57 protein-coding genes, 7 tRNA genes and 1 riboswitch (1 of these 65 only partly in view) are annotated in these 54,894 nt (G+C 62.3%); of the genes, 44 read left to right on the forward strand and 20 right to left on the reverse strand.

Features of this window, described 5'->3' with window-relative positions:
- Both ACFPB1_RS07365 and ACFPB1_RS07370 read left to right on the forward strand, forming a co-directional pair.
- The coding region (locus ACFPB1_RS07365; protein WP_379223556.1) for a hypothetical protein at positions 1-664 on the forward strand (664 nt) is incomplete at its 5' end.
- A gap of 293 nt (positions 665-957) precedes the next feature.
- Positions 958-1,314 (forward strand): hypothetical protein, encoded by a 357-nt coding sequence (locus ACFPB1_RS07370; RefSeq protein WP_379223558.1) that lies wholly within the window; start codon positions 958-960, stop codon positions 1,312-1,314.
- 88 nt (positions 1,315-1,402) lie between these two features.
- On the opposite strand, the gene ACFPB1_RS07375 is transcribed toward ACFPB1_RS07370, so the two are convergent.
- Positions 1,403-1,720: a dehydrogenase gene (locus ACFPB1_RS07375; RefSeq protein WP_379223560.1), complete on the reverse strand. Its 318-nt coding sequence runs from the start codon at positions 1,718-1,720 to the stop codon at positions 1,403-1,405.
- Positions 1,721-2,042: 322 nt separating this feature from the next.
- A complete protein-coding gene (locus ACFPB1_RS07380) occupies positions 2,043-2,489 on the reverse strand; it encodes a cupredoxin domain-containing protein (protein WP_379223562.1) in 447 nt (148 codons plus the stop codon).
- Between the two features lie 187 nt (positions 2,490-2,676).
- Between ACFPB1_RS07380 and ACFPB1_RS07385 the strand changes: the two genes are divergently transcribed.
- The 4 genes from ACFPB1_RS07385 (at position 2,677) to ACFPB1_RS07400 (ending at position 6,886) form a co-directional block, all read left to right on the forward strand.
- Positions 2,677-3,279: a DedA family protein gene (locus ACFPB1_RS07385; protein ID WP_379223564.1), complete on the forward strand. Its 603-nt coding sequence runs from the start codon at positions 2,677-2,679 to the stop codon at positions 3,277-3,279.
- A 98-nt stretch (positions 3,280-3,377) separates the two neighbouring features.
- On the forward strand, positions 3,378-3,944 hold the full coding sequence (locus tag ACFPB1_RS07390; protein ID WP_379223566.1) for a thioredoxin family protein: 567 nt from the start codon (positions 3,378-3,380) through the stop codon (positions 3,942-3,944).
- The gene (locus tag ACFPB1_RS07395) at positions 3,945-4,577 is read left to right on the forward strand and encodes an MBL fold metallo-hydrolase (RefSeq protein WP_379223569.1); all 633 of its coding nucleotides are present in this window, start codon (positions 3,945-3,947) and stop codon (positions 4,575-4,577) included.
- Between the two features lie 47 nt (positions 4,578-4,624).
- Entirely contained in the window at positions 4,625-6,886 is a 2,262-nt protein-coding gene (locus ACFPB1_RS07400; RefSeq protein WP_379223571.1) for a Tex family protein, read from the forward strand.
- A gap of 132 nt (positions 6,887-7,018) precedes the next feature.
- Here ACFPB1_RS07400 and cmpA read toward each other — a convergent pair whose 3' ends face one another.
- Both cmpA and ACFPB1_RS07410 read right to left on the reverse strand, forming a co-directional pair.
- Positions 7,019-7,153 carry a cortex morphogenetic protein CmpA gene (gene cmpA, locus ACFPB1_RS07405; protein ID WP_090640650.1) on the reverse strand — a complete coding sequence of 45 codons (135 nt, stop codon included), beginning with the start codon at positions 7,151-7,153 and terminating at the stop codon, positions 7,019-7,021.
- A 114-nt stretch (positions 7,154-7,267) separates the two neighbouring features.
- Entirely contained in the window at positions 7,268-7,621 is a 354-nt protein-coding gene (locus tag ACFPB1_RS07410; protein WP_379223574.1) for a hydrolase/acyltransferase, read from the reverse strand.
- 101 nt (positions 7,622-7,722) lie between these two features.
- On the opposite strand from ACFPB1_RS07410, the gene ACFPB1_RS07415 reads away from it, so the two are divergent.
- The 10 genes from ACFPB1_RS07415 to pyrB all read left to right on the forward strand — a co-directional run bounded on the left by ACFPB1_RS07415 (position 7,723) and on the right by pyrB (position 11,741).
- A complete protein-coding gene (locus ACFPB1_RS07415; RefSeq protein WP_379223576.1) occupies positions 7,723-8,202 on the forward strand; it encodes a SprT family protein in 480 nt (159 codons plus the stop codon).
- 28 nt (positions 8,203-8,230) lie between these two features.
- Positions 8,231-8,306, forward strand: a tRNA-Asn gene (locus tag ACFPB1_RS07420).
- An 8-nt stretch (positions 8,307-8,314) separates the two neighbouring features.
- Positions 8,315-8,402: transfer RNA gene (locus tag ACFPB1_RS07425), tRNA-Ser, on the forward strand.
- 10 nt (positions 8,403-8,412) lie between these two features.
- Positions 8,413-8,487: transfer RNA gene (locus ACFPB1_RS07430), tRNA-Glu, on the forward strand.
- Positions 8,488-8,520: 33 nt separating this feature from the next.
- Positions 8,521-8,605, forward strand: a tRNA-Leu gene (locus ACFPB1_RS07435).
- Between the two features lie 291 nt (positions 8,606-8,896).
- Positions 8,897-8,971, forward strand: a tRNA-Glu gene (locus ACFPB1_RS07440).
- Positions 8,972-8,985: 14 nt separating this feature from the next.
- A tRNA-Lys gene (locus ACFPB1_RS07445) sits at positions 8,986-9,058 on the forward strand.
- Positions 9,059-9,097: 39 nt separating this feature from the next.
- Positions 9,098-9,179 (forward strand) — tRNA-Leu (locus tag ACFPB1_RS07450).
- 191 nt (positions 9,180-9,370) lie between these two features.
- The gene (locus tag ACFPB1_RS07455) at positions 9,371-10,726 is read left to right on the forward strand and encodes a TrkH family potassium uptake protein (protein WP_379223579.1); all 1,356 of its coding nucleotides are present in this window, start codon (positions 9,371-9,373) and stop codon (positions 10,724-10,726) included.
- Between the two features lie 85 nt (positions 10,727-10,811).
- Entirely contained in the window at positions 10,812-11,741 is a 930-nt protein-coding gene (gene pyrB, locus ACFPB1_RS07460) for an aspartate carbamoyltransferase (RefSeq protein ID WP_379223581.1), read from the forward strand.
- A gap of 83 nt (positions 11,742-11,824) precedes the next feature.
- Here pyrB and map read toward each other — a convergent pair whose 3' ends face one another.
- A complete protein-coding gene (gene map, locus ACFPB1_RS07465; RefSeq protein ID WP_379223584.1) occupies positions 11,825-12,571 on the reverse strand; it encodes a type I methionyl aminopeptidase in 747 nt (248 codons plus the stop codon).
- Positions 12,572-12,679: 108 nt separating this feature from the next.
- On the opposite strand from map, the gene ACFPB1_RS07470 reads away from it, so the two are divergent.
- Entirely contained in the window at positions 12,680-13,243 is a 564-nt protein-coding gene (locus ACFPB1_RS07470) for an MOSC domain-containing protein (protein ID WP_379223586.1), read from the forward strand.
- A 43-nt stretch (positions 13,244-13,286) separates the two neighbouring features.
- Here the strand turns inward: ACFPB1_RS07470 and ACFPB1_RS07475 are convergent, their stop codons facing one another.
- Positions 13,287-14,087, reverse strand: coding sequence for an AraC family transcriptional regulator (locus ACFPB1_RS07475; protein WP_379223588.1), 801 nt, complete (start codon positions 14,085-14,087; stop codon positions 13,287-13,289).
- A 148-nt stretch (positions 14,088-14,235) separates the two neighbouring features.
- Here ACFPB1_RS07475 and ACFPB1_RS07480 point away from each other — a divergent pair, with 148 nt between their 5' ends.
- Positions 14,236-15,012, forward strand: a complete 777-nt coding sequence (locus tag ACFPB1_RS07480) for a sugar phosphate isomerase/epimerase family protein (protein ID WP_379223922.1) — start codon at positions 14,236-14,238, stop codon at positions 15,010-15,012.
- A gap of 37 nt (positions 15,013-15,049) precedes the next feature.
- Positions 15,050-16,069 (forward strand): Gfo/Idh/MocA family protein, encoded by a 1,020-nt coding sequence (locus ACFPB1_RS07485; RefSeq protein WP_379223590.1) that lies wholly within the window; start codon positions 15,050-15,052, stop codon positions 16,067-16,069.
- A gap of 74 nt (positions 16,070-16,143) precedes the next feature.
- On the opposite strand, the gene ACFPB1_RS07490 is transcribed toward ACFPB1_RS07485, so the two are convergent.
- On the reverse strand, positions 16,144-16,977 hold the full coding sequence (locus tag ACFPB1_RS07490; protein WP_379223592.1) for a phytanoyl-CoA dioxygenase family protein: 834 nt from the start codon (positions 16,975-16,977) through the stop codon (positions 16,144-16,146).
- Positions 16,978-17,156: 179 nt separating this feature from the next.
- Here ACFPB1_RS07490 and ACFPB1_RS07495 point away from each other — a divergent pair, with 179 nt between their 5' ends.
- A complete protein-coding gene (locus ACFPB1_RS07495; protein WP_379223594.1) occupies positions 17,157-18,041 on the forward strand; it encodes an AraC family transcriptional regulator in 885 nt (294 codons plus the stop codon).
- Between the two features lie 264 nt (positions 18,042-18,305).
- Here the strand turns inward: ACFPB1_RS07495 and ACFPB1_RS07500 are convergent, their stop codons facing one another.
- Both ACFPB1_RS07500 and ACFPB1_RS07505 read right to left on the reverse strand, forming a co-directional pair.
- On the reverse strand, positions 18,306-19,124 hold the full coding sequence (locus tag ACFPB1_RS07500; protein ID WP_379223596.1) for a CAP domain-containing protein: 819 nt from the start codon (positions 19,122-19,124) through the stop codon (positions 18,306-18,308).
- Positions 19,125-19,200: 76 nt separating this feature from the next.
- Positions 19,201-21,231, reverse strand: a complete 2,031-nt coding sequence (locus ACFPB1_RS07505) for a beta-galactosidase (RefSeq protein WP_379223599.1) — start codon at positions 21,229-21,231, stop codon at positions 19,201-19,203.
- Between the two features lie 100 nt (positions 21,232-21,331).
- Between ACFPB1_RS07505 and ACFPB1_RS07510 the strand changes: the two genes are divergently transcribed.
- From ACFPB1_RS07510 to ACFPB1_RS07535, 6 genes are all read left to right on the forward strand, one after another.
- Complete coding sequence (locus tag ACFPB1_RS07510; RefSeq protein WP_379223601.1) at positions 21,332-22,210, forward strand: AraC family transcriptional regulator; 879 nt, start codon at positions 21,332-21,334, stop codon at positions 22,208-22,210.
- Entirely contained in the window at positions 22,207-23,310 is a 1,104-nt protein-coding gene (locus tag ACFPB1_RS07515; protein ID WP_379223603.1) for an HNH endonuclease, read from the forward strand. The genes ACFPB1_RS07510 and ACFPB1_RS07515 overlap by 4 nt, the downstream gene beginning before the upstream one ends.
- A gap of 121 nt (positions 23,311-23,431) precedes the next feature.
- Complete coding sequence (locus ACFPB1_RS07520; protein ID WP_379223605.1) at positions 23,432-24,199, forward strand: CAP domain-containing protein; 768 nt, start codon at positions 23,432-23,434, stop codon at positions 24,197-24,199.
- A gap of 128 nt (positions 24,200-24,327) precedes the next feature.
- The gene (locus tag ACFPB1_RS07525) at positions 24,328-24,960 is read left to right on the forward strand and encodes a TetR/AcrR family transcriptional regulator (protein ID WP_379223607.1); all 633 of its coding nucleotides are present in this window, start codon (positions 24,328-24,330) and stop codon (positions 24,958-24,960) included.
- 79 nt (positions 24,961-25,039) lie between these two features.
- Positions 25,040-26,188 carry an ATP-binding protein gene (locus tag ACFPB1_RS07530; protein ID WP_379223609.1) on the forward strand — a complete coding sequence of 383 codons (1,149 nt, stop codon included), beginning with the start codon at positions 25,040-25,042 and terminating at the stop codon, positions 26,186-26,188.
- A 66-nt stretch (positions 26,189-26,254) separates the two neighbouring features.
- A riboswitch (cyclic di-AMP (ydaO/yuaA leader) is annotated at positions 26,255-26,456 on the forward strand.
- Between the two features lie 108 nt (positions 26,457-26,564).
- A complete protein-coding gene (locus ACFPB1_RS07535; RefSeq protein ID WP_379223611.1) occupies positions 26,565-27,389 on the forward strand; it encodes a 3D domain-containing protein in 825 nt (274 codons plus the stop codon).
- 165 nt (positions 27,390-27,554) lie between these two features.
- On the opposite strand, the gene ACFPB1_RS07540 is transcribed toward ACFPB1_RS07535, so the two are convergent.
- Positions 27,555-28,418: a polysaccharide deacetylase family protein gene (locus ACFPB1_RS07540; protein ID WP_379223614.1), complete on the reverse strand. Its 864-nt coding sequence runs from the start codon at positions 28,416-28,418 to the stop codon at positions 27,555-27,557.
- Between the two features lie 141 nt (positions 28,419-28,559).
- Here ACFPB1_RS07540 and ACFPB1_RS07545 point away from each other — a divergent pair, with 141 nt between their 5' ends.
- From ACFPB1_RS07545 to ACFPB1_RS07555, 3 genes are all read left to right on the forward strand, one after another.
- Complete coding sequence (locus tag ACFPB1_RS07545; protein ID WP_379223616.1) at positions 28,560-29,522, forward strand: acetylxylan esterase; 963 nt, start codon at positions 28,560-28,562, stop codon at positions 29,520-29,522.
- Between the two features lie 17 nt (positions 29,523-29,539).
- Positions 29,540-30,199 (forward strand): SGNH/GDSL hydrolase family protein, encoded by a 660-nt coding sequence (locus tag ACFPB1_RS07550; protein ID WP_379223618.1) that lies wholly within the window; start codon positions 29,540-29,542, stop codon positions 30,197-30,199.
- Positions 30,200-30,634: 435 nt separating this feature from the next.
- Positions 30,635-30,997 (forward strand): O-methyltransferase, encoded by a 363-nt coding sequence (locus ACFPB1_RS07555; RefSeq protein ID WP_379223620.1) that lies wholly within the window; start codon positions 30,635-30,637, stop codon positions 30,995-30,997.
- Between the two features lie 128 nt (positions 30,998-31,125).
- On the opposite strand, the gene ACFPB1_RS07560 is transcribed toward ACFPB1_RS07555, so the two are convergent.
- The 3 genes from ACFPB1_RS07560 to ACFPB1_RS07570 form a co-directional block, all read right to left on the reverse strand.
- Positions 31,126-31,338, reverse strand: a complete 213-nt coding sequence (locus ACFPB1_RS07560) for a small, acid-soluble spore protein, alpha/beta type (protein ID WP_379223622.1) — start codon at positions 31,336-31,338, stop codon at positions 31,126-31,128.
- Positions 31,339-31,432: 94 nt separating this feature from the next.
- On the reverse strand, positions 31,433-31,765 hold the full coding sequence (locus tag ACFPB1_RS07565; RefSeq protein ID WP_379223624.1) for a DUF1980 domain-containing protein: 333 nt from the start codon (positions 31,763-31,765) through the stop codon (positions 31,433-31,435).
- A gap of 50 nt (positions 31,766-31,815) precedes the next feature.
- Positions 31,816-32,739, reverse strand: coding sequence for a permease (locus ACFPB1_RS07570; protein WP_379223626.1), 924 nt, complete (start codon positions 32,737-32,739; stop codon positions 31,816-31,818).
- A gap of 248 nt (positions 32,740-32,987) precedes the next feature.
- Here ACFPB1_RS07570 and ACFPB1_RS07575 point away from each other — a divergent pair, with 248 nt between their 5' ends.
- Both ACFPB1_RS07575 and ACFPB1_RS07580 read left to right on the forward strand, forming a co-directional pair.
- A complete protein-coding gene (locus ACFPB1_RS07575) occupies positions 32,988-35,015 on the forward strand; it encodes a hypothetical protein (protein WP_379223629.1) in 2,028 nt (675 codons plus the stop codon).
- The gene (locus tag ACFPB1_RS07580; protein ID WP_379223631.1) at positions 34,972-36,978 is read left to right on the forward strand and encodes a beta-propeller fold lactonase family protein; all 2,007 of its coding nucleotides are present in this window, start codon (positions 34,972-34,974) and stop codon (positions 36,976-36,978) included. Before ACFPB1_RS07575 ends, ACFPB1_RS07580 begins: the two co-directional genes overlap by 44 nt.
- A gap of 155 nt (positions 36,979-37,133) precedes the next feature.
- Here ACFPB1_RS07580 and ACFPB1_RS07585 read toward each other — a convergent pair whose 3' ends face one another.
- On the reverse strand, positions 37,134-38,192 hold the full coding sequence (locus ACFPB1_RS07585) for a YihY/virulence factor BrkB family protein (RefSeq protein ID WP_379223633.1): 1,059 nt from the start codon (positions 38,190-38,192) through the stop codon (positions 37,134-37,136).
- 452 nt (positions 38,193-38,644) lie between these two features.
- Here ACFPB1_RS07585 and trpS point away from each other — a divergent pair, with 452 nt between their 5' ends.
- Positions 38,645-39,631: a tryptophan--tRNA ligase gene (gene trpS / locus ACFPB1_RS07590; RefSeq protein ID WP_379223636.1), complete on the forward strand. Its 987-nt coding sequence runs from the start codon at positions 38,645-38,647 to the stop codon at positions 39,629-39,631.
- 66 nt (positions 39,632-39,697) lie between these two features.
- Here the strand turns inward: trpS and ACFPB1_RS07595 are convergent, their stop codons facing one another.
- Complete coding sequence (locus ACFPB1_RS07595) at positions 39,698-39,874, reverse strand: DUF5325 family protein (RefSeq protein WP_379223638.1); 177 nt, start codon at positions 39,872-39,874, stop codon at positions 39,698-39,700.
- A 118-nt stretch (positions 39,875-39,992) separates the two neighbouring features.
- Between ACFPB1_RS07595 and ACFPB1_RS07600 the strand changes: the two genes are divergently transcribed.
- A complete protein-coding gene (locus ACFPB1_RS07600; protein ID WP_379223641.1) occupies positions 39,993-40,223 on the forward strand; it encodes a small, acid-soluble spore protein, alpha/beta type in 231 nt (76 codons plus the stop codon).
- 117 nt (positions 40,224-40,340) lie between these two features.
- Here the strand turns inward: ACFPB1_RS07600 and ACFPB1_RS07605 are convergent, their stop codons facing one another.
- Complete coding sequence (locus tag ACFPB1_RS07605; protein ID WP_379223644.1) at positions 40,341-41,327, reverse strand: metal-dependent hydrolase; 987 nt, start codon at positions 41,325-41,327, stop codon at positions 40,341-40,343.
- 121 nt (positions 41,328-41,448) lie between these two features.
- Between ACFPB1_RS07605 and ACFPB1_RS07610 the strand changes: the two genes are divergently transcribed.
- Positions 41,449-41,757, forward strand: coding sequence for a hypothetical protein (locus tag ACFPB1_RS07610; RefSeq protein WP_379223646.1), 309 nt, complete (start codon positions 41,449-41,451; stop codon positions 41,755-41,757).
- Here ACFPB1_RS07610 and gerQ read toward each other — a convergent pair.
- Positions 41,723-42,304: a spore coat protein GerQ gene (gerQ, locus tag ACFPB1_RS07615; protein ID WP_379223648.1), complete on the reverse strand. Its 582-nt coding sequence runs from the start codon at positions 42,302-42,304 to the stop codon at positions 41,723-41,725. The genes ACFPB1_RS07610 and gerQ overlap by 35 nt on opposite strands.
- A 345-nt stretch (positions 42,305-42,649) precedes the next feature.
- Here gerQ and cyoE point away from each other — a divergent pair, with 345 nt between their 5' ends.
- Genes cyoE through ACFPB1_RS07630 form a run of 3 tightly spaced genes read left to right on the forward strand, consistent with a single transcriptional unit; the run spans position 42,650 to position 45,104 of the window.
- Positions 42,650-43,519, forward strand: coding sequence for a heme o synthase (cyoE, locus tag ACFPB1_RS07620; protein ID WP_379223925.1), 870 nt, complete (start codon positions 42,650-42,652; stop codon positions 43,517-43,519).
- 13 nt (positions 43,520-43,532) lie between these two features.
- Positions 43,533-44,153 (forward strand): SCO family protein, encoded by a 621-nt coding sequence (locus tag ACFPB1_RS07625; protein ID WP_379223651.1) that lies wholly within the window; start codon positions 43,533-43,535, stop codon positions 44,151-44,153.
- Positions 44,154-44,159: 6 nt separating this feature from the next.
- Positions 44,160-45,104 carry an AEC family transporter gene (locus ACFPB1_RS07630; protein WP_379223653.1) on the forward strand — a complete coding sequence of 315 codons (945 nt, stop codon included), beginning with the start codon at positions 44,160-44,162 and terminating at the stop codon, positions 45,102-45,104.
- A gap of 19 nt (positions 45,105-45,123) precedes the next feature.
- Here ACFPB1_RS07630 and ACFPB1_RS07635 read toward each other — a convergent pair whose 3' ends face one another.
- The 3 genes from ACFPB1_RS07635 to ACFPB1_RS07645 form a co-directional block, all read right to left on the reverse strand.
- Entirely contained in the window at positions 45,124-45,495 is a 372-nt protein-coding gene (locus ACFPB1_RS07635; RefSeq protein WP_379223655.1) for a toprim domain-containing protein, read from the reverse strand.
- Between the two features lie 98 nt (positions 45,496-45,593).
- Positions 45,594-45,701: a YjcZ family sporulation protein gene (locus ACFPB1_RS07640; RefSeq protein ID WP_379223657.1), complete on the reverse strand. Its 108-nt coding sequence runs from the start codon at positions 45,699-45,701 to the stop codon at positions 45,594-45,596.
- Between the two features lie 117 nt (positions 45,702-45,818).
- Complete coding sequence (locus ACFPB1_RS07645; protein WP_379223659.1) at positions 45,819-47,027, reverse strand: MFS transporter; 1,209 nt, start codon at positions 47,025-47,027, stop codon at positions 45,819-45,821.
- 164 nt (positions 47,028-47,191) lie between these two features.
- Here ACFPB1_RS07645 and ACFPB1_RS07650 point away from each other — a divergent pair, with 164 nt between their 5' ends.
- From ACFPB1_RS07650 to ACFPB1_RS07680, 7 genes are all read left to right on the forward strand, one after another.
- Positions 47,192-47,635, forward strand: coding sequence for a hypothetical protein (locus tag ACFPB1_RS07650; protein WP_379223661.1), 444 nt, complete (start codon positions 47,192-47,194; stop codon positions 47,633-47,635).
- Positions 47,636-47,694: 59 nt separating this feature from the next.
- Positions 47,695-48,864: a transglutaminase domain-containing protein gene (locus ACFPB1_RS07655; RefSeq protein WP_379223663.1), complete on the forward strand. Its 1,170-nt coding sequence runs from the start codon at positions 47,695-47,697 to the stop codon at positions 48,862-48,864.
- Positions 48,865-48,917: 53 nt separating this feature from the next.
- The gene (locus ACFPB1_RS07660; RefSeq protein WP_379223666.1) at positions 48,918-50,936 is read left to right on the forward strand and encodes a peptidoglycan D,D-transpeptidase FtsI family protein; all 2,019 of its coding nucleotides are present in this window, start codon (positions 48,918-48,920) and stop codon (positions 50,934-50,936) included.
- Between the two features lie 495 nt (positions 50,937-51,431).
- Positions 51,432-52,184: a Cof-type HAD-IIB family hydrolase gene (locus ACFPB1_RS07665; RefSeq protein WP_379223668.1), complete on the forward strand. Its 753-nt coding sequence runs from the start codon at positions 51,432-51,434 to the stop codon at positions 52,182-52,184.
- A gap of 7 nt (positions 52,185-52,191) precedes the next feature.
- Positions 52,192-52,668, forward strand: a complete 477-nt coding sequence (locus ACFPB1_RS07670) for a DUF456 domain-containing protein (protein WP_379223671.1) — start codon at positions 52,192-52,194, stop codon at positions 52,666-52,668.
- A gap of 18 nt (positions 52,669-52,686) precedes the next feature.
- On the forward strand, positions 52,687-53,409 hold the full coding sequence (locus ACFPB1_RS07675; protein WP_379223673.1) for a ThuA domain-containing protein: 723 nt from the start codon (positions 52,687-52,689) through the stop codon (positions 53,407-53,409).
- Between the two features lie 43 nt (positions 53,410-53,452).
- Positions 53,453-54,894, forward strand: partial view of a putative polysaccharide biosynthesis protein gene (locus ACFPB1_RS07680; RefSeq protein WP_379223676.1) — the 5' portion only. 208 nt of this gene lie beyond the right edge of the window; 1,442 of the gene's 1,650 nt are visible here — the first part of the coding sequence; the start codon lies at positions 53,453-53,455; its stop codon lies beyond the right edge, outside the window.

The following is a 54,894-nucleotide window of genomic DNA, read 5'->3' on the forward strand; positions in this document are numbered from 1 at the left end:
CGTGCTGAAAGCGGGCGGTGTCCTCTACACGGTGACCCCTTCGGCCCGCCATCTCGGCCCCCTGGTGGGCAGCCTGTCGGGGGCGGCGCCGCCCGTCATCGGCTATTGCGCCCTCACCGGGCGCTTCGATGCCGCCGTGCGGCACCGCGAGGCGGCCGCGGCCGTCGCCGGCGCAGCGCGCGCGGCCGCGCTCCGCGCGGCGCTCGAGGCGAATCCGTATTGGACCCGGATTCGCCTCGAGCTGGCACCGCTGGCGCCGCCGCGGGAACGGGCGGCGCTGCTCGCGGCCGGACTGCGCGTGGAGCCGCAGTCCGTGCCGCTGCTGTGGGCGCTCGGCCGGCTGTCCGCCGAGCGCGGGGACGTCTCAGGCGCGTCGGCGTACATGCGCCGCGCCTTGGCGCTGGACCGCTTCGACCGCGGGAAGCAGACGGAAGCGGTCGTGACGATGGCGCGGCTCGCGCGGGCGAAGCAGGCATCGGCGCGCTTCGCGGAAGCGCGGCTGGCGGCCGGCGCCGCCGAAGCGTTCTACGCGGGCTTCGCCGCGCTCGATCGGCGCTACGCCGCGAACGGGCGCCGCTTCGCGATGACGCCGGACGCCGCGGCCGCCGCGGAGCAGGGCCGCCTGCTGACGGCGCGGTTCGCCGCGGCCGGCCCCGCCGACTGAGCGGCACGCGCGGACCGAACGGCCGCGGCCGGCGGCACGCGCGGGGCGCGACTACGAACAAGGCCAAAGGCCAACCGGTGAATCAATCCCGGTTGGCCTTTTCGCCTTTGCACCGCCCACGCCACCAACATCACCCGCGCCACCAACGCCGCCACTGCCGCCAACACCGCCAACATCACGCCGCTCAGGCTGTGTCCGCCTTCACCAACGGGCCTTTGCACCGCGAGGATTGTCCAATCCCCGGGCAGGTCTGCCGCATATAGTGAAGCAACATACCACGAGGAGTGATGATAATGGCGTCCAAACGCGTGAAACCGCAGCCGTACGTGACCGGCTCCGGCAAAATGGTGCGCCGCGCGGTACCGGATAAGCTCATCCGGCAGACGGGACCGATCTTCGATCGGCTGACGGTCGTCTGGGTGCAGTTCAACGGCGTGCCCTTCGACACGACCGGCTTCTTCGCTCAGCTCGTCCGCAACGGCCGCGTCGTGTCCACCGCCTCGTTCGACCGCTTCGGCGTCGTGCGGTTCAACAACATCCCGACGCTGACGAACGTGTCGTACACGATCCGCACGTTCGACCGCAGCGGCTTCCTGTTCCGCTCCCGCTTCATTCCGGCGCGCGTCGAAACGTTCGCGATCATCGGCTGATCTTCTGCGCAATCCTCATTTCCGACAACGGCAGCGCGGCTCTTCCGAGGGAGAGGGCCGCGCTGCCGTTCCATGTTCAGCAGCGCGGTCATCCTCCGAATGCTTCCCGGAACGCCCTGCACAGCTTGTCGCGGTCCACTTCCCACAGCTCGGCGATGTCGGCGCTCACGTTCTCGTCCCACCAGTCGGAGAGCAGCTTGCGGTTGCTGGCATTTTCATGAATGAACGAGTAATTCAAAAACACTTTTTGCACGTAGAGCTTCTCGGCCAGCTCGATTTTCTCCTTCGGAATATAAACGCCGAGCCGCTTGACGGCGCGGTACAGCTCGTTTTCGCAGGCACGTTTGATTTTGCGCGCGCTGGGGTAGGCGGTCTCGTGCTTCTGGGCAGGACCGGATGGCTTCATCGTCACCGACTCCTCTCTTTACCCCTATATATGCGCCCGTCAGGCGATGCGTCACCGGCCGTTCGGGCTGGTCGGCGTCCCTTCGGATGCGGCAAGCGGAGGGGGTCTCCGGCCATCCGCCGCCGTACGCGGCGCACCCATCGCCGGCAGCGGCAAAAAGACCGGCCGCAGCCGGTCTTCATGTTCTTACATAAGGCTTACCGCGAGAGGCAGGGAAGGGAGCACGTCCAACGCAGCGGCGCGAACGCGGCCGTTTCCCAATGCCGCCTTTAACTCTGCCTTCGACTCGCATCGCCTTCAACCCGCACCACCCAACATCGCCTCACAGCACCGTAATATACCCTACCATCGGCCCGCCGTTCGCGAGCGACGTATGCGTCAGGCATTCGATGGCGAACGTGCCGCGCTGCTCTGCCGTGAAGCGCACCACCGTCGTCTGGCCTTTGTTCACTTCGCCCTTAACGCCGAGCTCTTGAATGACGAACGGATGGGACGCGCCGTTGACGCCGGTAATTCGCAGCTCCACAGCTTCGCCCTCGCGCACGACGATGGAGGCCGGGTCCCAGCGGTACACCTCCAGCTCCTTGCCGTCCCGCGTGGTCGTCTTGAATTCGCCGGTCACGAGCTCGAATACGCGCATCTCCTGCGGGGCGGACATGGCGTCGAGCGACGCGGTCCACTTCAGGCAGACAGCCGCGATCGCGGCCGCGAGCAGCAGCAGCCAGACGAGCCGAAGCCGTTTTTTGCGAATGACGAATATTTTGGGCATGCCGCGCCTCCTTTCCGTTATCGGTCTGCTTGTCTTACTGCCAGTCTATGACCAGAAATGGCCCGCGATGACTGCGCTGGAAGGCATGTCCGCAAATATGCTAGAATACCGTAAGAGAGAGAGACGATAGCCTCCTTGCACGGCATTAACGGCGTTAGAAGAGAAAACGACGGACGGGAGATGGAGCATGCTTCATGATTTGATGAACACCCTATTGGATTGGATTGAAAGTCTCGGCTATTTCGGCATTTTGATCGGCCTCATGATCGAGGTGATTCCGAGCGAAATCGTGCTGGGCTACGCGGGCTACCTGGTGTCGCAGCATTCGATTTCCTTCTTGGGCGCGTTCCTGTTCGGACTCGTCGGCGCCGTCGCGCAGCAGTGGATTCTGTACGCGATCGGGTATTACGCCGGCCGCCCGTTCTTCGAGAAATACGGGAAGTATATCAAAATCAAACCGAAGCACCTCGATCTGGCCGAGCGGTGGTTTCAGCGGTACGGAGACGGCATCGTGTTCACGGCCCGGTTCGTGCCGGTCATGCGCCAGGTCATCTCGGTGCCGGCGGGCATCGCGCGCATGTCGTTTTGGCGGTTCACGCTGCTGACCGGCATCGCCTCCGTTCCGTGGGTCCTCCTGTTCGTCTACTTGGGCCGCTCGCTCGGGGAGAATTGGCAGCACATCGATGAGAAGGCGGCGCCTTACGTGCAGCCGGCGATCTTGATCGCCATCGCGCTGCTGATCGTCTACGTAGTCTACAAATTGCTGAAGCGCCGGGGAAAAACGCTCTGAACCGTTTGTGCGGAGCCAAGGCGGTTTGATACAATGGAAGCGATAGGCAGACCTGGATTGATATCCAGCCCTCAGGGGCGATAGGGAGGCAGGATCTTATGGGCAAAAACATAGCGAACAAGCTGGGCAAAGGCATCAGTCCGCAGCAATTCGTCGACGGCATGATGAAGAACCAGGACGCGTTCAAGGATTGGGGCAATCGGTTCGAATGGGCGAACGCGGAGGACCGCGAGTTCTTCGCGTCGCTGAGCAACCGCGACGATCTGCGCAGCGTCATCATCGCGGCGGATTGGTGCGGCGACGTCGTGCGCAACATTCCGGTCGTGTTCAAGGCGCTGGAGCTGACCGGCATGCCGGTGGACGTGCTGATCATGGAAGAGCATCTCGACGCGATCGACCAGTTCCTGACGTACGGCGGACGCTCCATCCCGGTCGTCCTGATCGTCGACACCGGCGGCGCCGTGCTCGGCCAATGGGGCCCTCGCCCGACCTACATCCAAGAACCGATGGCGGCGTTCAAGCAAGCCAATCCGGACCGCGACGCCGCGGACTACCAGGAGAAGCTGGCGGCTACCCGCCAAGAGATCGGACGCCGCTATGGTGAAGGCACGGCGTACCAGCAATTGATCGTCTCCGAGCTTCGCGGCCTGCTCGCCTCCGTCTAAATGAATATTGAGACGTTCACGCTCGGCCCGCTGCAGACGAACTGCTACCTGGTCACCGAGGAAGCGGGCAAGCGGGCGTTCGTGGTCGATCCCGGCATGGGACCGAAGCGCTTGATCGCGCGCATCCGCGAACGCGGGCTGGAGCTGGAGGCGATCGTGCTGACGCACGCGCACTTCGATCATATGGGCGGCGTCGACGAGGTGCGGCTGGCGTTCGGCTGCCCGGTCTACCTGCACGACGAGGAGGCCGACTGGCTGGAGGATGCGCGCAAGAACGGCTCCGCCCGCTGGTCGGACGTCACGCCTCCGCTGACGACGGCGCCCGCGGAATACGCGCTGGCGGAGGGACAGCGGCTGGAGCTGATCGGCCATACGTTCACGGTGCTGCATACGCCGGGGCACTCGCCGGGCAGCGTAAGCCTGCTGTGCGGCGGCCATCTGATCAGCGGCGACGTGCTGTTCAAGCAGTCGGTCGGCCGCACGGACCTGCCGGGCGGCAAGGAGCGCGACCTGTACGACTCCATTCGGACGAAGCTGTACAAGCTGGATCCGGCGGTTCGGGTATATCCCGGCCATGGGCCGCAGACGACAATCGGATTTGAAATGGCCAACAACCCTTACGTGCCGGCCTAGCGCCGGTACGAAGGGTTCTATTCGTTATGGATGGAGGAAATCGCAACGTGGCTGAGACGAAGCAGCGGTTAAAGGATGAAGAGGCGGAAGGCGTCTCCGGCAAGCTCGAGCTGACGCCGGAAGAACGGGCGGCCGAGCAGGCGGCGATCGTCAAGCGGGTGTCGGCGGAGCTCAATCTGCCGCACGGCAAGGTGAAGGCGGCGGTGTCGCTGCTGGACGAGGGCAACACGATCCCGTTCATCGCGCGGTACCGGAAAGAGATGACCGGCGAGCTGGACGAGAACGAGCTGCGGTCCATCGAGGAGAAGCTGCAGTACATGCGCAACTTGGAGACCCGCAAGCGCGAGGTCATCCGGCTGATCGACGAGCAGGGCAAGCTGACGGAGGAGCTGCGGGGCGCGATCACTGCGGCGGCGAAGCTGCAGGAGATCGAGGACTTATACCGCCCGTTCCGGCAGAAGCGCAAGACCCGCGCCAGCGTCGCGCGGGAGAGAGGACTGGAGCCGCTCGCGCAGTGGCTGCTGTCTCAGCCGCGCCAGGGCGAGCCGCTGCAGGAGGCGGCCCGTTACGCCGATGCCGGCAAGGGCGTCGATACGGCGGAGGACGCGCTGCAGGGCGCGATGGACATCATCGCGGAGCAGCTGGCGGACGACGCCAAGACGCGCGCGTGGGTGCGGCGTTATACGTTCGATCACGGCGTGCTGCGCACGGAGGCGAAGGACGCGTCGCAGGAGACGGTCTACGAGATGTACTACAGCTACCAGGAGCCGCTTAAGAAGCTGCCGCCGCACCGGACGCTCGCGATCAACCGCGGCGAGCGGGAGGACGTGCTGCGCGTCGCGCTGGACGTGCCGGCGGACAAAATCCGCGACTACATGGACCGCCAGCTCGTCCGCGTCGGCACGGCGGCGGGCGTGCGCGCTGTGCTGGTCGCCACGATCGAGGATGCTTACAAGCGGCTGATCGCGCCGTCCATCGAGCGCGAGGTGCGGGGCGAGCTGACGGAGAAGGCGGAGGAGCACGCGATCGGGATTTTCTCGGCGAATCTGCGCAATCTGCTGCTGCAGCCGCCGGTGCGCGGCAGCGTCGTGCTCGGCGTCGACCCGGCTTTCCGGACGGGCTGCAAGCTGGCGGTCGTCGACGAGACTGGCAAGCTGCTGGAGGTCGCCGTGTCTTATCCGACGCCGCCGAACAACAAGGTGGCGGAAGCGGAGAAGCTCATCAACGGCCTGATTGACCGGTACGGCGTCGGCCTGATCGTCATCGGCAACGGCACGGCGTCGCGGGAGACGGAGCAGTTCATCGCGGGCCTCATCGGCAAGCGGAAGGACGATAAGAAGGCGGGGGCGGGAGAGCTCAAGTACATCATCGTCAACGAAGCGGGCGCGAGCGTGTACTCGGCCTCGAAGCTCGCGGCCGAGGAATTTCCGAAGCTGGACGTCGCCGAACGCAGCGCCGTGTCCATCGCGCGGCGGCTGCAGGATCCGCTGGCCGAGCTCGTGAAGATCGAGCCGAAGGCGATCGGCGTCGGGCAGTACCAGCACGACGTCAGCCAGAAGCGGCTCGAGGAGACGCTCGGGGGCGTCGTGGAGTCGGCGGTCAATCACGTCGGCGTCGACGTCAACACGGCCTCGCCCTCGCTGCTTGCCTACGTGGCGGGCATCAACGCGACCACTGCGAAGAACATCGTGAAGTTCCGCGAAGAAACCGGCGTCTTCACCAACCGCAAAACGCTGCAGAAGGTGCCGCGGCTCGGGGCCAAGACGTACGAGCAGTGCATCGGCTTCCTCCGCGTGCCCGAAAGCGCCAACCCGCTCGACCGGACGCCGATCCATCCGGAATCGTACGCCGTCGTGGACAAGCTGTGCGCCGAGCTCGGGCTGAAGCTGGACGCGCTCGGCAGCGAGGCCTTCCGTGCGGCGCTCGAAGCGCTGCATACGGACGAGATCGCCGCGCGGATCGGCGTCGGGGTGCCGACGCTGCGCGACATCGTCGACAGTCTGCTCCGTCCCGGCCGCGACCCGCGCGAAGAGCTGCCCGCGCCGATCTTCCATACCGACGTGCTTAGCATCGAGGATTTGACGCCGGGCATGGAGCTGCAGGGCACCGTGCGGAACGTCATCGACTTCGGGGCGTTCGTCGACATCGGCATCAAGAACGACGGGCTCGTCCACATCTCGCAGCTGAGCGGCAAGTTCGTCAAGCATCCCCTCGACGTCGTGTCCGTCGGCGACACGGTGACGGTCTGGGTGCTGAACGTCGATCTCAAAAAAGGCCGGGTCGGCCTAACGATGCGCAAGCCGGGCTGACCGGCGCGCGCGGCGACGGCAGCCGCGCCGCGCCAAAAAAAGGGTGTTATCTCCGAGCAGTCGCGGTCATCCCGTCACTGCAGAGAGATAGCACCCTTTTCCTTGAACGCCGGCCGTTCGAACGCGCATCGTTCACAAGCTTGCGGAGTCGTCTTCGGGACGTTGAGTGGTTCGATAGAAATACCAGCAGTCGTTCAGCAGCCGGATCTGCCGGCGGTCCTTCTTCAGGAACGCGCGCATCAGTTGGTTGCACAGCCATTGCGGCATCGCTGTCGCCCTCCTTCCAGTCTTCGCTCGTTGTACTAATCAGTGTATGGAAGTAGGCGGATGTCCGTGCAGGTCCAACCGTCGCGCGCGCAACAAAAGTCGGTTTTTCGCGTTCTACTGCTCGTACTCTTCTTCGTACCACTGCTCGAGCTGCGCCTGCAGGGCGCGGATCTCCGTCAGCAGCGAGACGAGGGGGTAGGACTTCTCTTCGATCGAGGCGAAGTCGCTTTCGAGCCGGTTCATGTAGTCCAGGCCGGAGTGGATCGCGATTGACTTGTCGTGCAGCTCGACGTCCGCGCATTCCGCGATTGCGTAAGGAAGCGCCGGCACATGGCTGGCCGTCAGCTTGTCGATCTCCTTGTGCAGGCGCAGATTAAGCGCGCTCAGCTGGTACGCGTGCGAAGCGGGCATTTCGACGAACGATACCTCCTGTCCGTGTTTCATGACGATGTACCGCATGATTGCCATATTAATGAATCTCCTTTCGATAGGAATCCGAGTAAAGCCTCTTGACAGTGTAGCGTATTCGTCCTTTAAAATTCAAGTATAACCGGGTAAGGAGATTGAAGATGCAGGATCACGTGTTGCAAGAATGGGTGGAGCGGGTGTCGCTGCAATATTTCGGACGGCCTTTCCGCCACCGCGCTACCTTTAACGGCAGGCTGAAGTCCACGGGCGGCCGCTATTTCACCAAGACGCACGATATCGAGATCAGTCCGCACCAGCTGCGCAACTTCGGCGAGGAAGAGACGGAGAAGATCATCAAGCACGAGCTGTGCCACTATCATTTGCATCTGCTGAAGCGCGGCTACAACCATCGCGACGACGATTTCAAGCAGCTGCTCGCGAAAGTCGGCGGGAGCAGGTACTGCAAGGCGCTTCCGGCGGGCGAGAAACGGAAGGCGGAACCGTACCGGTTCAAGCTGAAATGCCGCAGCTGCGGAATGGAATACATGCGCAAGCGGAGGACGGATCCGAGGCGCTACGCATGCGGCAAATGCCGCGGACAATTGGCACTTTTTCAGCTTGACTTCGCTTCCAAGACATGATACATTATTGCTTGTCACTAATTGCTATTCCCTGATAGCTCAGTTGGTAGAGCACTCGACTGTTAATCGAGTTGTCACAGGTTCGAGTCCTGTTCGGGGAGCCATTTCTCTTGGAGAAGTACCCAAGTGGCTCAAGGGGACCCTCTGCTAAGGGGTTAGACTGCGTAAGTGGTGCGAGGGTTCGAATCCCTCCTTCTCCGTTCGTTTTTAGGCCCGTTGGTCAAGTGGTTAAGACACCTCCCTTTCACGGAGGTAACAGGGGTTCGAGTCCCCTACGGGTCACCAGTTGAATACCCGATATGTTGCTCATATCGCTTTGCGGTCGTGGTGGAACGGCAGACACACCATCTTGAGGGGGTGGCGCCCACAAGGCGTGAGGGTTCAAATCCCTCCGACCGCACCAACCTTTACTTGAACCAAGTCCTTTCGTCGAAGGGCTTTTTTTATTGCCGATAACCGGGGTGAGAATGCCGAAGCAAGGTACCGCCTCGGATGAAGCAGGACGTTGCTGCATAGGCCTGTGGAGAATCGCGAATCCTACGGGTTATGGCGGCCGGACAACGCACCGATCTCGCGGATAAGCGCCGCGGATGAGCCAATACGGATTGCGAAAAAAAGTCTTGCCATCTCCCTGCGGGTTCGCTATAATAACTTTTGTTGTTTGCAAAAGAATTGTCGAAATACGACAAAACGCGGCCCGTTGGTCAAGTGGTTAAGACACCTCCCTTTCACGGAGGTAACAGGGGTTCGAGTCCCCTACGGGTCACCATTTCCTCTTCATGCGAGTCATTAGCTCAGTTGGTAGAGCACCTGACTTTTAATCAGGGTGTCGTAGGTTCGAGTCCTACATGACTCACTTTTCTTATTCGATATGGACAACCTCATATCGCACTCCGCGGTCGTGGTGGAACGGCAGACACACCATCTTGAGGGGGTGGCGCCCACAAGGCGTGAGGGTTCAAATCCCTCCGACCGCATTGAAGCAAGGCCGGTTTTCAGAATGGCGATCATTCTGGGGACCGGTCTTTTCCTTGTATCGGCATACGTGCGATTGCGGTCCATCCGCCGCTCGCCGGGAGGTTTTTTGCGTCTGGGACTGTATGCAGGCCCGGGTCTTCGTTTACAATTGTAAGATGCTGGACAACCTGGCGGAAAGGATGCCGCACTCATGCTAAAAAAAATACTGACGCTGCTTTCGCCGGCGCAGCTCATCTCGGCGGCGTATCTCGCGGTCGTCATCATCGTCGGCGTGCTGCTCATGCTGCCGGTCAGCCTGAAGCCGGGCGTCTCGATCTCGCCGCTCGACGCCATGTTCACGTCGGTCAGCGCGATCAGCGTAACCGGACTGACGGCGGTCGGGACAGGGGATACGTTCAGCGGCTTCGGCATCACGGTGCTGCTGTTTGCCTTCCAGTTCGGCGCGATCGGCATCATGACGCTCGGCGCGTTCTACTGGATGCTCATGGGCCAGCATATCGGCCTGCTGCAGCGCAAACTGATCATGATCGACCAGAACCGCAACAATCTGGCGGGCCTCGTCGAGCTGATGCGGCTCGTGCTGCTCCTGTCGCTCGCGATCGAGCTGATCGGCACGGCGCTGTTCGCCGTTTATTTCTATGCAACCGGTTCTTCGCACAGCATCGGCCACGCCTTGTATTACGGCTTGTTTCATGCCGTCTCCGCCTACACGAACGCCGGCTTCGACCTGTTCGGCGACTCGCTTATCCGCTATTCCGGCAGCTTCTACATTCAGATGCTGACGATGGTTCTGATCTTCGCCGGGGCGGTCGGCTTCCCGGTGATGGCAGAGCTCTGGCATTACTTGCGGAGAGGGAAGGGGAAGCGGTTCCGGTTCTCCCTGTTCACGAAGCTCACGCTCGTCACGCATGCCGTGCTGTTGTTCGGGGGGGCGTTCGTCATTCTGCTGACGGAAACGGGCCATTCGTTCGCGGGGCTGTCCCCTGGGCGGCAGGTCATGAGCGCGTTATTCCTCTCGGTCACGTCGCGCAGCGCCGGGCTCACGACCGTCGATGTGTCGACGCTGCACCAGGCTACGCTGCTGCTCGTCTCCGGCCTGATGTTCGTCGGCGCGAGCCCGTCGAGCGTCGGCGGGGGCGTGCGGACGACGACGATCGCCGTCATCTTCGTCACTATCGTCATGTTCTTCCGGGGCGAGCACGCGCCGCGGGCGTTCGGCCGATCGTTCAACCGCGAGGACGTGACGAAGAGCTTTGTCTTCTTCATGTTATCGTTGCTGCTCGTGACGGGGGGCATATTCGCGGTGCTCATCTCCGAGAAGCACAAGTACGATTTGTCGTGGGTCATCTTCGAGGTGACTTCCGCCTTCGGGACGTGCGGCATGTCGACGGGCATTACCGCCTCGCTGCATCCGCTCGCCAAGATGACGCTCATGCTGCTCATGTATTTCGGCCGCATCGGCATGTTCCTGTTCATCTCGCTGTTCCAGGCGCGGAAGAAGCAGAACGGCATCAAATATCCGGAAGAGAAGCTCATCATCGGCTAGGTCGAGGGAGGTTTGTCTCCGGCGCGGCCCTCCATTATAATCAGATGGAGTATCGCGAACTAGGGACAGGAAGGGAATGGACAGAATGAGCAAGCTGTATCATGTGCTGGGGGCCAAGCAGTTCGACCGGGCGTTTTTGGACGAGCTGTTCGCGGCGGCCAAGGATATGGAGGGGGTGGCCGATCAAGGCGGCGAGCTGCGCTATCCGAACAAGATCATGAGCACGCTGTTTTTCGAAGCGAGCACGCGGACGCGGTTTTCCTTCGAATCGGCGATGCACCGGCTCGGCGGCCGGGTCATCGGGACGGAGAATGCCAGTCAGTTCTCCTCGACCATCAAAGGGGAGACGCTGGAGGACACGATCCGGATCATCTCGGGCTACAGCGACCTGATCGTCCTGCGGCATACCGACATCGGAGCCGCGAAGCGGGCGGCAGCGGTATCGGGCGTGCCGGTCATCAACGCCGGCGACGGCTCCGGGGAGCATCCGACCCAGGCGCTGCTCGATCTGTACACGATCCAGAAGGAGCTCGGCGGCATCGACGGCGCGCACATCGCGATGATCGGGGATTTGACCTACGGCCGGACCGTGCATTCGCTCAGCTACCTGCTGGCCAACTACCGGGGCGTGCGCCTCTCGTTCGTCTCGCCGGACAATGTGCGCATCCCGTCGTACGTGAAGCAGTATTTGGACGAGCAGGGCGTCGCGTATACGGAAACGGCCGATCTGGAGAGCCTCGCGGGGGTAGCGGACGTGTATTACCAGACGCGCATCCAGAAGGAACGGTTCCCGTCGCTCGAGGAGTACGGCAAGGCGGAGGGCAAGTTCATCATCGACCGCGCGCTCGTCGAAGCGATGAAGCGCAGCGCGCTCATCCTGCATCCGCTTCCGCGCGCGGGCGAGATCCATCCGGACGTCGATTCGGATCCGCGGGCGGCGTATTTCCGGCAAGCCCAGAACGGCTTGTACATCCGAATGGCGCTGATCGAGCGCTGCCTCGGCGGCGGACGCTAGCCGCGCGCGACGCGGTCAAGGGAGACGAAGAGCCTTCCCGCCGGCGGCGGGAAGGCTCTTCGTCATACGTTACGGCTATGCGGTTATTGCTTCGTCAGAATGATGGGACCGTCCTCGGTGATCGCGATCGTATGCTCGTACTGGGCGGAGAGGCCGCCGTCGATCGTGCGCGCCGTCCAGCCGTCGCTGTCGATCTTGCTCTGCCAGGCGCCCGTGTTCAGCATCGGCTCGATCGTCATGACCATGCCGGCCTTCAGGCGAATGCCGCGTCCCGGCGGGCCGTAATGCGGCACCTGCGGCTCCTCGTGCATGTCCTGCCCGATGCCGTGGCCGATAAAGTCGCGGACGACGGAGAAGCCGTGCGATTCGGCGTATTGCTGGATCGCGTTCGACACGTCGCCCATGCGGTTGCCGACGACCGCCTGCTCGATGCCTTTGTACATCGACGCCTCGGTCACCTCCAGCAGCTTCGCCGCTTGCTCGGAGACGTTGCCGACGGGGTAGGACCACGCGGAATCCGCCAGCCAGCCGTTCAGGTTGACGACCATGTCGATCGTCACGATGTCGCCGTCCTTAAGCGCCGTGGCGGACGGGAAGCCGTGGCAGATGACGTCATTGACGGACGCGCAGGTCGCGAACGCATAACCTTTGTAGCCCTTTTGCTCCGGTGTGGCGCCGTGCTGCTTCAGAAACTTTTCGACGAACTGGTCGATCTCCTGCGTCGTGACGCCGGGTTTGACCATCGTCCGGATCTCGCGGTGGCAGGCCGCTAATATTTCGCCCGCCTTGCGCATGTGTTCGATTTCGTCTTTTGTTTTTAGAATGATCATGCTACACCTCTTTAATCGACTATTATAGAGAAAAATACGGTCAAGGTAAAGAATCGAGCCGCCCTCATGGCGGCCGAAGAACAGACGAGAAGGAGTCGGTGCAAGGACATGAAACCGGTGGAAGCGAGAGTGGAGGCCGTTCTGATGGCGGACCTCGGCATGGAGAGCTTCGAGACGAGAAGGCTGGCGGAGGCGGAGCTGGATTTCGGCGGCATTCGGGGAGATCGGCATTTCGGCATCACGGCGAAGGCCGACGTCCGGCAGCCGGAATATCCGCGGGGGACGGAAATTTTCAATCGGCGGCAGCTGACCGTCGTCTCCGCGGAAGAGTGCGCGGCCATTGCCGAAGCGCTGGGCGTGCCGGAGGTGAAGCCGGAGTGGCTGGGCGCCAATCTGCTGCTGTCCGGCCTGCCGGATCTGACCGCGCTGCCGCTCGGGTCGCGGATGATCTTCGGGAGCGGCGCCGGCCTGAACGGGCAGGGCGAGAATTTCCCGTGCACCGGGCCCGGCAAGCTCGTGCAGGCGAACTATCCGGAGGAGCCGAAGCTCGCGGCGCGCTTCGTGAAGGCCGCGTACCGGAAGCGCGGCATCGTCTGCTTCGTCGAGCGGCGCGGCGTGATCCGGCCCGGCGATACGGTCAGCGTCTGGGTCAACGACGGGACGCTGCAGTAAGACGAAACCGCGCGGGACGCGGCCGGATCCGGGCGGCTCGGCGCTATCGCCCGCGGAAAGCGGCCGGCGAGACGCCGTACTTCTGCCGAAAGACGCGGTAGAAGTACGAATAGCTGCCGAACCCGCATGTCTCCGCGACTTGTTCGAGCGTCATGCTGCTGTACTTGATCCGCTCGATCGCCATGGATAAGCGGACGTTTTGGGTATACTGAATGATGGTCAAGCCGAAGCATTCCTTGAACAGGTGAACGGTCCGCGACACGCTGAGGCCGACATGGGCGGCGACGTCCGCGACGGTGAAGGACAGCGCGGCTTGTTCGTCGATGAAATTTTTCATCCGCGTCGCGATGAACGATTTGCCCTGCAGCTCAGACTGCGTGTCCGCGGCGCGGTCGAGGCCCAGGCAGAGCGCGCGGAGCAAGTAATCGGCGAGCTCCGGATCCTCGTCCTCGAAGCGGCGCTTCTCCAGGATCAGCGCCTGCCAGAGCGACAGCCACCGCTCGTCCGGGACGACTTTGACCCGCTGCCGGCGCTCCTTGCGGTTCCACCACTGGTCGAGCCACTCGCCCTGGCAGATGACGAAATAATCGCCGCTCGATATGCCGGCGTCCGCGCCGGCAGGTTCGCCCTCCGGCTGCGCCGACACGTTCAGGCTGTAGGAATCGCCGGGCTTGAACATCAGGAGGTCGCCGGCTTCGACGCGCTGCATCCGGCCGTCGACGAGCGCCTCGCAGGCGCCCTCGGTCTGCAGCCGGAAGAGGTAGGCGCGCAGCCCCTCGGGATTGGTCATCTGGAACGGCTGCGTATGGTAGGAATAGCCGCAGCTCATGATTTCGGCGTACACGGGACAACCTCACTTTGTAGCAATATTGGACATGTCACGGTTATATAATACATCTTGTTAACGCTCGGAATCCACTATAATGGGTGTCAGATCGGTAAACCAACGCCGCGTAATCGGCGCTCGCGCCGGCACGCGGAAGGAAAGGACGATAACGAAGATGAAAATCGGATTGCAGTTGTATACGCTTCGCGACGAAACGGCGAAGGACATGAAGGGCACGCTCCGCAAAGTGGCGGCCATGGGGTACGAAGGCGTGGAATTCGCCGGCTACGGGGACATTCCCGCGGAAGAGATGCGCGACCTGCTCAAGGAGCTGAACCTGGTGCCGTTCGGCAGCCACGTGGGCCTCGCCAACCTCGAGAACAAGCTGGACGAAGAGATCGCCTATCTGAAAACGATCGGCGCGACGTACGTCGTCTGCCCTTGGATTTCGCCGGACAACGTCGCCCAGGGCGAATCGTTCTGGCGCGCGCTGATCGACAAGTTCGCCGGCATCGGCGAGCGTCTGAAGCAGGAAGGACTGCAGTTCGCCTACCATAACCACGACTTCGAATTCGCGCTGAAAATCGACGGCGAATTCGTCTTCGACGCCATGTACACGAAGCTGCCGGCGGATCTGCTGAAGGTTGAGATGGATATCGGCTGGGTGCAATATTCGAACCAGGATCCGCTCGCGTACATCGCGAAATACGCTGGCCGTCTGCCGCTGCTGCACCTGAAGGATTTCCGCAAGGGCGAACCGGGCAAGCAAATCGACACGGTCGAGCTCGGCCGCGGCGACCTGGCCCTGAACGACATTATCGCCGCCGCCGCGAAAGCGGACGTGGAATGGATCGTTGTCGAGCAGGATACGTGTGCGAACCCGCCGTTGGAATCCGTGCAGACTAGCATGGACTGGCTCAAGGCGAACGGTCACAAGGCGTAACGATAAACGAAACATTAGGGACAAGGAGCAAGCTAACATGACAACCATTCGCGTAGCCGTCGTCGGCTGCGGCGCGATCGCGCAGCGCCGCCATATTCCGGAATATGCCATCAACCCGAACGTCACGATCGTCGCGTTCGTCGACCCCGTGCTGGAGCGGGCGAACAAGCTCGCCGACGAATTCGGCGCCAAAGCGTTCGCCTCGTACGAAGAAATGCTGAAAGAGATCAAGCCGGACGCGGTCAGCGTCTGCACGCCGAACTACCTGCACGCGCCGGTCGCGATCGCGGCCGCTAACGCGGGCGCGCACGTGCTCGTCGAGAAGCCGATGGCGTCCACGGACGAGGAAGCCGCGGCGATGATCGAAGCGGCGAGCAAGAACGGCGTATACCTGATGGTCGGCCATAACCAGCGCCTGATGCCGCCGCACGTGAAGGCGAAGGCGATTCTGGACAGCGGCGTGCTCGGCCGCGTGCTGACGTTCCGCACGTCCTTCGGCCATCCCGGTCCGGAAGGCTGGAGCGTCGACGGCAAGGGCAGCTGGTTCTTCCGCCGGGACGAAGCGATCATGGGAGCCATGGGCGATCTCGGCGTGCACAAGTCCGACCTCATCCGCTACCTGCTGAGCGACGAAGTGGCGCAAGTCACGGGCTTCATTGGCACGCTGGACAAGAAGGACACCGACGTCGACGATAACGCGACGTGCCTGCTGCGGATGAAGAGCGGCGCGATCGGCACGCTCGTCGCCAGCTGGACGTATTACAAGGGCGAAGACAACAGCACGGTGCTCTGGTGCGAGAACGGCGTCATGAAGATCGGCACGGATCCGCACGATCAGATCATCGTCGAGCTTCGCGACGGCTCCGTCGAGCGGCATAACGTCGGCGCGATCAGCACGAACGAGAAGCAGCTGACGAGCGGCGTCATCGACGCGTTCGTGGATTGCCTCGTGACGAACACGCCGCCGAGCATTTCCGGCGAAGAGGGCCGCAAGTCGCTGGCCGTCATCCTGGCGGCGTTCGAGTCGCAGGCGACGGGCAAAGTCATCAACCTGTAAGCATCACGGCAAAAAAGCCCGGTTCAGACCGAAAGGTCGGAGCCGGGCTTTTCAATGTGGCCGATTCGGGTGAATCAGGCTTTGTACACGAGCGGATTAAGCGCGGACGCGGCCAGATCGCCCGGCGCGAGTCCGGGGAACCACGTCTTCATGTCGTTCTGCCGCGCGCTGCTGTCCGGCTCGGCGATGCGGACGCCGTCCGCGACGTAGATGATCGTCATGACCTCGCGCATCGTCCCGGTCGGATTGCCCGGAGCGGAATGGAGCGTCCAGCCGGCATGGAACGTTGCGTCTCCGGCCGCCATGGCGCCGTAGTTCGTCGTCGGCAGCTGCTTGCCCGCGATGAACGAGCCGAGCGTCTTGTGCGATTCGTCGGAGATGGCTTGGCGGCTCATGTAGCCGAGTTTCTGCGACTCGTCGACGAACGTCATGGAGCCGACCTCTTCGGATACCGGAACGAGCGGCATCCAGAGCGTGATCGTGTGCGGCGTGTCGAGCGGCCAGTACATTTGGTCCTGATGCCACGGCGTATGCCCGCCGCCCGGCTCCTTGAACAGCGCCTGGTCGTGATAGATGCGGACGCCGTCCACGCCCATCAGCTCCGCGGCGATTTTGGCGAAGCGCCTGGCCAGAACGAACCGTTTGGCGCCTTCGTTCAGCTGCCACAGGTTGCCGATCTGGATGAAGGCTTTGCCGTACGTGTCCCGCTCCGAGACGGGCTTCGTATGATAATCGCGTTCGCGGACGACGCCGGAGATAATAGGCTCGTACGCCGCGATTTCGTCGGGGGCCGCGACGCCCGTCAGTTTGATGTGGCCGTTCCGCTGATACGAAGCGATCTGCTCCGGGGACAGCGGATAATCGGATTGCAGCGATGGAAGCTGCGCGTAGTCGGCGTTGATGGCCATGTCGTTCTAACGTCTCCTTTGGGAACATCCGGTCCGGATGCGGGGTGGAATGACTCCATTATAGAGCGCGGCGCGCGGGGAATCTTTGTACCAAACCGTTGATTCTTTTGTCAAAAACGACTGAACCGTCTATAATGGAGGCGGAAGAGAACGCGCCGCGCGGGAAAGGATGAAAGCGCTTGTATCTATCCGAATTGCTGGTCCGCCATCCGGTCGTGCCGTATGTCCGCGAAGGCGATTATGCCGTCCGCAGCCCATGGACCGTAGGGGCGCGCCGGCTGCTCGATTACCTGATGATCTACATTCAAGAAGGCGAGTGCCTCTTTCACGTCGACGGCGAGCCGTACGAGTTCCGGGCCGGGGAGTTTTGTCTGATTCAACCGGGCAGCTTAACGGTGCTCGAAGGGAAAACGAATTCGATCACGCCGTTCGCCCACCTTGACTGGTTTTACGACGATGACCGCGAGGCGCGGTATCCGACGCGGCCCGGGCAGGTCGATCTGGCGCCGTACCGGCATCTGCTGCAGCCGCGGCTGAACGATCTGCAGGGCATTCATATCCCGGTCAAGCTTCGGCCGAAGCAGCCGGTACAGCTGCGCGACCGGTTCCTCGAGGTGGTCGAGAACTGGCAGAACCGCAGTCCGCTCGCGCAGCTGCGCGTCCAGACGCTTGCCTCGGAGCTGCTGCTCTCGATCCTCGACGATCATACGGAAGGGCTGAAGGAACCGGAACGCGCCGCGCCGCAGCCGCTTAGCTGGGTCACGTCGTTCATGTCGTTCCGTCTGTCGGAGCCGCTGTCCGTGCGGGAGATGGCGGCGCGCGCGAATTTGTCGCCGTCCCGCTTCAGCGCGAAGTTCAAGGCGCAGTTCGGCGTCGCCCCGCACCGGTACTTGCTGCGGCTGCGCATTCAGTACGCCCGGGAACTGCTCCGCCATTCGGCGCATTCCTTGGAGGACATCGCGGCGTACTGCGGATTCGCCGACGTGCATCATTTCGCCAAGACGTTCAAGAAGGAGGAAGGCTTGGCGCCGGGCGGCTACCGGAGCGGCGGCGAACCGGCGTGAACGAGAGGACGAGCGGTCAGTGGTTGCGAACCGGCGCAGGTGAGCGCACAACGAGCGCGAAGCAAAGCGAGCCAAGCGATAAACAGCGTGGACCAAAGCGAACCAAGCGACAAACTGCGTGAGCCAAAGCGAACCAAGCAAGAGACAAACTGCGCGAACCAAAAACCAAGCAAGACAATCGGCGTGTACCGGCCGGCGCCACGAGCGCGCACGAAAAAGCACGGCGTCTTCCGCTCGGGAAGCTGCCGTGCTTGATCGGACCATCTACGGACGGATGAATTCCTGCGTCCAATAAGGGTTCATGCTGCCGCCCTTGGCATAACCGACGCCAAGCTTGGTGTAGTTGGGGCTCAGGATGTTTTGGCGGTGGCCCGGGCTGTTCATCCAAGCGGTCATGACGGCTTGGACGTCCTGCTGGCCGGCCGCGATGTTCTCGCCCGCGTACGAATAGCTGACGCCGAACGATTTCATCATATCGAACGGACTGCCGTAGGTCGGCGATTGATGGTCGAAGTAGCCTTTGTCGCGCATGTCGGCCGACTTGGCCTGTGCGACCTTGTTCAGCTCGGCGCTGAGCGACAGCGGCTGAACGCCCGCTTTGGAGCGCTCCGCGTTCACTTTCTGCAGGATTTGGCTTGCGATGCTGGAATCGACCGTACCCGCGCCGCTGCCGCTCGTGCCCGTACCCGTTCCCGTACCAGTGCCGCCGCCCGTACCGGCGTTCGGATTCTGATAGTTCCCGGTATTGCCCGTATTGCCGTTGTAGTATCTGTTACCGGTATTGCCGGTCGTGCCGTTGTACACCCCAGGAACCAATTGGCGCAGCCAATCGTTCAGCGGGTTGACGTCCACGCCTCTGGCGCGCAGCGTGCGGTCGTTGTCGTAAACGTTGACGTTGTTCGGCCTGTCGGTCCGCGCATACATCGGCAGCCGGTCGACGGAGTTCGTGCGAATACGCTGGGCTTCCTTGCTTGCCGAGTGATACGTTCCGTTAGGCGCGGTGCCTCTGACGGAGTTATAGATGAGTGCCCCTACCCCGAAAGCCAACACGATGCCCAGCAGCGTTCCGAAAAATCTTTTCATCTGAGTATCAAGCTCCTTTCTAACCACTAATATGTTCAGCGGCAAAAGGGGCTATGCGGCTCGGAGGCGAGGGAGTTCAAGCAAAATGCTCCACGATCAGGACGCCGCGTCCCGCCAGCCGGACATCGCCGGAAACGGCTTGACCCGTGATCAAATCGGTGCCGGATAGGCCGTCCAGGCGGACCGTCGCCTCGGTTTCGTTATGGTTCAGCACGAACAGGTACGACTTGCCGTCGCGTTCGCGCCGCGTCACTTCTACGCCGGGCGCTTTGCCCGGAAGCGGCCGGATGTCTTTCGCCCGGCACAATTCGCCAAGCAGGCCTTGCAGGAATGCGGCGTCGGGAGCGGAGGCGACGTACCACGCTTCGCCTTCGCCGATGCGGTTGCGCGTCAGCACCGGCATGCCCCGGTAGAAATCCTCGCCGTATTCCGCCAGCACGTCCGCGCCTTCGGCGTGGATCAGGTCGCAGAGCAGGGTGCAGGCGTACGTGCCGTCCAACGCGCCGAACGGTTCGTTCATGACGATCGCGTTCGCGCGGCCGGGGAACAGCGCGTCGATCTCTTCCGCCCAAATGCCGAGCAGCTTGCGCAGCTCGCCCGGATACCCGCCGAGCGTGACGAGGTCATTCTCGTTCACGATGCCGCTGAAGAACGTGGTCAGGAACGTGCCGCCGTCCGCGACGAACCGTTCCAGGCGATCGGCCATGCCCGGCTTGACCATATACATGACGGGCGCCAGCACGATGTCGTACCCGGACAGGTCGTCTTCGAAGGAAATCAAGTCGACCTGATGCCCGAGCTCGTACAGCGCGTCGTAGTACCGCTGGATTTCATTGACGTACTTCAGGTCGACGGACGGTCCGCTCGACAGCTCGATCGCCCAGCGGTTCTCCCAATCGTACATGATCGCGATGCGGCTCGGCAGCCGCGTACCGAGCAGCTTCGAGCCGAAGCGGTCCAACTCCCGGCCGAGCTCCGCGCACTCTCGGAAGACGCGGGTATGCTCGTGGCCGGCGTGCTCGATCAAGGCGCCGTGATACTTCTCGCAGGCGCCGACGGAGCGGCGGAGCTGGAAGAACATGACGCTGTCGGAGCCGTGCGCCACGGCCTGGTAGCTCCATAGCCGCATGACGCCGGGGCGCTTCAGCGTATTGTAGGCCTGCCAGTTCTGCTGGCTCGGCGTCTGCTCCATGAGCAGGAACGGCTGGCCGCCCTTCAGGCCGCGCATCAGGTCATGCGTCATGGCTGTGAAGCTGACCGGTGTATCCATGCCGGGATAATTGTCCCAGGAGACGATGTCCATTTCCTTCGCCCATTTGAAGTAATCGAGCGGCTTGTACGTGCCCATGAGGTTGGTCGTGACCGGGACGTTCGGCGTATGCCGGCGGACCGCGTCGCGCTCCAGCTTATAGCAGTCGAGCATGCTGTCGGAATTGAAGCGGGCGTAATCGAGCGAGATGCCCTGGAAGTTCGTGCGCGTCTCGGCCCATTGTTCGGAGAGCGCGTTCGGCGGGACGATCTCGTCCCAGTCGTAGAACGTATGGCTCCAGAAGCGGGTGTTCCACTGTTCGTTCAGCTTCTCGAGCGTGCCGTATTTCCGCTGCAGCCAGACGCGGAAGGCCGCCGCGCAGTTGTCGCAGTAGCAGTCGCCGCCGTATTCGTTGGAGATATGCCACAGCAGCAGCGCGGGGTGGTCCTTGTAGCGGTCCGCCAGCTTGTCCGCGAGGCGCTCGGCGTACAGGCGGTAGGACGGGCTGTTCGGGCAGGAATTGTGCCGGCCGCCGAATTTGCGCTTGCGGCCTTCGAAGTCCGTGCGAAACACGTCCGGATGGCGCCGGGCCATCCAGGCGGGATGCGCTCCCGTGCCCGTGGCGAGGCAGGCCAGGATGCCGTTGTCCGCCAGCATGTCCATGATGCGGTCAAGCGTCGAGAAATCGTACGTATCTTCATCCGGCTGAATCATCGCCCACGAGAATACGTTGACGGTGGCGACGTTCATGCCGGCCAGCTCCAGCATGCGCATATCCTCCGGCCAGACGGAAGGATCCCACTGCTCCGGGTTGTAGTCTCCGCCATATAACATTTTGGGCAGATGCGTCGTATCCATGTTTTAAGCTCCCCTTTGCTGTGAATAGTGATAATAAGTCCATTTTATGGTATGCTTGTCCGTAAGGATATATAAAATACGATTGGCAGGATATGATAATATGGAACAGCTGGATGAATATCGCATCTTGCAGGCGAATGCCCATCGGAATCGTTACATGTTTACGCTCGGCGAATTCGATTTGCCGTTATATATGGACAGCATCGGCTACAACCCGGATCAGGAATCGGTAGATCGGACGAAAGGCTATCCGAACTTTCATTGGCTGCAGACGCTGGAGGGCGAAGGGGAGTTCGTGCTGAACGGGCGCCGGTATGCGCTGCCCCCGGGCAACGGCTCGCTGCTCTTCCCGGGCGTGCCGCACGCCTATGCCGCCAAAGGCGGCAAGAAGTGGTCGACCCTGTACGTGACCTTCGGCGGCGAATTGGCCGGCTCCATGCTGGCGGCGCTCGGCATCCGGCATACGGAATGGCTCCACTGGAACCAGGACGCGCCGATTACGTCGCAGCTCGTGCAGATGATCGAACTGGTGCAGAAGGACGAGGACCGGACGGGGCTGAACGCCTCGGCGGCGCTGTACCGGTTTTTGACGATGGTGAAGATATACGGCCAGAAAGGCGGACGCTCGTCCGTCCATCAGCATCTGGAGAAGCTGGATCCGCTGCTGCACTGGCTCGACGAACAGTACGGCGACCCCGAGATCGGGCTGGCCGATATGGCGATGCAGCTCGACATCAGCCCCCGGTACTTGAATTCCCTGTTCCGGCAGGCGTTCGGCATCACGGCGTATGCGTATCTGATTCGGCTTCGCATCATGAAGTCTAAGGAAATGATGAGCTTCGGCGACAACAAGCTCTCCATCAAGGAAATCGCCCAGCTGTCGGGGTACCGGGATTCCAGCCATTTCATCGCGGCATTCGGCAAGGCGGAAGGCATGACGCCGGAGCAGTTTCGCAAGCTGCACGGGCTTATGATATGAACGAGACGAACGGAGCGGAAACGACGATGACGGAAATGAAAACATGCGCGGTCTGCGGTGCGGAAAAGCCGCTGTCCGCCTATACGAAGCGGTCGGGAAGCGCGGGAAGGCGCGGCACTTGCCGGGCGTGTCTCCGCCGGCGCAAGCGCGTCGCGGAGCTGCCGGGCGAAGCGGGGGCGCCGGCGATGACGTCCGCGGCCGCGGAGACGGCGGCCGCAGGCCCGGCGCCGGCGCGGCGCTCGCCGCGGACGGCGGCTAGCGCGGGCGAGCCGGCCGCGGGGGCTGTGGGCGCCGCCGCGGCGAGTGCCGCCGCGAAAGGCGCTGCGGCGGAAGACGCCGCCGCCGAGGACGACGAGGCGGCGGCGAAGCCGAAGCGGAAGCGGCGCCGCAGAAGGAAGAAGCCGGCGGAGCTGCGCCGGCAGGACGCGGCGCGCGATGCGGCCGAGCCCGCGGCGCCGGCGCGCGCCGATGCGCCGGCCGATGTCGCGGAGCCGGCGGCCGCGGACGGCGGCGTCCCGGCGCCGGAAGCGCCGGCGGCGGAGCCCGGCGGTGCGGCGGCCGAGCAGGCGCCGCCGCGCAAGCGGAAGCGCAAGCGCCGCCGCGGGAAGGCTGCGAAGCGCCAGGCCGGGCGGGACGCCGAAGCGCCGGCCGGCGCCGGCCGGCGCCCGCCGAACCGGACCATCCATCCCGTGAAGGGCAATTTTTCGTTCAAGACGTCGCTCTTGAACGACCGCGGGCGCGGGATGATAAGGCTGCGCGGCCGCCGCGAGACGGGCAAGCGCTGGTCGACGGAGATTCCGACGGAGATGGCCGTCCGGATGGTGGAGGAAGGCGCGGCGGGCATCATTCACCCCGGCCTCATCCATAAGCTGTACACGAAGGCCGATTTCCGGATTCTCGTGCTGCAGCGGGACGATTACGTCTGCCGGTATTGCGGCAATTACGGGGACACGATCGACCACGTGCTGCCGAAGTCCAAGGGCGGCTTATCCACGCCGGCGAACTGCGTCTGCGCCTGCGCGGAGTGCAATCTGAAGAAGGCGGACAGCCTCGATTACGTCGACGACGAAGCGCTGCAGCACTACTTTATTCAGACCTGATGCCCGCGATGGTTCCGGTTTCAATGGAAAATTTTATGGGGTTATCAGAAGGTTACTCCCGTGTTACCATGGGTGGCGTCGGAAGGCCGGCAACACTTTAGCACATGAGGAGGATCATTTCATGAACATGCAACCGTTTCGCATAGGCGTCGCAAGCGTTCTCGCGGCAGGACTGATCGCGCTTGGAGGCGCGGCGTTTAATAAAGCGGAGGCAGCGGCTCCGAACGCTTCCGTAACGTATAAAGTGACGAGCAACGACACGCTTTATCAAATCGCTCAAAAATACGGCATCGACCTGAACGCGCTGCTCGGCGCGAATCCGTCCCTCGGGAACCCGAACTTCATCTGGCCCGGCATTATCGTAAGCATACCGGGAACCGGCGGATGGCACCCCGGCACGGGCTCCGGAACGAACCCAGGTACGGGTACGACGAACCCAGGTACGGGCACGACGAACCCGGGCACAGGCACGACGAACCCAGGCACGGGCACGACGAACCCGGGCACGGGCACGACGGACCAAAGCCAATTCGCATCGCAAGTCGTGACGCTCGTGAACAAGGAGCGCGCGAACGCGGGGCTGCCCGCGCTGAAATCCGACGCGCTGCTGACGAAGGTCGCCATGGACAAAGCGAAAGACATGTACGCCAAGAACTACTTCGACCATAACTCCCCGACCTACGGCTCGCCATTCGATATGATGCGTGCCTACGGCGTGAACTATTCTTACGCCGGCGAGAACATCGCCAAGGGCCAGCGCACGCCGCAGGAAGTCATGACGGCCTGGATGAACAGCGCCGGCCACAAGGCGAACATCCTGGGCAGCCACTACGGCAAGATCGGCGTGGCGTACTATAACGGCGAGTGGGTACAGGAATTCACGAACTAAACGACGGTTAATCCCGCGCTTTACGCGAAAGGCGGCCCTTCTTTGGGCCGCCTTTCTTTACATTCGGGCGGGCGCCGTTTATGATATAACCAATGGTTAGCGATTGATAGAGGGGGCATGTCGCCACGATGACGACGCGAAGGAAACAAATGACCGAAGACATGAAGACGGCGATCCGCCAATCCGCGGCCGAGCTGTTCGCCGAGAAGGGCTACGAGCACGTGACGATGCGCGAAATCGCCAAGCGGGCAGGCTGCTCGCATACGGCGATCTATTTGTATTTCAAGAACAAGGAAGAGCTGCTGCAGCAGATCGCCATTCCGTCGCTGCTGGAGCTCGAGCGCGGCTTCCGCGAGGAGCTGGAGAAGGCGGATGCATCGCCTCTGGAGCGCCTGAAGGCAATGTGCGTCCGTTACGTCGTCTTCTGCCTGAGCAGCGGCAGCCTGCATACGGTGCTGTTCATGTCCGGCTCCGTGCGGGTCGATGATCCGGCGCCGGCGCTGGAGATCAACGTCATCCGCAACCGCCTGTTCGCGTATATGCGCGATTCGCTGAACCGGGTCGTGCCTGCTGCGGAAGCGGAAGGCGGCGAGAGCGGCGAGACCGCGACGAACCGGGCCCGCGTGCTGTTCTACTACATCCAGGGCTTCGTCAGCACGTACGCCGGTCATACGGGGCCGACGGACATCCTGCTTGACCGCATCCTGCCGATATTCGGCGAAGGCATCGCCATCCTGACGAAGGGCATGGCGCAACATTAATTGTTTTTAATGTCGCAGGGTTTGGCGATTCCGAAGCGAATAACGACTAAGAGACTCGTTTCGGAGGATGGATCGGACCATGAGGCGGACAGCCGTTTACTGCAATCGCGTGCTTGCTTCGAAGTTGAAACGAACGCTTATGCTCCGGACGGTCGGGCGCAAGGAACAGGATGCGCACGATCTTCATCCCGATTCCATGAGCTACCGCCGGCTGATCAAATATTTGCCGGAGCCGATCTTCGTGCATGACGGCGATACGGTCATATTCACCAACCAGGCCGGACTGCGGCTGCTCGGGGTGACGGAAGCCGAACTGCTCGCCAAGCCGTTCGTCAGCCACTACTTCCATCCCGACTACCGCGAGACGGCGCGGCATCGGCTCCAGGCGATCATGGGCACGGACGAGCCCAACGAGTTCGAAGAGTCGAAGCTGGTCAGCGCCGCGGGCGAGATGATCGACGTCGAGGTCTCGAGCACCCGCATCCGCAACTATCCCGGCAGAGGCACGGTCGTGCAGAGCGTGTTCCGCGATATTCGCGACCGGAAGCGGGAAGAGGAAGCGCTGATTCAATCCGAGAAGCTGTCGGTCGTCGGCCAAATGGCGGCCGGCATCGCGCACGAAATCCGCAACCCGCTCACGTCCCTCATCGGATTTTCCAAATTTCTCAAAACGAGGATCAACAGCTACCACGATTTTTTCGACATCATGCTCGTGGAGCTGGACCGGATCAATACCATCGTGCAGGAATTCATGGCGCTCGCCAAGCCGCAGGCGAACCAATTCCGCCGGCACGACCTGGTCAAGACGATCCAGAGCGTCCTGACGCTGCTCGAGACGCAGGCGATCATGAACAACGTCCAGCTGTCCGCCAGCTACGACGCCGAGACGGCCGAGCTCCTCTGCGAGGAGAATCAGCTGAAGCAGGTGTTCGTCAACGTGCTCAAGAACGCGATCGAGGCGATGCCCCAGGGCGGATCCGTCGCCATCCGGCTGAAGTCGGCCGGCAGCCGGGACATCGCGGTGTCGATCGAGGATCAGGGCATCGGCATTCCGGAAGAACAGCTGCCTATGCTCGGCGGTCCATTCTTCACGACGAAGGACGGCGGGACGGGGCTCGGCCTCATGATCTGCTATCGCATCATTGAAGGCCACCGCGGCAGGATCGACATCGCCAGCGCCCACGGCAAAGGCACGACGGTGACGATTTCCTTGCCCAAAAACGAGTGAAACGATGCACAGGCGCGGCCTATTGGGCGGATTTACCGGTAGGTTGCCCGGAGCGACTGTGTTATCCTATTACGCGAGCCGAAACGATTACTCGTACGGGGGATTTTTTGGGAGCAAGTCACGTTGCTCCGTTCTCGTCATCTGATGGGCATCACATGACGGGTTCACCGCGCTTTGGCGCTGGGGTGAATCGCGCGTTCCCGCGCGTAGGGTCGAACTCCTCGACCCGAATCCGACAACTAACCTCGTAGGCCGCATGCGAAGATGGCGTCTTTGTTCCGCACTCGTTCGGCGGATCTGTCCTCTTCGTAATGACGTTCTTATGCCTGCTTCTGAAGGGGCATGGGACCGTAAATCTTAAGGAGGAACCGACAACATGAATCTTCATCATTGGAAGAAGGGCATCGTGGCCGCCGCGCTCGGCCTCGTTATTTTCGCCCAAGGCGCAGCCGCGCACGCGGAAGGCACGTACAAAGCGAAAGACAACGACACGTTCTGGAAGCTGTCGCAAAAGTTCGGCGTCAGCGTCGACCTGCTGCAGCAAGCGAACCCGTTCGTGGAGGCAGGCAACATCTATGACGGCTTGATGCTGGTCATCCCGGCGGCCGATAAAGCCAAGACCGTAGGTCCGGCACGCATCCTGAAACAAGAGGCCAAAGCTCCGGCGGCGAAGAAATCCCCGGCAGCCGAAGCGAAGAAATCCGCGGAGAAGATGGCCGTGAAAACGCCGGCGAAGAAGGCGGCGAAAGCGGTAACCACCGCTTCGAAAGCCAAGAAAACGACCGTTAAGCAGACGACCGTTAAGCAAACGGCCGTTAAGAAGCCGGCCGTCACCAAGCCGCAAGGCGACAGCGTAACGGTAAACGGCAAATCGTACGCCTACTCGGACGTCTTGAAGGTCAAAGCAAGCGCCTATACGGCAGCGGCCTCCGAGAACGGCTGGGGCCCCGTCGACTACTTCGGCAATCCGCTGAAGCTCGGAACGATCGCGGTCGATCCCGACGTCATTCCGATGGGAACCAAAGTGTTCATTACCGGCTACGACCATGGCGGATTGCCGTCCGGCGGCATGCTTGCGGTCGCGTCCGACCAAGGCAGCGCCATCTCCGGCAACCGAATCGATATTTTCGTTCCGCAATCGCAGAGTCAAGCAAGCAAGTTCGGATTCCAGAATGTCAAGGTCTTCATCCTCAATAAATAGGCACACGACGACAAACGGCAGCCCCGCGCGGGCTGCCGTTTTTTGCGCTGATGGTTCGCATGTAACCGGATCGAGCGGATCGGTCGGTGCGCTGCCGCTCCTTCCAGCAATCGGCCCCGCGCACGGCCGGATGCCTCGTCTGGCATTCGCCAGCCGCCGGCCGGCTCAGGGCAGCCGGCGGGCCGCCGGGCGCCCGAGCAGTTCCGGCAGCGTGACGATCGCGTAGCCTTTGCTCCGCAGCAGCTTGATCAGGCGCGGCAGCGCCGCGATCGTGCCGGACAGATCCTGCCCCGTGCCGCCGCCGGCATGCTGCAGAACGATGGAGCCCGGCTGCAGCGTCCGCTTGATGTTGATCAGAATGGCGCTGCTGTCGATGCTTCGCCAGTCCTCGGAGTCGACGTCCCAGTTGACGACCGTGAAGCCTCTTCCGCGCAGCCATTCCACCTGCGCCGGCGTGATTTCGCCGTATGGCGGCCGGACGAACCTCGGACTGTAGCCGACGAGCGGCCGCAATATCCAGTCGGTCCGCAGAACCTGCTGCTGCATGGCGTACAGCGAGATTCGCGAGAAGACGGGATGGTTCAAGGAATGATTGCCGATGATGTGGCCTTCCCGCTGCATCCGCCGCACGATCGCGGGATGGGCCGCCGCGCGCTGGCCGACGACGAAGAATGTTGCCCGGACCTTGTAGCGCGCCAGCGTCTCGAGCACCTGCGGCGTGTAGCGGGGATCCGGCACGTCGTCGAACGTCAGCGCGACTCGGCGGTAGCGCCGCGAGCCGCCGATGACGAAGGCGCCGGGATAGCGCTGCTGCAGCGCCACCCACGAGATCGCGGGCCGCTTTTTCTTGGGGCGCTGGGCGCCGGAGAACGCGCCGGTCTCCTCAGGCTGCTGCGCCGCTTGTTGACGGTACTCGCTTCCCGCCGCGGCCGACCGCATGCCGCCGACCGGCTCCGCCCCCGCGGACGCAGCCAGCAGCATGCAAACCGCCAGCAGCAGCGCTTTTCGCGCATCCCCCCATCTTCGCATGGCCGTCCCTCCTTCATGATGTCATTTTGCCCGCGGGCGTAATCGCGCATTCACGAATATCGGAATCGCTACTTTACAGCGGTGTATGGAAGACGTACCATGAGGAGGAACTCATTTCAAGCGAAAAGGGGTAGCGTGCCGATGCCAATGATCGATATGCCGCTGAATGAATTGCAAACGTATTCAGGACTCAATCCGAAGCCTGCCGATTTCGATGACTATTGGGAACGGGCGCTGGCGGAGATGCGCGCCGTCGACGCCGCGGTCGAGCTCGTACCGAGCGAATTCCAGACGCCGGCGGCCGAATGCTTCGACTTATATTTCACAGGCGTCCGGGGCGCGCGGATTCATGCCAAGTACGCGCGTCCGCGCCAGGCGGAGCGGCCGCATCCGGCGGTCATCCAATTTCACGGCTACAGCGGCAGCGCCGGCGATTGGACGGACAAGCTCGGCATCGTATCGCTAGGCTTCTCCATCTTCGCCTTGGACGTCCGCGGGCAAGGCGGTTATTCGCAGGACAGCGGGGGCGTAACGGGCACGACGCTGAACGGCCATATCATCCGCGGCTTGGACGATCATCCGGACGAGCTGCTGTTCCGCCACGTCTTCCTGGATTGCGCGCAGCTGGCAGGCATCGCGATCGACAGCCCGGAAGTGGATCCGGAGCGCGTCTACGCCATGGGCGGCTCGCAGGGCGGCGCCTTGACGATCGCCTGCGCCGCGCTGGAGCCGCGCGTCAAGAAGCTGGCGCCGGTGTTTCCGTTCCTGAGCGACTACCGCCGGGTGTGGCAGATGGACTTGGCCAAGGATGCGTACGCGGAGCTGCGCACGTACTTCCGGCATTTCGATCCGCAGCATAAGCGGGAGGACGAGATTTTCACGAAGCTCGGGTACATCGACATTCAGCATCTGGCAAGCCGCGTCCGGGGCGAAGTGATGATGGGCGTCGGCCTGATGGATACGATCTGCCCGCCGTCGTCGCAATTCGCCGCATACAACAAAATCACGGCGCCGAAGCGGCTCGAAATTTACCCGGATTTCGGCCATGAAGGCTTGCCGGGCTTCAACGACAAGACGATTCAATTTTTCCTGGGCGCTTATTAAGAGGAGGCTGACGCAGCATGCTTATCGGCAATAACGAAAGACTGGTCATGATCGGCGATTCCATTACCGACTGCGGCCGGGCGAGACCGGTTGGGGAAGGCTTGTTCGACGCAATCGGCAAAGGCTACGCAGGCCTCGTCGACGCCCTGCTCTCGGCGACGTATCCGGAGCGCGGCATCCGCGTGACGAACATGGGGACGAGCGGCAATAACGTGCGCGATCTGAAGGAACGCTGGCAGACCGACGTGCTGGACCTGAAGCCGGACTGGCTGTCGATCATGATCGGCACCAACGACGTCTGGCGGCAGTTCGACACGCCGACGATCAAGGAGTCGCACGTCTATCTGGATGAGTACGAGGCGACGCTGGAATCGCTGGTCGCGGCGACACTGCCGCAGCTGAAAGGGCTCGTGCTGATGACGCCGTTCTACATCGAAGCGAACGAGCGCGACCTCATGCGGGCGCAGATGGACCGCTACGGCACCGCTGTCAAGCGCGTGGCCGAGAAGTACGGCACGCTGTTCGTCGACACGCAGGCGGCGTTCAACGCCGTGCTGGAGCATCTGTATGCCGGCACGCTCGCGTGGGACCGCGTCCACCCGAACCAGATCGGCCATGCCGTGCTGGCGCGCGCGTTCTTGAGCGCGGTCGGTTACGAGTACGGCAAGGGGCTGTAACGGGAAACGAGCGCTAAACGCCGGCGGACGCTGCTCGGCTGGCCGAAGCGTCCGCCGGCCAAGCGCGCTCACGGCCGCCGCGCGCTCCACATCCGCGCGGATACGCGCGCTGCGCAAGCAGACAAAGAGCCGCCACCGGCCATGACCGGGGGCGGCTCTTGCTGCTGCCCGGACACGACCGTCTGGACCGAACCGATCTGCTCGTTACGCTCTGATCAGACGGAATCATGCCTGAAGTACTGTAATGTTCTTGTTTAAGTATGTCTAAAGAACCAAAATGGCTGTAAGGTTATTGTAAAAAACTGTTGTAAGATTGGGAAAGTTGTCCTATAATGGGTCCATTGGATGATATGCACATGTCTCATCTAAAACAGGACGACGGAGGCGGGAATAGTGAATCTGGAGGCAATGCCTTTATCTCGGCAAATCGATTTCGTGTTTAGACAGTTGGAAGACGAGCTGCTTCATTCGTTAGCGGGTACCGTAATCATTCAAATCCGAAACAATGTCGTCGGGAAGTATGGCGTCCGCCATAACCCCATCGAAAGCAAAAACGGGCGGATCGGGCCGCCGGAGCAAGGGATGACTCGCGAGCAGGTGCAGGCGTTCCGCCAGATGGCGCTCGATTCCATCAAGCTGAAGCGCAGCTGGACGCACGGCGAGATTATGTACGACTTCTCGGTCCGGTCAGGCGCGTGGACGGCGGGCATTCTCTTCGAGAGCAATTATAATCTGGCGAGCGGCATGTTCCGGTATACGCCGAAGCACGGGACGCATACCTTGCGCGACGCGCCTTGACCCGCCTTGATACATAACAAAGAAGCTGCCTCGGCGCATGGGGCAGCTTTTTTTCGTCTTGATTGAAACGGATGTGCGACGCGTGAAGCGCTCGCGAGCGGCTGCCTTGGAGGAACTGCGCTTAGCCGTTACCGGGAAGCCGTTCCTGCAAGCTGCATTTCCGCCATTTGCACGAGTCTGCGCGTGATGTTGCCGCCGAGCGCGCCGGCGTCGCGGGTCGCCATCATGCCGTAGTACCCGTCTTGCGGGATCGCCACGCCGATTTCGCGGGCCACCTCGTATTTCATCTGATCGAGCGCCGCATTGCATTGCGGGACGAGCTTGCTGCGGTTGTTCGCCATTCGTGTTCACCTCCTTCGCGTACCCTTAGTATGGGGGCGTTGGAAGCGTTTATTCTGCGTGACCGGTCCGATTCGGCATATAATTATTTCCAATTTAGAACGCGAAGCCGAGCGCTAGCGGAAGCATGAACAGCCCGTACAAGAGCACGTTCGCGGCAAGCGAAGACGATGGCTCGTGGTTGCAGTCGCAGGGGGCGGCCGAGTTGCCCTGCCATTCCTGCAGCGCGGCGTGAAGCTGGTAGATGGCCGTCGCGAACAGGCCGATCGCGGACAGCTTGACGGCTGCGGCGAGATTCGGCTCGACGTAGCGGACGAGGGCGCCGGTGCGCGTCAGGAAGACGATGTAGTAGCCGAAGGCGCTGAGGATGCAGCACCGGATCAGATGATGCGCGATCGTTCTTCGCTGCCTAGTCGAAAGGGGCGGCATGGCGTATGACCTCCTTCGTAAGTGAGCGGGATTCGCGTGGTTGCGATCGTTCATGCGGATCCGAATACGAGCTTCTCCGTCAGCAGCGATCCGATCCAGACCGCGGCGATCAGAAACGCGATGATGCCGACGATGGCGCGGCTGCGGAAAGTGGAGAAGAGCAGCAGGACGTTCTTGACGTCGACCATCGGGCCGAATACGAGGAACGCGAGCAGCGCGCCGGGGCCGAAGACGCCTTGGAACGACGAGGCGACGAAGGCGTCGGACGTCGAGCAGAGCGACAGCGCGAAGCCGGCCGCCATCATGAACGGCGAAGCCAGCGCGGGCGTGCCGGCGACGGCCGTCAGGAGGCCCGGATCGGCGTACGACTGCGCGAGCGCGGCGACGAAGGCGCCGATGATCAAATATTTGCCGATATCGAAAAATTCCTCCGACGCGTGCGTGAACGTCGCTTGCACGCGCTGCGCGATGCCGCCGTTCGCGTGGCCGTGATTGTACTGGTAATCGCCCTCCGGCCGGCGCCCGGGCGAGACGAAGGAATGCAGGCCGAGCTTGAGCGGACTGCGCTTCATGAACGCGTACAGCGCGAAGCCGAGCAGGAGGCAGACGAAGAATGCGAGGCCCATCCGGGCGTAAGCGATCGCAGGGTCGGCGCCGAACGCGCTCAGGGTGGAGGCGAACACGATCGGGTTCAGAATCGGCCCCGCGAAGATGAACACCATGCCGATGTAGGGCGGCATGCCTTTGCGGATGAGCCGGCGGACGATCGGGATCATGCCGCATTCGCACAGCGGCAGCAGCAGTCCGAGGAGGCAGCCGAACAGCACGCCGGCGACGGGATTGCGCGGGGTCAGCCGCGCGATCAGCCGGTCGGACACGAACACCTGCAGCACGGCCGACGCGAGGACGCCGAGCAGGATGAACGGGAACGCTTCTATAATAATGCTGATGAAAATATGCTGGAAATCGTGCACGTCGCCGAAGCTCCTTTCCCGCCGCTCGCGCGTCGGAGGCACGATGTAAACGCGGCTAAGATTAAGGTATGCGGGCCCGTCCGCGCGCAGGACAAACTTGCGCCGAAATCTCGCGGTCCGCAAAAAAACGTTGCCAATCCAGGGGAAAAAGAGTAGAATTCGGCTTGTGTGATAATGATTATCATTGTTAATTAGGAATGAATGATTTTCCATCCATTCACTCTCAATAGGTAAGGGGACTTCATTCGATGAAATGGCGCAACACAACGAATAGAGCCGCCGCGATGTGCGCGCTGCTGGCGGTCTCGGTCGCGGCAACGGGCTGCAGCGGCGATGACGTGCACGTCCGGGTGACGGACTACAATTTCGACACGGCCGGCAATATGTTCGCGTACGCGGAATTCGAGCTGTCGGGCGAACCGCTCGCGGAATCGCTCGGCGTCGATCTCGACGTGCTGGATGCGGGCAAGATCGACGAACCGACCGCGTTCGATTATAAAGCGGGCATCGAATCGTACGAGTATTCCGAGGAGGCCATGTACGAGGTCGTGGAGAAGTCCGGGCTCGGCCTGCATCTCGCGAACGGACCGGCGACGGCGCTGGAAGCGAAAGCCGGCGGCGTCTCGAACAACGAGCTGCTCGCCTCCCGATTCCAGCATATGGCCGAGGGCGTCGGCCAGCCGGCGGAGGAGCTCCAACAGAATATGTTCCCGACGTTCATCGAGTACGCGTCCGGCGATCCGCATTACTCGCAGCGGGTCGATACCGGCAAATTCGCGGACGGCGAGGATGGCGCGTATATCCCGAATTACCAAGTGAACTTCGCGACGCTCCGCTGGGACCGCGACAAGATGAAGAAGCAGCTCGTGCCGGCCGCTTACGGCGCCGCGATGCTGAAGCAGTCGCTGTGGGCCGGGGACTTCCTCGGCAACCTGCACGACGCGAAGACCGACGAGGAAGTGGACGCGTCGGAGGCGAAGGAAGGACCGGAGGGCGAGCAGGGGCTGAAGCTCGGCGTCAGCTCCGTGGACGGCATGCAGGGCATGATCTTGACCGACGAGGTATGGAACAAGCTGCTGTACGTCCGCGACAATCTGTTCTATGACGCTTCCGCCAAGTCGCTCGGCGCGCTGACGGCCTCGTCCGGCGGCTACCTGCCGCACGCGGTCGACGTTGAGGAGGACGGCAATAAGGACTTCGCCGGCATCAAAAGCCTGAAGGTATCCGACGGCCGCAGCCTGCTGCAGGATCAATGGCTGATGCTCTGGCCGACGTCGGAGTTCTTCGGCATGGCCGACCAGCGTCCGGCGAACCCGAACCGCAATCCGGCGTTCGCGCGCGTCTTCGACGGCGATCCGTTCCCGGCGGCGCCGGCGGTCAACACGGACGCCGACGACGGCAACGATGTCGCCTCCGCGGACCCGTACACCGTCGCGCATGACGTGCTGCTGGCCGTGTTCGACAACGTGAAGAACCGTCACTGGAACGATCAAGCCGGCGCGTTCGTGACGGAGTCGGACGGCTCGGCGCAGGGCACGCAGGTGGACACGTTCCAAGCGGGCTACACGATCGAGGCGCTGCGCATGTTCGAGCGCGCCATCGACGGCCTGCCGGTCGGCTACGCGAACGGCGAAGCAGCCGAAGGGCTGAAGACGCCGCAGGGCGCCGAAGCGAAGGACATGATCGTGAAGCAGGCGGATTTTATCCTCCATTCGCTGATCAACAAGGACGGCCTGGCCGTCACCGGCTACGACACCGCGAAGGGCGAAGCGAGCGCGGATACTTCGCTGCAGGCGCAGATCGGCGGCATCCGCGGGCTGACGTCCGCGTTCCTCGTCACCGAGGACGAGAAGTACCGCGACGCGGCCCGCAAGCTGTACGCGGCCATGGACGAGAAGCTGTGGGACGACGGCCTGAAAGCCTATAAGTCGAACGCCGGCAAAGCAAGCTACGACGCCTTCACGGCGGGCGGGGTGTCCGCGGTGCTGCGCTTGGCGCTCGAGCACCTGAAGAACACGAGCGGCGACGCGGACGCGCCGAAGCCGCTGGACCAAAGCGCGATTCAAGCGCGCTACGTGACGTTCTTCAAGCAGGTCGTCAACGGGCCGAAGCTCGACGAGGGCATGCAGGCCAGCGAATTCTGGGATACCGGCGACGTGTATAAGGAAGGCGACGATTCCGGCAATACCGACGGCGACACGGTGCCGCAAATTCAGAAGGGACATGGTGAACATGGGATTGCTCCGATCCTTCTTCCGGTCGAAGTTACCGATTAACGGACGGCGCGCGATCATGGCGGCGGCGGGTGCTGGAGCGCTCGCCGCCGTGGCATTGCTCGGCTCCTGCGCCCATGACGGGGTGAAGGCGGTCCCGGCTCCCCAATCCGGCAGCAGCATCGTCTTGAGCCCGGACGGAAAGAAGCTCTACGTGGCGAACGGCGACAGCAACACGGTGTCCGTCGTCGACGCGAAGGACCGCAAGGTCGTGAAGGAGATCGCCGTCGGCAAGGAGCCGCGCGAACTGGCTTTGTCGGCGGACGGGAAGACGCTCTACGTGACATGCCGGTACGCGAATTCGGTGGAATGGGTCGACATCGCCAAGGGCAGCGTGCTCGGCTCGGTCAAGACGGGCATCGAGCCGTACGGCATCGTCGCGAGCCCGGACGGCAAGACGCTGTACGTCACGAATTTCCGTTCCGGCACGGTGTCGGCCGTCGATACGGCAACCCGGCAGGTCAAGGGCAGCGCGCCAGCGGGCGGCAATCCGCGCGCGCTGGCGCTGTCGGCGGACGGCGGCAGGCTGTACGTGTCGGATTATTTGACGGCGGAGACGTCGATCTTCGACGCGGCGGCGATGAAGCGGGTCGGCGGCGTCAAATTAGCGTCTTCGCCGGACGCGAGCGACCGGAAGTTGAGCCAGGGAACGCCGAACACGGTGGAGCAGGTACGGCTGACGCCGGACGGCGGGTCGCTGTGGGAAGCGCATCTGCTGACGAACACGGATACGCCGGTGCAGTTCGAGGAAGTGATCTTCCCGGCGCTGTCCGTCGTGGACGCGCGGACGGGCAAGGAGGACGCCAAAGCCCGCAAGGAGCTGTTCAAGGCGATCGACGTCAAGGATAAATTCGGCAAGACGATCATCGTCTCGAATCCGACGGATGTCGTCTTCTCCCCGGACGGCAAGAAGGCGTACGCGCTCATGGGCGGCAGCGAGGATCTGCTCGTCTTCGATTTGGCGCGGGGCGGCCGGGCGGGGCAGATCATCCACCATTTGCCGGGCGATCTCCCCATCGGCATGGCGCTCTCGCCGGACGGCGGCACGCTGTACGTGCATAACGCGAGCTCGCACGATCTGACCGTCGTGAAGCTGCCGCCGGCGGACGAAGAGGGCGGGCAGGCCCGCGTGGACGGCGAGCCGGTCAAGCTGATCGCGAAGGATCGGCTGAACGCGCAGCAGCGGCTCGGGAAGACGCTGTTCTACAGCGCGAATTCCGACGACAATCCGCTTGCGGGGAACAACTGGATGAGCTGCGCGTCCTGCCATTCCGACGGCGAGGTCGACCGGCTGTCGATCATGACAGCCAGAGGGCCGCGCAACGTGCCGAGCAACGTGCTGGCATTCGAGACGGGGCTCTTCATGTGGGACGGCAGCCGCGACGACTTCTACGATTACATCCATACGGTGCAGGGCGAGATGGGCGGCTTGAGCGAGGTCGATCCGGCGAAGCCGCTGCCGGCGGACGCGCGGAAGCTGTTCGATGCGCTGGAGGCGTACATGACCATGCCGGACGCGTTCCCGGTACCGCAAAGCCCGTTTCGGACGGCGGACGGCCAGCTGACCGCGGACGCGCAGCGGGGCAAGGCGATCTTCGAGGGCAAGGCGCAGTGCATTGCGTGCCATGCGACGGACGTCCTGACGGACAGCGCGATGGCCGTCGGGCCGGACGGCAAGCTGACGACGGCCGACACGGACTTCCTGCACGACGTCGGGACCGTGAACGGCGCGGACACCGATTACGGCGGCGACGCGCGCGGGGCGTTCGCCAACCAGCGCCAACGGGGCGTCTACGACACGCCGACGCTGCGCGGCGTCTATGCGACGGCGCCGTATTTGCACGACGGCAGCGCGCCGACGCTGGAGGACGTCGTTAAACGGGCCGGCGACCGGCACGGCCGTACGTCGGAGCTGTCCGATGAGGAAATCGCCGATCTGGCGGCGTATTTGAAGCAGATTCAGTGACGGACGAGCGAAAGCCGCGGCGCAGGGGCGCTGCGGCTTTTCCGCATGGGCGAATGCGCCCGGGCTTCAGCCGATTGGCGGGCGTATCGCCTGCGGCGAGCGGCGGCGAGCCGAAGCCGTATGACCGGAATGCGGGCTTGGTTTAGGGGACGTCGTCAGAACGTGATCTTGCCCTTGCCGGTTTTCGAATTGTTGCCGTCGTTCCTGCCGCCGTTCTTGCCCTTGTTCCGGTTCAGCAGCGGGATCGAGACGGCGAATTGCTTGCCGGTCTCCTTGGCGATGCCGTTCCGGTCGAAATGCAGCACGGCGTTGATCTCTCCGCCGAGGACGAGGATGATGCTCGAGAGGTAGAGCCACGTCAGCAGGACGATAATGCCGCCGATGCTGCCGTACGTTTTGGAATAATTGCCGAAGTTGTTGACGTAGTACGAGAATGCGAGCGACGCGGCGATCCAGCCGAACGTCGCGAACAGCGCGCCCGGGACGACCTCGCGGCACCGCAGCCGTAGATTGGGCACGTACAGGTACATGGCGGCGAACACGACGGCCGTTACGGCGATCGGCATCGCAAACTGAGCAATGCTCCAGACGGCGTCGATGCTGCCGGGCAGATGCGTCTCGCGGTACAGCATGTCCCCGATGACGCGGCCGAAGATGAGCATGACGAGGCTGAATCCGATTACGACCGCGAGCACGAGGGTGAAGACGAGGGAATAGGCTTTGACCTTCCAGAACGGCCGCGTCTCCTCGACGTCGTACGCTTTGTTCAGCGCCTTCATGATCGCGGCGACGCCGCTCGACGCCGACCAGAGCGCCACCAGCAAGCCGAACGAGAGCAGAGAGCCGCTGCGCGAATCTTGTATCGCCTTGAGGGCGTCCGCGATCGTCTGGGCCGACAATTGCGGCATTACGGGCCGGATGCGGTCGATGACGTCGTTCACCGTCAGATCGGCGAAGCTGAGCACCGCGATCAGGAAGATCAGGAACGGGAAGAACGCCAATATCAAATAATACGTCAGCTGCGCGCCCATCGCCTGCACGTCGTCGTCCTGGTACCGGCGGTACAGCTGCTTCGCGAACGAGAGCACGCCCATGCGGCGGCGCGGTTTCCGCGGCTGGACCGCGGGCGCGCGGCGGGTGCCGGCGGGCGGTACGGTCCGGGGACCGGGAAGCCTGGATTTCTCCGATTCGGGCATCGACCAAGGATTGGCCATCTGGATTTCCTCCTCGCAGTCGTTTACGGATCATTAACCGTCCCGCCTCGCGGACAAACTCGGGCGGCTCTTTATCCTATGCGGCGCATCGGCGGTTCTTGTCCGCCCCTGCCACTTGACAATCCGTGCGCCGGAGCGTCATAATCGTCCTAAAGCCATGACGGGAACAAGTAAGCGCGGACGAATGCTGCAGAGAGCCGGTGGTCGGTGGAAACCGGCGCGGACGTCCGAGGCCGAATGGATCCCCGAGCCGCGATGAGGAAAGCGATCCCCCGGGATCGGCCGTATGCATCGCCGTGTCGCTTCGCGTTACGAAGCTTGGAGGTTTGCCGCGCCGACGCGAGCACGAATGCGGAAGCGGACGCGGGCAAATGAATTAGGGTGGCACCACGGTCCTCGTCCCTTGCGGCGGAGGGCTTTTTTTGCGTTTAAATTCAAGGAGGCGTACAGACATGAAACGCGTATTATCCGGCATTCAGCCGAGCGGTCAGCTGACCCTGGGCAACTACATCGGAGCCATTCAAAATTTCGTCAAGCTGCAGGAAACCCATGAGTGCTACTTCATGGTCGTCGACCTGCACGCCATCACCGTGCCGCAGGAGCCGGCGGCACTGCGGGAGCAGACCGAATCGGTCGCGGCGCTGTTCATCGCGGCGGGCATCGATCCCGACAGAGCGAGCGTGTTCGCGCAGTCCCACGTGCCGGCGCATGCCGAGCTGGGCTGGCTGTTCACGACGCTGTCCTACATGGGCGAGCTGGAGCGGATGACGCAGTTCAAGGACAAGTCGAGCGGTAAGGAATCCGTCGGCACGGGCCTCTTCGTGTATCCGACGCTGATGGCCGCGGACATCCTGCTCTACAACGCCGATCTCGTGCCGGTCGGCGACGACCAGAAGCAGCACCTGGAGCTGACGCGCGATCTGGCGCAGCGGTTCAACCAGCGCTTCGGCGCCACGTTCACCATCCCGGATCCGTATATTCCGAAGGTCGGCGCGCGCATCATGTCGCTCGACGACGCGTCCAAGAAGATGAGCAAGAGCAACCCGAATCCGGCCAGCTACATCGCGCTGCTGGATCCGCCCGACGTCATCCGCAAGAAGATCAGCCGGGCGACGACGGATTCCGGGCGCGAGGTACGGTTCGATCCGGCCGAGAAGCCGGAGGTCAGCAATCTGATGAGCATCTACGCGCACTGCGCGGACATGACGCTGGACGACATCGCGGCGCGCTACGAAGGTCAAGGCTACGGGGCGTTCAAGAAGGAGTTGGCGGAGCACGTCGTGGCGAAGCTGGAGCCGCTGCAGCGGCGGTACGCGGATATTCGCAGCTCGGGAGAGATTCACGACATCTTGAAGCGGGGCGCGGAGCAGGTATCGGCCGTCGCGAACGAGACGCTTCGCACGGCGAAGGAACGCATGGGCTTCCTGCTGCCGCGTTAATCGGCGCGAAGGCTTGGCCGGCAGCAAGGACGCATAGGGAAGAAAGACGAACGCCGCGGACGGGGATTACCCTTGTCCGCGGCGTCTCATTTTGGCGTTGACGATGAATCCCGTTCCGATGCTGAAGATCGTCAGCACGAAAAACAAGAGCGCGAGCCAGCCGCTATAGCTGATGGAAATCGCGGTGGCGCACATCAGCAGCACCGAGAAAATGGCGAAGAACAGCGCCATCGGTTTGGACACGGAAACCTACTCCTTTACCTCGTCAAATATTTGCACGAGGTTAGCATATTCTCTTCGCGAACGAATCATAATAAGTTTGCAACACACCATCGTAAGAGTTGAAAGGAGAAATTACAACATGGCAGGACGTAACAACGGAAGCAGCAATACGTTGGTTGTACCGCAAGCTACGGCAGCTCTGAACCAAATGAAATATGAAGCGGCTCAAGAGCTGGGCATCCAAATTCCGCAAGACGGCTACTACGGCAACTTCTCGACGCGCGACGCCGGCTCCCTCGGCGGTTACATCACGCGCAAGCTGGTCCAAATCGCCGAGCAACAACTGTCCGGTTCCTCGCAGTTCCGTTAATCCATAACCGGATCGAAGAAGCAGAGGCCAGAAGCTCAAGGGCAACCTTGAGCTTCTGTTTTTGCATGTACGGACGTGCGAAAGCCTCTTCTATTTTGCAAGAAGAGGCCTCCCGAGTCAATACGTGTTCATGCGCAGCCGTTTTTGCAGCCGCTCGTCGCTGAGCCAGCCGACGTACGAGCCGAGCGTTTTGTGCTCCTTATCCATCAGCAGCACGCCGACGAACGGATACTGCTTGCGATGCCGGTAGCGGACGTCCGACCAGCGGACCTCGTAGCCCCACGGATGCTCCTGCACGTCGGCGCAGGCGAAGGACGTGAAGTACAGGAACGCGCGGATGGACGGATCGTTCCGCGACTTGGCGATCGCGGGATGGTCTTCGCAGCGGGCGCTGTCGATCCAGCGCAGCTTGCCCTGCCGGTAATCCCCGATGAAGAACCGGCCGTCCGGCCGCTTCTTGACGACGTTCCAGTCGTACAGGGAGATCGTCGGGATCAGAATATGCTTGTCGCCGGGCTGGTATTCGGGATCGATCCGGGCAAGCCGCCGCTGCAGCGTCTTATGGGTCACGGTCCGCCAGATGTAGTACACGATCAGGAAGGCGTACAGCAGCGGGAAGATGACCGCGGGGTCGCCGACCCTGAGCGCCCAGCAGGCGATAGCGACGAGGTGCGAGACGAAGATGACGGGATCGAAAATATGGATGATGTTCCACGAAATCCATTTTTGCGAAAACGGCCTGGCCGCCTGCGTCCCGTACGTGTTGAACAAATCCGAGAAGACGTGGACGCAAACCGCGAGCAGCACCCAGCCGCCGACATGGACCCACGGGAGACGGAAGCGAAAGAACGCTTCGATGAGCAGGGAAATGGCGATCGTCCAAAGCGCGACGGCGGGAATGGAATGAGATGCGCCGCGGTGGTGGCGGATATAGGCGGCGTTGCTCTTGAGCCGGAGCAACCCGTCGAGATCCGGCGCTTGCGAGCCGACGACGGTGCCGATCAATACGGCGGCGTATAGCGTCTGGTCCCCGGCGACGACCGGGTCGACGGCGGCCAGCCCCGCGAGCCCGATGCCCATGACCAAATGCGTTCCGCTATCCATAGCTGAGAAACCTCCTTGCGTGCGTATGCGATAATGGGCTGTTGTTGATGGTGTATACTTCATATATGTACGCTTAAGTATTTTCCGAATCGTGGGCGTTTATAACGGGAGGCTGAAATTCATGTACATTTGTTTCGTCGAATATCGAATCGCGCCGGAGGCGGAAGCGCAGTATCGCGCCTGGATCGCGGACCAGCGCGCGGAGGGGCCGGGCTTCGCGCTGTACGAAGGCACCGACCAGCCGCTGCTGTTCGTCGAGGTGTGGGATGCGGACAGTCTCGAAGCGGCGGAGAACGTCAAAAAAGAACGCTGCGGGGAGCGTTCTTCTTGGCGCCGGATGGCGGATTGGGTGCCGGGCGGCGCAGCGAAAATCCACGCCTGGACGTTCAAACCCGTTACGGACGGCCGAGCGGAGCGGCGCTCGTCGTAGGCGACGTGGGCAATGCCGTGTTGTTCGTGATCGTCATGCCGTTGAAGGTGTAGGCGTAGTTGATCGGGCCATCGAACGTAACGTAGTCGAGGTTCAGCGTCAGCAGCAGGTAGCGCATACCCGTGGAGGGATCGCTGATGATGATATGATCGCGGCCGGCGGCCTCGATCACGCCGCGGAACACTTTCGCGTTCCATTCGCGGTTGTTCTCGTACGTCATATAGAACGTCGCCATTTTACCGCGGTTCATCCGCAGAATGTTCTCGACGTAGGATTCTTCCGTAGCGGGAACCGCAACGACGTTGCCGGCGCCCGAGATGAAGGAACCGTTCGGGACCATGGGCGGCTGCGTCGACGCGCCCGCGACGAGCGGCGACATGCTTTGCGCCTGGACCGGCATTTGTACCGGCAGCTGAACCGGCATTTGCGACGACATTTGCGTCGGCATCGTCGCCGGCATCTGCGTCGGCATGCCGTAGCCGTAACCCGGGAATCCGCCCGTGCTTGCAGGGCTTACCGCTGTGTTGAACCCGTAACCGTTGGACATAAGATGTAACGCCTCGCTTTCATGAATGGGTGGCTTTGTTAGTAAACCGCAGGACAATCGGAAGACGCGGGCGCGGGGTGCCGCGCGAGAGGCAGCTTCACATCTTCCGAATCGGACTAGATGACCGCCATTGCCGAACCTTCCCCTTCCTTTCGTTCAGGTGGGCCATGAACCACATTGACACTGTATGGGGCTCTGGGCAAAATGGTTCCAACCGGTGTCAAATTCATGAACAGGAACCGCGAACATTGTCAAGAGCTTGTTTTTTCGGTATGATTAAAAACGATTTTAAAACATAGAAAATGAGCGCCGAAACGACGCTCATCGGGATCGGAAGCGGGGAGGCTGGCTGTGCTTAAAGATTATGTGGCCCTGACAAAACCAAGCATCATTCGCTTAAACGCGATTGCGGCGTTCGGCGGGTTCTGGGTCGCTTCCAAATGGGATATCGATTGGCTGCTGCTGCTTTACATGCTCATCGGTTCGGCTCTGACGATGGCATCGGCGTGCGTGATTAATAACTACTGGGACCGCGACCTGGACACGAAGATGGAGCGGACCAAGAACCGCGCCCTGCCGGCGAAACGGCTCAATCCGGCCGGGGTGCTCGTGTACGGCATCGCGCTTGGCGTCATCGGCTTGACAATACTGTTCGCGCTCGTGAATCCGCTCACGGGCTGGCTCGGCCTGCTGGGCTTCTTCGTGTACGTCGTCATCTACACGATGTGGCTGAAGCGGACGTCGACGTGGAGCACGTCCATCGGCGGGATATCCGGCGCGATGCCGCCGGTCATCGGCTACTGCGCGGTCACGGGCGTCGTCGACGAAGGCGCCTGGATCTTGTTCGCCCTGCTGTTCCTCTGGCAGCCGGCGCACTTCTGGTCGCTCGCCATCCGGCGGGTGGAGGAATACCGCGCGGCCGGCTTCCCGCTGCTGCCCGTCGTGAAGGGCATTCCGCGGACGAAGCTGCAGATGATGCCTTACGTGCTGCTGCTTATTCCGACGGGGATCTTCATGTTCGCGTACGATTACGTAGGCTACACGTTCCTGGTCATTTCGCTGATCGGCGGGGTGCTCTGGCTCGTCCACACGATCATGGGCGTGCGGGCCGGCGACACCACCAAGTGGGCGAAGACGAATTTTTTCATCTCCATTAACTATCTGATGGTCGTGTTCCTGATCATGATCGCGGATACGAATGGAGCGATCGGTTAGGGGGAGACGCTTTATGCGCGTCATGCGCAAGTACGGATTCGCGATCGCGGTGCTCGCACTTTGCGCCGCGATGGGCCTTTATTTGTATCTGTCATCCATGAAAGGCAGCGCAGTCAACCTGGACCAAAGCCTCAAGGCGCCGAACTTCGAGCTGACGGACCTGGACAACGGCAAGGTTACGCTGGCGGACACAAACGGCAAGGTGAGGGTCATCTATTTCTTCTACGCCAACTGCCCGGACATTTGCCCGCCGACCACGTACCTGATGACGCAGGTGCAGGACAAGCTGAAGGACAAGGGGACGTTCGGCAAGGATGTCGAGTTTATGTGGATCACGTTCGATCCGAAGCGGGACACGACGGAGGCGCTGAAGACCTACGCAAGCAAGTTCGACATCGACGCCGGCGGCTGGAAATTCCTGCGCGAGGACAGCGAGGAAGACACGGAGAAGCTGATGAAGGATTTCGGCCTGGGGCTTGTGAAGGATCCGAGTACGAACCTGTTCACGCACTCGGACGTTATTACATTCGTCGACCGCGAAGGCGTGGTGCGGAAATACCTGACCGGTTCCATCGACGAGTCGCAGAACGCGGACAAAATCGTGGACGTCATCGACGCGCTGGTCAAGAAATAGGCGCCTATGACTATTTTTCTCTCTATACTGTGGAACAACGTCATCCCGCTGTCAGTCATGATCGCTTTAGGCATCACGCTGCATCGGGTTTTTTCTTTGGACATCAAGACGTTGTCGAAGCTCAACTTCTATTTGTTTTCCCCGGCCATGATCTTTAATTTATTGTATACGACCGACATATCGGCATCGGTGCTGCTGAAGGTGCTGCTGTTCTTCTTCGTATTTATGCTCCTGCTCTACGGGTGCGTGGAAGTCATGATCCGGCTTCGGGGCACGCCCGGCGGCATGCGAGGCGCGGTCCGCAACAGCGTCTTGTTCTATAACAGCGCGAATTACGGCATCCCGCTCAATCAGCTCGCGTTCGCGTCGAACCCGTACACGCTGTCCGTGCAGGTGCTGATCATGATGATGCAGTCGCTCATCCCGAATACGTACGGCATCTACAATGTTAACGCGCACAAGCTGCGGGCGAGGGACATCCGCCGCACCATTCTCGGCCAGCCCGTCATCTACGCGATTCCGCTCGGCTTCCTGCTCCATGCGCTGCAGATCCCGATTCCGCAGGCGTTGTCCACGCCGCTCGGCTATTTGGCAAACGCCTTCATTGGGACGGCGCTCATCACGCTCGGCGTGCAGCTCGGCAGCATGAAGCTGACGTTCCGCCATCCGAAGATGAAGGATGTGCTGCTCTCCTGCGGCCTTCGGCTGGTCGGGGGACCGCTGCTCGCGCTGGCTGTCGTCTGGCTGATGCGGACGAACGCCGTCACGGCCGTCGACGCCTTGATGGCGAAGGCGCTGATCGTCTCCTCGTCCGTGCCGACCTCGCTGTCGAGCGTGCTGCTCGCGGTCGAATTCGACAACGAGCCGGAGTTCGCCTCCCAGGTCGTGCTCCTGTCGACGACGCTCAGCATCGCGACGGTGACGGCCGTCATCTATTTCCTGCATATATGACCATCCGACGGCCGGGCGGTCACAAGCCGTCCTCCTTCGACCATATGGCGCCGCTCTCGGGCGGGTACTCGATGTACGCGTCGAGGCCCGCCTTTTCCAATTGCTCGATCAAGTATTCCTCCGGCGTCTTCTCCACGCCGGGATAGCCGCGCCGGGTATGGATATGCTCGGCGTCGGGGAAGGCGTCCCGGAGCATGCCGCGGATGCGCCGCCCGGACGAATCGTTGTCCGTGAAGATGTAGATCTGCTTGCCGCCGGCTTCGCGGCGCAGCTTGTCGATTTGCAGCGTGCCCGGCGTGCCGTTGGTGCACAGGATGGGCACGTCCGCGTTCAGGACGCGGCGCAGCCGGCTGCGGTCGTTTTTGCCTTCCACGATCAGGACGATCTCCATGACGTTCACCTCTTACCGCCATCTTACCGCATTTGCGCCGCAAACGAAAAGACGGCCCGCCGTCGTCCAGCGAGCCGTCCTTTCATTGCCACCCGGAATCAGCAGAACCAGCCGCTGAACACGATTACGAGCAGGATGAAGAGTACGAGGATAATGCCGATATGACCGAGGCCGTGATGGCCGTGATGGATTCCCTCTACGGACATTGTGAGTCACCCCTCTTTCGCCTATGAAGGACTAGGGCGTCTGGCGGTCTGCGCGAAGCATCACTGCCGCTTGCCACACAGTACTATATGCCCCGGAGTGACAGGAGCCCTGTGCGCTTACCCAGTATGCGAAAAATGGGCCCCGGCGCGGTCGCGGGTGCGCGGCGTATCGGCCTTGAAGGGCAGCACGGATACGGCGATCATGAGTCCGATGAACGCGATGTAATACGGCGAGACGACGTCGCGCAGCTGGCCGGCCAGCATCGGGCCGAGGAAGGCGCCGATGGAGAAGGCGATAGACAAGATCGAGAACACGCGGCCGTACCGTTCGCCGCCGCTGCGCTCGATCAGCAGGGACGACAGCGCGGGAAAGATGACGCCCTTGGCCATGCCGAGGACGAACAGCAGCGCGTAGAACGGGATCGGCACGCGTGCGGCGATCGCGAAATAAGCGAGCGCGAGCAGGAAGGCGCCCCACAGCGAGCGCTGAAACGGCGAGCGCCTGTTCAGGAACAGCATGCTGAGCGTGAACAGCGCGCCGAGGCTGACGATGGAGAATAGGAGTCCCGTCGTCATCATGCCTTCCTTGGTCGTCGACATGAGCGGCAGCTCGAAGGACAGAATGCCCTGGGCGCAGCTCATGGCGACGGGCAGGAGGAAGATGAGCCACGGAATGGCCGGCGGCTTGCCGCTTGAGTTCTCCGCCTCGCCGCGCCTGCCGGTCGCTTCCGCGCCGGGCTGCGCCTGCGCCTCGGCGGACAGCGGCTCGGCCATCTGCGGGGGAACGTCGCGAATGAAGAAGAGCGCGCAGGTCGCCGTGGCGATCAGCACCCAGCCGAGCACGTTGAAGGCGGTCGTAAAGCCGATCTGCGCCACGAGGTACGCGCCCGCGGCCGGCGAGACGACGGAGGCGAGGGTGTGGATGAAGCCGTTGCCGGCCATCAGCTTTCGCTGCCCGAGGCGGTTCGTGGCGATGCGCGCGAGCAGCGACATGCAGGCGGGCGAGAGGAATGCCAGCACGAAGCCGCTGATAGAGCGGAGCGTCAGCAGCTGCCACGGATTCGTCACGTGCGACTGCAGCAGGAGGATGACGCCGGCGGCGCCGAGGCTGAAGACGATGAACAGCCTGCTGCCGAACCGGTCGACGCCGACGCCCGCGATCAGGTTGCCGGGCAGATGCGTGATGGAATACAGCCCCATCATCAAGCCGATGAATGACGGCGCGGCCCCGAGGGACACGGCGAACGGGGTCAGGATCGGATATTGGGCGTGCAGGTCGAAGAACGCGACGAACAGAAACAGGTACAGCCAGATGGCGGTTCTCATAACGCGATCACTCCTTCCGGGCGGACAAACCGGTTGTTACTACTTGTACGCGGCCCGGGGCTGGGATATGTCAGGGCTTCGGGCTGGTTTACGCTCCCAAGGTCGTCGGGTATAATGGTTGGTAGAATGATCTACGGGCTGTAAATTGGAGGCGTGCGCGCAAAATGAGCTTTGATTTTAACTATGACACGGATACATGGGTGCAGTTCTTCAAAGACAACTGGCTGATGCTCGTCATCGCGCTCGTCGTGCTGTTCCTCGTCCTCCGGATCGTGAAGACGGTCGTGAAGTGGCTCATCGTCGTCGCGATACTCGCGGGCGTCGTCATCTACAGCGGCTACTCGCTGGAGGACGTCAAGTCCATCGGTACCAAGGTGGCGGACGGCGTGAAGCAGGAAGCGATCTCGGCCATGGCGGGCGAGGCGAAGGACGCGACCTTCACGGATAACGGGGACGGCACGTTCACGGTGAAGACGAAGAATCTGGAGCTGAGCGGCAAACCGGGCGGCGACGAAGTGGAAGTGTCGTTCCGGGGGACATCGCTCGGCAAGTGGAAAATCGACGCGACGATCCGGACGCTGATCGACCAGGCGAAGCAAAACGTCTGATTCGCCGGCTGGACGGGCCGCGGGCATGCGTTAATTCTTAGGGGGAAGGGGGCTTCATCATGCATTCATGGGTTCAAACCCTGCTCAAACCGGAACCGGTTGCGCTCATGGTGGTGCTCATCCTGCTTGTTTCCCTGATATCGGGCATGCGAAGAGGTGCATCGGGTTCCGCGAAGCACCTTTTCTTTTTTGTCTGGCAGGCGATAGCGGTCATCGCGTCGCTCGTGCTGGCCGGCCGCGGCGCCGTCTATTTGTCCCCGCTCGCCCGGGATTGGCTGGCGGCGCGGGACATTGCCGTGCCGAAGGAGAACCTGGGCGCGCTGAAGCAATTCTGGTACACGGCCGTCACCAGCCTGCGCGACTTCGAGCTGCTGCGCTTCGGCGTCCTGTTCCTGCTCTTGTATATCGTGATGCGGCTGGTCGTTCAAGCGCTGGAGCCGGTGCTGTTCGGCCTGCTGGACGCCGTCCTGCCGAGGCGGGACGGCGCCGGGCGCGGGCGCGGCGGGGCGCCGTTCTTCGCCGGGACGGCGAGCCGGACGACGGGCGCGCTGATCGGCGCCCTGCTCGGCGGCGGCCGCGCGTTCCTCGTCATGGCCTGCCTGTTCGTCTATGTGTCCGTGCTGCCGAACGCGTTCGGCACGGACATCATCCGCGCTTCCGCGCTGTATAATAAAACGGCGTCGGAGCTGCTCGACCCCGTCGCCGGCGACGTGCTGAAGCGCGGACCGGTCATCACGCAGGCGGTGGAAGCCGAATTCCGCCGGGTGCTGGAGCGCAAGTACGAGGTGATCGACGCGGCGATTCCGCCGGATATCGGTGCGGCGGCCGCGGCGGCGGCCAAGGGCGGCAAGACCGACGAGCAGAAGGCGCGCGCGCTGTACGACTGGGTCGGGACGCGGATCGCGTACGACTGGGACAAGGCGGACAATTACGTACAGCGCGGCGTATGGAAGGAACAATCGCCGGAGGATACGTTCCGAACGCGCAAGGGCGTCTGCATCGACGTCGCGCGGCTGTACGCGGTCATGGCTCGCACCGTCGGGCTAGACGTGCGCGTCGTGACCGGCGTCGGCATGACGGGCGACGGCAGCTACGGCCCGCACGCGTGGAACGAAGTGAAGCTGGCCGACAGCGGCGGTGCCTGGATCCCGCTCGACGCGACCTGGGCGTCGTCCGGCGACTGGTTCGACCCGCCCGGCTTCGACAAGACGCATATCCGCGAGACGTAAGCCAGGCGCAAGCCAAATCATGAAAGCACGGGGAAGGAAAGGGGTCAAAGCACGTGGAAGACGATCCGCAAAAGCGGGAGATCGCGAGGCGCCGGCATTTTGCGTTCCGGCTGAACTTATTCTTTTTTGCCACGTTTTTTTTGTTCAGCGTCCTGATCGTCCGGCTGGCGATTCTGCAGTTCGTCGAAGGCCCGTCGCTCCGCGAGGAAGAGGAGAAGCGGGGCTCCACGAAAGTGCTGATCCCGCCGATCCGGGGCAATATCTACGATTCGGGCGGCAAGGCGATCGCGTATTCGACCTCGACGCAGTCGCTGTACTACAGTATCGAGCCGGGCGAGAAAAAGGAAGACTCCATCGCCACCGCCCGGCAGCTCTATTACGTGTTCCAGCAGCACGGCGATCCGAAGGCCGCGGTGTCGCTTGAGCAGATCGTCAAGAACATGGACCTGGAGTACAAGAAGAACACGGTGTCCGTGCCGCGGCGCATCAAGAGCGGCCTGACGTCCGACGAGATCGCCTACTTCCTCGAGAACCGCGACCGGTTCCGGGGCATCGACATCGTCGAGGAAAGCATCCGCCACTACGACACGACCCATACGGCCGTCCAGCTCGTCGGCTACTTGAAGAAGTTCGGCGGCGGCGCCGAGAACGGACTGTACAAGGACAAGGCGAGGACCGACGATCCGCGGCTGAAATATTTGCAGCAGGAGGACGTCGGCTACGACGGCATCGAGTACATGTACCAGGACGTGCTGCGCGGCAAGAACGGGCTGAAGGTGTACCCCGTTAACGCGGCGAGCCGCATCATCGGGCCGCCGGTCGTGACGAAGCCGGACAAAGGCGACAATATTTATTTGACCATTAACCGGCAGGTGCAGGAGGCGACGGAGCAGGCGATCATGGATCAGCTCCATTATCTCCGGACGACGCCGACCGATAAGCGCGCGCCGAACGCCAAGACCGGGTACGCCGTCGCGATGGAAGTGAAGACCGGCAAAGTGATCGCCATGGCGAGCATGCCGGATTACGACCCGAACATCTGGGAAGGCGGCAGCATCAGCACCGACGATTACAACGCGATCAAGTACGTGCTGCAGAACGGGACCATCAGCCCGGTCATCGGACCGTACGACGATCCGAAGGAGCAGCGCAAGCATCCGTCGTCCATCGTGTTCCTGGGATCGACCCAGAAGCCGCTGTCCGTGCTCATCGGGCTGAACGAGAAGCTGTTCACGACGACCAGCACGTATACGGATACGGGCTCGTTCTATTACGGGAGGGAAGGTTCGACGCGCCGCCGGATCGGCAACGCGAAGGGGCATGCGTACGGCACGCTGGATCCGTCTTCCGCGATCTCGCATTCGTCCAATCCGTTCATGGCCAAGATGGTCGGCGACGCGCTGTACCGGAAGGACCCGAAGAACGGCGTGGAGATCTGGGACAGGTACGTCAAGCAGTTTGGCCTCGGCGTGGAGACGGGGAGCGGGCTGCTGAACGAAAGCAAAGGCGTCATCGGCTACTTCCACGAGAAGGAGGCGGCGAGCTCGCAATCCGCGCTCATCCTCGCGTCGTTCGGCCAGATGGGCCGGTATACGACGCTCCAGCTCGCCCAATACGCGGCGACGCTGGCGAGCCACGGCAAGCGGATGAAGCCGCAGTTCGTGAAGGAGATCCGCGACACGGACGGCAACGTCGTGCAGGGCTACATGCCGGAAGTGCTGAACGAGATTCATTTCCCGGAGGCTTACTGGCGGGAAATCGAAGCCGGCATGCTGAAGGTCAGCGTCAAGGAGTTCAACGAAGCGCCGTACAAGGTGCTGCGCAAAACGGGGACGTCCCAGCAGCAGGTCAGCAGCAAGACGGTCGAGAATTCGGTCTTCATCGCGTCCGCGCCCGCCGACGATCCCGTCATCGCCGTCGCCGTCGTCATTCCGGAAGGCGGATTCGGCGCGGACGGCGCCGCGCCGGTCGCGCGCAAAATTTTGGACGCGTACCACGATTACATCGGCTTCAATGGCGTGCCGCAGAAGCAGAACGGCGCGGCAGGCGGCGCTGCCGGCGGCAAGCCGTGACCGGAATCGCGTGATAGGGCGAGCAGCGAAGACCACGGGCGTGCCCACCCGGAACCGAGCAAGCCGTGTCGCAACGAAGGAGCGCCCCGCGGGCGGAAGACGCCGCCGCGGGGCGTTTTTTTGCCGCCGCAGGGTTGTCCCGTTGTTGCACAACGGAAACAATGTTGCATATGATAAACCATAAGCGCTTCGCCGAAGGAGGGAATGCCCATGATAGGACAGATGCGCAAGCACGCTTCGATCCGCCGCTTCCTGTACGTAGTCCTGTTTCTGGCCGGGGCGCTTCTGGGCGCATGAGGAGGACGGGGAGCGGGGCTTGCAGGCAGCGGCCGAATTGGAGGCTCGCGCCGCGCGATTCCCGCCGCTGCATAACGAACCGCGACGGGCCGCGACTTGCGGCCCTTTTTGTCCGTCCGCGGTTTGGATTCTACCCATTCTGTGCTAAAATTGCTTCTAGTGGGCTGCCGCAGGCGCAGCTTGGCGAGGAGGCCAGCAATGGGAGCAATCAAATTCGTCGCACTCGACATGGACGGAACGCTGCTGAACGACCGGCAGGAGATCAGCAAAGAAAACGCGAAGTGGATTCGGAAAGCGCTGGATGCCGGCGTCGTCGTCAGCTTCGCAACGGGACGGGGCTATCAGGGCGCGCTGCCGTACGCGGAACAGCTGGATCTGCAAACCCCGATGATCACCGTCAACGGAAGCGAAATATGGACGCGCCCCGGCGTGCTGCATCAACGGACACTGATGGCGCTGCCCGTGCTGAAGCGGCTGCACGAGCTCGCGCTCCGGCACGAGGACGTCTGGTACTGGGCGTACTCGACGATGGGCGTGTTCAACAAGGAGAACTGGAGCGAGCTCGGCGGGGACTACGCGTCCCAGCACTGGCTCAAGTTCGGGTATTACTCGGAAGACGCGCCGGCGCTGAAGGCGATTTTGGACGAGACGTCCGCGTGGGGCGGCCTCGAGATCACGAATTCGTCGCCGTCCAACCTGGAGCTTAATCCGCAGGGCGTCACCAAGGCGGCGGCCATTCGCGAAGTATGCGGGCTGCTCGGCATCGGCATGTCCCAGGTGGCCGCCATGGGCGACAGCCTGAACGATATCGCGATGATCCGCGAAGCGGGCCTCGGGGTCGCGATGGGCAACGCGCAGGACGAAGTGAAGGCGGCGGCGGACGTCGTGAACGTCACGAATGAAGAGGACGCCGTTGCGCGGCTGTTGCAAGACTACGTGCTGAAAGGGTGAGCCCGGCATGGAAATCGCAGGCTGGATTCTAGTCATCGCCTTATTCGTCGTCGGCATGGCCGGCGCTGTCTTTCCGATCCTTCCGGGGGCGCTGGCGATTTACGCCGCGTTCTTCGTCTACGGGTTTTTTATCTCGTTCTCGCCGTTCGGCTTCTGGTTCTGGACGATCCAGACGCTGATCGTCATCGTCCTGTTCGTCGCCGACTACGCGGTCAGCGCCTGGGGCGTGAAGAAGTACGGCGGCTCGCGCGCTTCCGTGATCGGCAGCACGATCGGCGTCCTGGTCGGCCCGTTCGTCATCCCGGCGTTCGGGCTCATCCTGGGTCCGCTGATCGGCGCCGTGGCCGGCGAACTGTTCACGGGCGCGGGCTTCGAGAAGTCGCTCAAGGCGGGACTGGGGGCGGTCGTCGGCTTGTTCACGAGCACGGTCGTCAAGTTCATCCTGCAGGGCGCCATGATTGTGGCATTTTTCATTTGGATCTAATACGAGGAGGCAGTCGAGATGATCAAGGTTACCGTTTGGAACGAATATTTGCACGAGCATATCCATGACGCGGTGAAGGCCGTTTATCCGAACGGCATTCACGAGGCGCTGAAGGCGGGCATCGGCACGGACGGCTTCGAGGTCGCGACGGCGACGCTGGATCAGCCGGAGCACGGGCTGACGGAAGAGAAGCTCGCGAATACCGACGTACTCGTCTGGTGGGGCCACATGGGCCACGACAAAGTCGACGACGCGATCGTCGCGCGCGTGCACGCGCGCGTCATGGAAGGCATGGGGCTCGTCGTGCTGCACTCCGGGCATTTCTCCAAGATTTTCAAGAAGCTGATGGGGACGGGCTGCGACTTGAAATGGCGCGAAGCGAACGAGAAGGAGCGCATCTGGACGGTCAACCCGGCGCATCCGATCGCGGCGGGGCTGCCGGAGCAGTTCGTGCTGGACCACGAGGAAATGTACGGCGAGCACTTCGACATTCCAGCGCCGGACGAGCTGGTGTTCGTGAGCTGGTTCGAGGGCGGCGAGGTGTTCCGCAGCGGCTGCACCTGGTTCCGCGGCCAAGGCAAAGTGTTCTACTTCCGTCCGGGGCATGAGACGTTCCCGACCTATTACAATCCGAACGTGCTGCAGGTCATCCGCAACGGCATCCGCTGGGCGGCTCCTTCGGGCGCGGCCAAGCCGGTACGCGGCAACCACCAGCCGCTTGAAGCCATCAAATCGAAATAAGCGCCGGGCAACAGCTTCGGAATTAGGAGACGAATAGCGGCTCATGGTTAAAAAGGACTCTTTGATCAAAGGCACTCTCATTCTCGCGGCGGCGGCGCTGGTGGCCCGGTTTCTCGGGATTTTCCAGCGCATTCCGCTCGATTATATGACGGACAGCCATGGCGGCGGGTATTTTACCGTCGCCAATAACATTTATCTCATGCTGCTCATCGTCGCGACCGGCGGCATTCCGAGCGCGATCAGCAAGATGGTGTCGGAGCGGTACGCGCTCGGCCGGCCGGACGAAGCGCAGCGCATCTATAAGGCGGCGCTGCTGTTCGGCGCCGTGACGGGCGTGCTCATCACGGTGCTGCTGCTCGTCTTCGCGCCGTTCTACGCGACGCATATCGCCGAGAAGCCGGGCGCGGACCTCGCGGTGCGCGCCATCGCTCCGGCGCTGCTGTTCTTCCCCGTCATCGCGATGATGCGGGGTTACTTCCAGGGCCGTCAGTTCATGGCGGCCGGGGGCATCTCCCAGATCGTCGAGCAGATCTTGCGGGTCATCACGGCCGTCGGCCTGGCGTACCTCGCGCTCGCGATGGATTGGGGCCAAAGCTGGATCGCCGCGGCGGCGACGTTCGGCAGCGTGTTCGGCAGCGTTGGCGCGTTTCTCGTCATGCTGTCGTACGCCCGCAAGCTGAAGCGCCAGGACGCGAAGGACGCGGCGGGCGCAGGCGCTTCCCCGCAGCGGACGGGCCGTTCCGTCCTGCCCTTCGGCGCCATTTACCGGGAGCTCTTCAAAATTTCGGTGCCGATCGTCATTACGTCGATGACGGTGCAGTTTATTTATTTCTTCGACACGTCGTTCTTCATTAAGCTGACGCACGGCTATTACGCCGCCGCCGACGCGGACCAGATGCTCGACTGGCTGGGCGTGAAGGCGCAGGCGCTTGCCGGCATTCCGCCGATTCTCGCGATCGCCCTCAGCCAATCGATGATTCCGATCATCTCGTCGGCGTACAAGGTGAAGAACATGCAGGAAGTGGAGCGCCAGGCGTCGCTCGTCATGCGGATCGTCGTCTTCACCGGCGTGCCGGTGTCGCTGATCATGACGGTGGCCGCGTTGTCCATCACTGGCCTGCTCTTCTCCAATACCGGCGGCAGCGGCGCCGTCGCGGCGCTGACCGCGGGCACGATCTTCCAGATCACGATGATGACGAGCAACACCGTCCTGACGAGCATGAACAAGCCGCGGCTGCCGATGCGCCACGCGCTGATCGGGATCGTCGTCAAGGTCGTGACGAGCCTGATCCTGGCGCCGCTGCTCGGCGTGTACGGCATTATTTTGTCGTCCACGATCTGCTTCATGGCGATCGCGTGGCTCAATTTCCGGCAGATTCGCAAGGAAATCCGGCTGAACATCCTCGGCACGCGCTGGGCGGGCTACGCGCTGACGATCGCGGTCGCGTCCAGCGCGGGCTGGCTCGTCGATTACGCGTGCAGAAC

Source organism: Paenibacillus sp. GCM10023250, from assembly GCF_042653205.1.
In the GTDB taxonomy this organism is placed as follows: domain Bacteria; phylum Bacillota; class Bacilli; order Paenibacillales; family Paenibacillaceae; genus Paenibacillus_Z.

Bases quoted from the DNA above. Each gene is read 5' to 3' on its own strand.
- ACFPB1_RS07505 (WP_379223599.1), bottom strand. From the start codon at position 21,231: ATGGATACGACGCATCTGCCCAAAATGTTATATGGCGGAGACTACAAC.
- ACFPB1_RS07610 (WP_379223646.1), top strand. From the start codon at position 41,449: ATGTACATTTGTTTCGTCGAATATCGAATCGCGCCGGAGGCGGAAGCG.
- ACFPB1_RS07670 (WP_379223671.1), top strand. From the start codon at position 52,192: ATGGAAATCGCAGGCTGGATTCTAGTCATCGCCTTATTCGTCGTCGGC.
- ACFPB1_RS07485 (WP_379223590.1), top strand. From the start codon at position 15,050: ATGACAACCATTCGCGTAGCCGTCGTCGGCTGCGGCGCGATCGCGCAG.
- ACFPB1_RS07635 (WP_379223655.1), bottom strand. From the start codon at position 45,495: ATGGAGATCGTCCTGATCGTGGAAGGCAAAAACGACCGCAGCCGGCTG.
- ACFPB1_RS07655 (WP_379223663.1), top strand. From the start codon at position 47,695: ATGCATTCATGGGTTCAAACCCTGCTCAAACCGGAACCGGTTGCGCTC.
- ACFPB1_RS07630 (WP_379223653.1), top strand. From the start codon at position 44,160: ATGACTATTTTTCTCTCTATACTGTGGAACAACGTCATCCCGCTGTCA.
- ACFPB1_RS07520 (WP_379223605.1), top strand. From the start codon at position 23,432: ATGAACATGCAACCGTTTCGCATAGGCGTCGCAAGCGTTCTCGCGGCA.
- pyrB (WP_379223581.1), top strand. From the start codon at position 10,812: ATGAGCAAGCTGTATCATGTGCTGGGGGCCAAGCAGTTCGACCGGGCG.
- ACFPB1_RS07455 (WP_379223579.1), top strand. From the start codon at position 9,371: ATGCTAAAAAAAATACTGACGCTGCTTTCGCCGGCGCAGCTCATCTCG.
- trpS (WP_379223636.1), top strand. From the start codon at position 38,645: ATGAAACGCGTATTATCCGGCATTCAGCCGAGCGGTCAGCTGACCCTG.
- ACFPB1_RS07575 (WP_379223629.1), top strand. From the start codon at position 32,988: ATGAAATGGCGCAACACAACGAATAGAGCCGCCGCGATGTGCGCGCTG.
- cmpA (WP_090640650.1), bottom strand. From the start codon at position 7,153: ATGCCGCAATGGCTGTGCAACCAACTGATGCGCGCGTTCCTGAAGAAG.
- ACFPB1_RS07600 (WP_379223641.1), top strand. From the start codon at position 39,993: ATGGCAGGACGTAACAACGGAAGCAGCAATACGTTGGTTGTACCGCAA.
- ACFPB1_RS07550 (WP_379223618.1), top strand. From the start codon at position 29,540: ATGCTTATCGGCAATAACGAAAGACTGGTCATGATCGGCGATTCCATT.
- gerQ (WP_379223648.1), bottom strand. From the start codon at position 42,304: ATGTCCAACGGTTACGGGTTCAACACAGCGGTAAGCCCTGCAAGCACG.
- ACFPB1_RS07675 (WP_379223673.1), top strand. From the start codon at position 52,687: ATGATCAAGGTTACCGTTTGGAACGAATATTTGCACGAGCATATCCAT.
- ACFPB1_RS07605 (WP_379223644.1), bottom strand. From the start codon at position 41,327: ATGGATAGCGGAACGCATTTGGTCATGGGCATCGGGCTCGCGGGGCTG.
- ACFPB1_RS07645 (WP_379223659.1), bottom strand. From the start codon at position 47,027: ATGAGAACCGCCATCTGGCTGTACCTGTTTCTGTTCGTCGCGTTCTTC.
- ACFPB1_RS07375 (WP_379223560.1), bottom strand. From the start codon at position 1,720: ATGAAGCCATCCGGTCCTGCCCAGAAGCACGAGACCGCCTACCCCAGC.
- ACFPB1_RS07540 (WP_379223614.1), bottom strand. From the start codon at position 28,418: ATGCGAAGATGGGGGGATGCGCGAAAAGCGCTGCTGCTGGCGGTTTGC.
- ACFPB1_RS07515 (WP_379223603.1), top strand. From the start codon at position 22,207: ATGAACGAGACGAACGGAGCGGAAACGACGATGACGGAAATGAAAACA.
- ACFPB1_RS07370 (WP_379223558.1), top strand. From the start codon at position 958: ATGGCGTCCAAACGCGTGAAACCGCAGCCGTACGTGACCGGCTCCGGC.
- ACFPB1_RS07665 (WP_379223668.1), top strand. From the start codon at position 51,432: ATGGGAGCAATCAAATTCGTCGCACTCGACATGGACGGAACGCTGCTG.
- ACFPB1_RS07565 (WP_379223624.1), bottom strand. From the start codon at position 31,765: ATGCCGCCCCTTTCGACTAGGCAGCGAAGAACGATCGCGCATCATCTG.
- ACFPB1_RS07650 (WP_379223661.1), top strand. From the start codon at position 47,192: ATGAGCTTTGATTTTAACTATGACACGGATACATGGGTGCAGTTCTTC.
- ACFPB1_RS07415 (WP_379223576.1), top strand. From the start codon at position 7,723: ATGCAGGATCACGTGTTGCAAGAATGGGTGGAGCGGGTGTCGCTGCAA.
- ACFPB1_RS07625 (WP_379223651.1), top strand. From the start codon at position 43,533: ATGCGCGTCATGCGCAAGTACGGATTCGCGATCGCGGTGCTCGCACTT.
- ACFPB1_RS07580 (WP_379223631.1), top strand. From the start codon at position 34,972: ATGGGATTGCTCCGATCCTTCTTCCGGTCGAAGTTACCGATTAACGGA.
- ACFPB1_RS07395 (WP_379223569.1), top strand. From the start codon at position 3,945: ATGAATATTGAGACGTTCACGCTCGGCCCGCTGCAGACGAACTGCTAC.
- ACFPB1_RS07410 (WP_379223574.1), bottom strand. From the start codon at position 7,621: ATGGCAATCATGCGGTACATCGTCATGAAACACGGACAGGAGGTATCG.
- ACFPB1_RS07380 (WP_379223562.1), bottom strand. From the start codon at position 2,489: ATGCCCAAAATATTCGTCATTCGCAAAAAACGGCTTCGGCTCGTCTGG.
- ACFPB1_RS07390 (WP_379223566.1), top strand. From the start codon at position 3,378: ATGGGCAAAAACATAGCGAACAAGCTGGGCAAAGGCATCAGTCCGCAG.
- ACFPB1_RS07385 (WP_379223564.1), top strand. From the start codon at position 2,677: ATGCTTCATGATTTGATGAACACCCTATTGGATTGGATTGAAAGTCTC.
- ACFPB1_RS07535 (WP_379223611.1), top strand. From the start codon at position 26,565: ATGAATCTTCATCATTGGAAGAAGGGCATCGTGGCCGCCGCGCTCGGC.
- ACFPB1_RS07500 (WP_379223596.1), bottom strand. From the start codon at position 19,124: ATGAAAAGATTTTTCGGAACGCTGCTGGGCATCGTGTTGGCTTTCGGG.
- ACFPB1_RS07510 (WP_379223601.1), top strand. From the start codon at position 21,332: ATGGAACAGCTGGATGAATATCGCATCTTGCAGGCGAATGCCCATCGG.
- ACFPB1_RS07530 (WP_379223609.1), top strand. From the start codon at position 25,040: ATGAGGCGGACAGCCGTTTACTGCAATCGCGTGCTTGCTTCGAAGTTG.
- ACFPB1_RS07585 (WP_379223633.1), bottom strand. From the start codon at position 38,192: ATGGCCAATCCTTGGTCGATGCCCGAATCGGAGAAATCCAGGCTTCCC.
- map (WP_379223584.1), bottom strand. From the start codon at position 12,571: ATGATCATTCTAAAAACAAAAGACGAAATCGAACACATGCGCAAGGCG.
- ACFPB1_RS07640 (WP_379223657.1), bottom strand. From the start codon at position 45,701: ATGTCCGTAGAGGGAATCCATCACGGCCATCACGGCCTCGGTCATATC.
- ACFPB1_RS07545 (WP_379223616.1), top strand. From the start codon at position 28,560: ATGCCAATGATCGATATGCCGCTGAATGAATTGCAAACGTATTCAGGA.
- ACFPB1_RS07470 (WP_379223586.1), top strand. From the start codon at position 12,680: ATGAAACCGGTGGAAGCGAGAGTGGAGGCCGTTCTGATGGCGGACCTC.
- ACFPB1_RS07490 (WP_379223592.1), bottom strand. From the start codon at position 16,977: ATGGCCATCAACGCCGACTACGCGCAGCTTCCATCGCTGCAATCCGAT.
- ACFPB1_RS07525 (WP_379223607.1), top strand. From the start codon at position 24,328: ATGACGACGCGAAGGAAACAAATGACCGAAGACATGAAGACGGCGATC.
- ACFPB1_RS07560 (WP_379223622.1), bottom strand. From the start codon at position 31,338: ATGGCGAACAACCGCAGCAAGCTCGTCCCGCAATGCAATGCGGCGCTC.